General features: G+C 45.9%; 59 protein-coding genes (1 of these 59 cut by a window edge). 17 read left to right on the top strand and 42 right to left on the bottom strand.

What is annotated here, in order from left to right; genetic code table 11:
• Together AC23P2_RS17645 and AC23P2_RS17650 are read left to right on the top strand one after the other, a co-directional pair.
• Positions 1-251: hypothetical protein (locus AC23P2_RS17645; RefSeq protein WP_487774419.1), on the top strand; the 251-nt coding region annotated here is incomplete at its 5' end.
• A 54-nt stretch (positions 252-305) separates the two neighbouring features.
• Positions 306-431, top strand: a complete 126-nt coding sequence (locus tag AC23P2_RS17650; protein WP_487774420.1) for a T9SS type A sorting domain-containing protein — start codon at positions 306-308, stop codon at positions 429-431.
• A gap of 48 nt (positions 432-479) precedes the next feature.
• Here AC23P2_RS17650 and AC23P2_RS17655 read toward each other — a convergent pair whose 3' ends face one another.
• Complete coding sequence (locus AC23P2_RS17655; RefSeq protein WP_487774421.1) at positions 480-3407, bottom strand: hybrid sensor histidine kinase/response regulator transcription factor; 2928 nt, start codon at positions 3405-3407, stop codon at positions 480-482.
• A 199-nt stretch (positions 3408-3606) separates the two neighbouring features.
• On the opposite strand from AC23P2_RS17655, the gene AC23P2_RS17660 reads away from it, so the two are divergent.
• Genes AC23P2_RS17660 through AC23P2_RS17675 form a run of 4 tightly spaced genes read left to right on the top strand, consistent with a single transcriptional unit; the run spans position 3607 to position 8686 of the window.
• Positions 3607-5967, top strand: coding sequence for a TonB-dependent receptor (locus AC23P2_RS17660; RefSeq protein ID WP_487774422.1), 2361 nt, complete (start codon positions 3607-3609; stop codon positions 5965-5967).
• A 15-nt stretch (positions 5968-5982) separates the two neighbouring features.
• The gene (locus AC23P2_RS17665) at positions 5983-6870 is read left to right on the top strand and encodes an SDR family oxidoreductase (protein WP_487774423.1); all 888 of its coding nucleotides are present in this window, start codon (positions 5983-5985) and stop codon (positions 6868-6870) included.
• A gap of 21 nt (positions 6871-6891) precedes the next feature.
• Complete coding sequence (locus AC23P2_RS17670; protein WP_487774424.1) at positions 6892-7914, top strand: sensor histidine kinase; 1023 nt, start codon at positions 6892-6894, stop codon at positions 7912-7914.
• A gap of 4 nt (positions 7915-7918) precedes the next feature.
• Positions 7919-8686, top strand: a complete 768-nt coding sequence (locus tag AC23P2_RS17675) for a LytR/AlgR family response regulator transcription factor (RefSeq protein ID WP_487774425.1) — start codon at positions 7919-7921, stop codon at positions 8684-8686.
• Between the two features lie 3 nt (positions 8687-8689).
• Here AC23P2_RS17675 and AC23P2_RS17680 read toward each other — a convergent pair whose 3' ends face one another.
• The 3 genes from AC23P2_RS17680 to nagA all read right to left on the bottom strand — a co-directional run bounded on the left by AC23P2_RS17680 (position 8690) and on the right by nagA (position 11096).
• Positions 8690-8977 (bottom strand): hypothetical protein, encoded by a 288-nt coding sequence (locus AC23P2_RS17680; protein WP_472492899.1) that lies wholly within the window; start codon positions 8975-8977, stop codon positions 8690-8692.
• Between the two features lie 55 nt (positions 8978-9032).
• Positions 9033-9842: a hypothetical protein gene (locus tag AC23P2_RS17685; protein ID WP_487774426.1), complete on the bottom strand. Its 810-nt coding sequence runs from the start codon at positions 9840-9842 to the stop codon at positions 9033-9035.
• Between the two features lie 81 nt (positions 9843-9923).
• A complete protein-coding gene (gene nagA, locus AC23P2_RS17690) occupies positions 9924-11096 on the bottom strand; it encodes an N-acetylglucosamine-6-phosphate deacetylase (protein ID WP_487774427.1) in 1173 nt (390 codons plus the stop codon).
• Between the two features lie 15 nt (positions 11097-11111).
• Between nagA and AC23P2_RS17695 the strand changes: the two genes are divergently transcribed.
• Positions 11112-12239 carry a DegT/DnrJ/EryC1/StrS family aminotransferase gene (locus AC23P2_RS17695; protein WP_487774428.1) on the top strand — a complete coding sequence of 376 codons (1128 nt, stop codon included), beginning with the start codon at positions 11112-11114 and terminating at the stop codon, positions 12237-12239.
• Here AC23P2_RS17695 and AC23P2_RS17700 read toward each other — a convergent pair.
• The 22 genes from AC23P2_RS17700 to AC23P2_RS17805 form a co-directional block, all read right to left on the bottom strand.
• Positions 12231-12446, bottom strand: a complete 216-nt coding sequence (locus tag AC23P2_RS17700) for a hypothetical protein (protein WP_487774429.1) — start codon at positions 12444-12446, stop codon at positions 12231-12233. The two genes, AC23P2_RS17695 and AC23P2_RS17700, sit on opposite strands and share 9 nt — an antisense overlap.
• Before the next feature lie 38 nt (positions 12447-12484).
• Positions 12485-13300, bottom strand: coding sequence for an aldo/keto reductase (locus AC23P2_RS17705; protein ID WP_487774430.1), 816 nt, complete (start codon positions 13298-13300; stop codon positions 12485-12487).
• A gap of 46 nt (positions 13301-13346) precedes the next feature.
• A complete protein-coding gene (locus AC23P2_RS17710; RefSeq protein WP_487774431.1) occupies positions 13347-13895 on the bottom strand; it encodes a bifunctional nuclease family protein in 549 nt (182 codons plus the stop codon).
• A complete protein-coding gene (locus tag AC23P2_RS17715; RefSeq protein WP_028526824.1) occupies positions 13888-14118 on the bottom strand; it encodes a hypothetical protein in 231 nt (76 codons plus the stop codon). The genes AC23P2_RS17710 and AC23P2_RS17715 overlap by 8 nt, the downstream gene beginning before the upstream one ends.
• Positions 14119-14256: 138 nt before the next feature.
• The gene (locus tag AC23P2_RS17720; protein WP_028664880.1) at positions 14257-14862 is read right to left on the bottom strand and encodes an urease accessory protein; all 606 of its coding nucleotides are present in this window, start codon (positions 14860-14862) and stop codon (positions 14257-14259) included.
• A 12-nt stretch (positions 14863-14874) separates the two neighbouring features.
• Positions 14875-16056, bottom strand: a complete 1182-nt coding sequence (locus AC23P2_RS17725) for an NHL repeat-containing protein (protein ID WP_487774432.1) — start codon at positions 16054-16056, stop codon at positions 14875-14877.
• Between the two features lie 53 nt (positions 16057-16109).
• Positions 16110-17150 (bottom strand): hydrogenase expression/formation protein HypE, encoded by a 1041-nt coding sequence (hypE, locus tag AC23P2_RS17730; RefSeq protein ID WP_229598460.1) that lies wholly within the window; start codon positions 17148-17150, stop codon positions 16110-16112.
• An 11-nt stretch (positions 17151-17161) separates the two neighbouring features.
• A complete protein-coding gene (gene hypD / locus AC23P2_RS17735) occupies positions 17162-18256 on the bottom strand; it encodes a hydrogenase formation protein HypD (protein ID WP_487774433.1) in 1095 nt (364 codons plus the stop codon).
• A 5-nt stretch (positions 18257-18261) separates the two neighbouring features.
• Positions 18262-18540: a HypC/HybG/HupF family hydrogenase formation chaperone gene (locus AC23P2_RS17740; protein WP_028664876.1), complete on the bottom strand. Its 279-nt coding sequence runs from the start codon at positions 18538-18540 to the stop codon at positions 18262-18264.
• 27 nt (positions 18541-18567) lie between these two features.
• Positions 18568-20934: a carbamoyltransferase HypF gene (gene hypF, locus AC23P2_RS17745; RefSeq protein WP_487774434.1), complete on the bottom strand. Its 2367-nt coding sequence runs from the start codon at positions 20932-20934 to the stop codon at positions 18568-18570.
• 7 nt (positions 20935-20941) lie between these two features.
• On the bottom strand, positions 20942-21655 hold the full coding sequence (gene hypB / locus AC23P2_RS17750) for a hydrogenase nickel incorporation protein HypB (RefSeq protein ID WP_487774435.1): 714 nt from the start codon (positions 21653-21655) through the stop codon (positions 20942-20944).
• 5 nt (positions 21656-21660) lie between these two features.
• The gene (locus AC23P2_RS17755; protein ID WP_487774436.1) at positions 21661-22002 is read right to left on the bottom strand and encodes a hydrogenase maturation nickel metallochaperone HypA/HybF; all 342 of its coding nucleotides are present in this window, start codon (positions 22000-22002) and stop codon (positions 21661-21663) included.
• A 268-nt stretch (positions 22003-22270) separates the two neighbouring features.
• Entirely contained in the window at positions 22271-23797 is a 1527-nt protein-coding gene (locus tag AC23P2_RS17760; protein ID WP_487774437.1) for a hypothetical protein, read from the bottom strand.
• Positions 23772-24098, bottom strand: a complete 327-nt coding sequence (locus tag AC23P2_RS17765; RefSeq protein ID WP_028664873.1) for a hypothetical protein — start codon at positions 24096-24098, stop codon at positions 23772-23774. The genes AC23P2_RS17760 and AC23P2_RS17765 overlap by 26 nt, the downstream gene beginning before the upstream one ends.
• Complete coding sequence (locus AC23P2_RS17770) at positions 24095-24403, bottom strand: hypothetical protein (protein WP_028664872.1); 309 nt, start codon at positions 24401-24403, stop codon at positions 24095-24097. Before AC23P2_RS17770 ends, AC23P2_RS17765 begins: the two co-directional genes overlap by 4 nt.
• Positions 24387-24878, bottom strand: coding sequence for a hydrogenase maturation protease (locus AC23P2_RS17775; RefSeq protein ID WP_487774438.1), 492 nt, complete (start codon positions 24876-24878; stop codon positions 24387-24389). Before AC23P2_RS17775 ends, AC23P2_RS17770 begins: the two co-directional genes overlap by 17 nt.
• 221 nt (positions 24879-25099) lie before the next feature.
• Positions 25100-26692: a nickel-dependent hydrogenase large subunit gene (locus AC23P2_RS17780; RefSeq protein WP_273208601.1), complete on the bottom strand. Its 1593-nt coding sequence runs from the start codon at positions 26690-26692 to the stop codon at positions 25100-25102.
• A 50-nt stretch (positions 26693-26742) separates the two neighbouring features.
• Positions 26743-27726 (bottom strand): NADH-quinone oxidoreductase subunit B family protein, encoded by a 984-nt coding sequence (locus tag AC23P2_RS17785; protein ID WP_487774439.1) that lies wholly within the window; start codon positions 27724-27726, stop codon positions 26743-26745.
• A 211-nt stretch (positions 27727-27937) separates the two neighbouring features.
• Positions 27938-28558, bottom strand: a complete 621-nt coding sequence (locus tag AC23P2_RS17790) for a TetR/AcrR family transcriptional regulator (protein WP_487774440.1) — start codon at positions 28556-28558, stop codon at positions 27938-27940.
• Positions 28559-28578: 20 nt separating this feature from the next.
• A complete protein-coding gene (locus tag AC23P2_RS17795) occupies positions 28579-28938 on the bottom strand; it encodes a hypothetical protein (protein ID WP_487774441.1) in 360 nt (119 codons plus the stop codon).
• 35 nt (positions 28939-28973) lie between these two features.
• Positions 28974-30230, bottom strand: coding sequence for a sensor histidine kinase (locus AC23P2_RS17800; RefSeq protein ID WP_487774442.1), 1257 nt, complete (start codon positions 30228-30230; stop codon positions 28974-28976).
• Positions 30227-30904, bottom strand: coding sequence for a response regulator transcription factor (locus AC23P2_RS17805; RefSeq protein WP_487774620.1), 678 nt, complete (start codon positions 30902-30904; stop codon positions 30227-30229). The genes AC23P2_RS17800 and AC23P2_RS17805 overlap by 4 nt, the downstream gene beginning before the upstream one ends.
• A gap of 164 nt (positions 30905-31068) precedes the next feature.
• Between AC23P2_RS17805 and AC23P2_RS17810 the strand changes: the two genes are divergently transcribed.
• Genes AC23P2_RS17810 through AC23P2_RS17825 form a run of 4 tightly spaced genes read left to right on the top strand, consistent with a single transcriptional unit; the run spans position 31069 to position 37413 of the window.
• A complete protein-coding gene (locus tag AC23P2_RS17810; RefSeq protein WP_487774443.1) occupies positions 31069-32481 on the top strand; it encodes a TolC family protein in 1413 nt (470 codons plus the stop codon).
• Between the two features lie 20 nt (positions 32482-32501).
• The gene (locus AC23P2_RS17815; protein WP_487774444.1) at positions 32502-35729 is read left to right on the top strand and encodes an efflux RND transporter permease subunit; all 3228 of its coding nucleotides are present in this window, start codon (positions 32502-32504) and stop codon (positions 35727-35729) included.
• Positions 35726-36868 (top strand): efflux RND transporter periplasmic adaptor subunit, encoded by a 1143-nt coding sequence (locus AC23P2_RS17820; RefSeq protein ID WP_487774445.1) that lies wholly within the window; start codon positions 35726-35728, stop codon positions 36866-36868. Before AC23P2_RS17815 ends, AC23P2_RS17820 begins: the two co-directional genes overlap by 4 nt.
• Positions 36868-37413 carry a hypothetical protein gene (locus tag AC23P2_RS17825; RefSeq protein WP_487774446.1) on the top strand — a complete coding sequence of 182 codons (546 nt, stop codon included), beginning with the start codon at positions 36868-36870 and terminating at the stop codon, positions 37411-37413. Before AC23P2_RS17820 ends, AC23P2_RS17825 begins: the two co-directional genes overlap by 1 nt.
• On the opposite strand, the gene dprA is transcribed toward AC23P2_RS17825, so the two are convergent.
• The 4 genes from dprA to AC23P2_RS17845 form a co-directional block, all read right to left on the bottom strand.
• Entirely contained in the window at positions 37410-38507 is a 1098-nt protein-coding gene (dprA, locus tag AC23P2_RS17830) for a DNA-processing protein DprA (RefSeq protein WP_487774447.1), read from the bottom strand. The genes AC23P2_RS17825 and dprA overlap by 4 nt on opposite strands.
• 350 nt (positions 38508-38857) lie before the next feature.
• Complete coding sequence (locus AC23P2_RS17835) at positions 38858-40411, bottom strand: FMN-binding glutamate synthase family protein (RefSeq protein WP_487774448.1); 1554 nt, start codon at positions 40409-40411, stop codon at positions 38858-38860.
• Positions 40412-40444: 33 nt separating this feature from the next.
• Complete coding sequence (locus tag AC23P2_RS17840) at positions 40445-41278, bottom strand: serine hydrolase (protein WP_487774449.1); 834 nt, start codon at positions 41276-41278, stop codon at positions 40445-40447.
• Between the two features lie 54 nt (positions 41279-41332).
• Positions 41333-41779 carry a hypothetical protein gene (locus AC23P2_RS17845; RefSeq protein ID WP_487774450.1) on the bottom strand — a complete coding sequence of 149 codons (447 nt, stop codon included), beginning with the start codon at positions 41777-41779 and terminating at the stop codon, positions 41333-41335.
• A gap of 196 nt (positions 41780-41975) precedes the next feature.
• On the opposite strand from AC23P2_RS17845, the gene AC23P2_RS17850 reads away from it, so the two are divergent.
• Positions 41976-42725, top strand: coding sequence for a hypothetical protein (locus tag AC23P2_RS17850; protein WP_487774451.1), 750 nt, complete (start codon positions 41976-41978; stop codon positions 42723-42725).
• Here the strand turns inward: AC23P2_RS17850 and AC23P2_RS17855 are convergent.
• Positions 42710-43801, bottom strand: coding sequence for an endonuclease/exonuclease/phosphatase family protein (locus AC23P2_RS17855; protein ID WP_487774452.1), 1092 nt, complete (start codon positions 43799-43801; stop codon positions 42710-42712). The two genes, AC23P2_RS17850 and AC23P2_RS17855, sit on opposite strands and share 16 nt — an antisense overlap.
• Before the next feature lie 52 nt (positions 43802-43853).
• Here AC23P2_RS17855 and AC23P2_RS17860 point away from each other — a divergent pair, with 52 nt between their 5' ends.
• The 3 genes from AC23P2_RS17860 to AC23P2_RS17870 all read left to right on the top strand — a co-directional run bounded on the left by AC23P2_RS17860 (position 43854) and on the right by AC23P2_RS17870 (position 48656).
• Positions 43854-45353 (top strand): FG-GAP repeat domain-containing protein, encoded by a 1500-nt coding sequence (locus tag AC23P2_RS17860; RefSeq protein WP_487774453.1) that lies wholly within the window; start codon positions 43854-43856, stop codon positions 45351-45353.
• A gap of 145 nt (positions 45354-45498) precedes the next feature.
• Complete coding sequence (gene pckA, locus AC23P2_RS17865) at positions 45499-47115, top strand: phosphoenolpyruvate carboxykinase (ATP) (protein WP_487774454.1); 1617 nt, start codon at positions 45499-45501, stop codon at positions 47113-47115.
• A 209-nt stretch (positions 47116-47324) separates the two neighbouring features.
• On the top strand, positions 47325-48656 hold the full coding sequence (locus AC23P2_RS17870) for a Gfo/Idh/MocA family protein (protein ID WP_487774455.1): 1332 nt from the start codon (positions 47325-47327) through the stop codon (positions 48654-48656).
• Here the strand turns inward: AC23P2_RS17870 and AC23P2_RS17875 are convergent, their stop codons facing one another.
• From AC23P2_RS17875 to AC23P2_RS17895, 5 genes are all read right to left on the bottom strand, one after another.
• Positions 48657-48869 (bottom strand): Kazal-type serine protease inhibitor domain-containing protein, encoded by a 213-nt coding sequence (locus AC23P2_RS17875; protein WP_487774456.1) that lies wholly within the window; start codon positions 48867-48869, stop codon positions 48657-48659.
• 144 nt (positions 48870-49013) lie between these two features.
• The gene (locus tag AC23P2_RS17880) at positions 49014-49451 is read right to left on the bottom strand and encodes an NfeD family protein (RefSeq protein ID WP_487774457.1); all 438 of its coding nucleotides are present in this window, start codon (positions 49449-49451) and stop codon (positions 49014-49016) included.
• A gap of 61 nt (positions 49452-49512) precedes the next feature.
• A complete protein-coding gene (locus tag AC23P2_RS17885) occupies positions 49513-50424 on the bottom strand; it encodes an SPFH domain-containing protein (RefSeq protein ID WP_487774458.1) in 912 nt (303 codons plus the stop codon).
• A gap of 177 nt (positions 50425-50601) precedes the next feature.
• A complete protein-coding gene (locus AC23P2_RS17890) occupies positions 50602-52077 on the bottom strand; it encodes an aldehyde dehydrogenase (NADP(+)) (protein WP_487774459.1) in 1476 nt (491 codons plus the stop codon).
• Between the two features lie 37 nt (positions 52078-52114).
• On the bottom strand, positions 52115-52570 hold the full coding sequence (locus tag AC23P2_RS17895; protein WP_487774460.1) for a nuclease A inhibitor family protein: 456 nt from the start codon (positions 52568-52570) through the stop codon (positions 52115-52117).
• Between the two features lie 49 nt (positions 52571-52619).
• Here AC23P2_RS17895 and AC23P2_RS17900 point away from each other — a divergent pair, with 49 nt between their 5' ends.
• A complete protein-coding gene (locus AC23P2_RS17900; RefSeq protein WP_487774461.1) occupies positions 52620-53213 on the top strand; it encodes a hypothetical protein in 594 nt (197 codons plus the stop codon).
• Positions 53214-53228: 15 nt separating this feature from the next.
• Positions 53229-53558 (top strand): L-rhamnose mutarotase, encoded by a 330-nt coding sequence (locus AC23P2_RS17905; RefSeq protein ID WP_122931361.1) that lies wholly within the window; start codon positions 53229-53231, stop codon positions 53556-53558.
• Between the two features lie 50 nt (positions 53559-53608).
• Here the strand turns inward: AC23P2_RS17905 and AC23P2_RS17910 are convergent, their stop codons facing one another.
• From AC23P2_RS17910 to AC23P2_RS17935, 6 genes are all read right to left on the bottom strand, one after another.
• Positions 53609-54049 (bottom strand): hypothetical protein, encoded by a 441-nt coding sequence (locus AC23P2_RS17910; RefSeq protein ID WP_487774462.1) that lies wholly within the window; start codon positions 54047-54049, stop codon positions 53609-53611.
• Positions 54050-54137: 88 nt separating this feature from the next.
• Positions 54138-54527 carry a hypothetical protein gene (locus AC23P2_RS17915; RefSeq protein WP_487774463.1) on the bottom strand — a complete coding sequence of 130 codons (390 nt, stop codon included), beginning with the start codon at positions 54525-54527 and terminating at the stop codon, positions 54138-54140.
• A 34-nt stretch (positions 54528-54561) separates the two neighbouring features.
• Positions 54562-54852, bottom strand: coding sequence for a cupin domain-containing protein (locus AC23P2_RS17920; protein WP_487774464.1), 291 nt, complete (start codon positions 54850-54852; stop codon positions 54562-54564).
• Between the two features lie 8 nt (positions 54853-54860).
• Entirely contained in the window at positions 54861-55412 is a 552-nt protein-coding gene (locus AC23P2_RS17925) for a fasciclin domain-containing protein (RefSeq protein WP_487774465.1), read from the bottom strand.
• A gap of 164 nt (positions 55413-55576) precedes the next feature.
• On the bottom strand, positions 55577-56344 hold the full coding sequence (locus AC23P2_RS17930; RefSeq protein WP_487774466.1) for an ABC transporter permease subunit: 768 nt from the start codon (positions 56342-56344) through the stop codon (positions 55577-55579).
• Positions 56337-56725: the 3' portion of a hypothetical protein gene (locus AC23P2_RS17935; protein ID WP_487774467.1), read on the bottom strand. It continues 679 nt past the right edge of the window; the window shows 389 of its 1068 coding nt (coding positions 680-1068); its start codon lies beyond the right edge, outside the window; its stop codon occupies positions 56337-56339. Before AC23P2_RS17935 ends, AC23P2_RS17930 begins: the two co-directional genes overlap by 8 nt.

Below are 56725 nucleotides of genomic sequence, written 5' to 3' on the forward strand. Positions count from 1 at the left end.
GGGTGAGTATCTTGGGTAATCCAGTGGGTAGTATTTTGTCCTTACGTTTCAACCAGTCGATTAAGGGGGAGGTTTTGGTGGTGCTGGTTGGATTGGGAGGCGAGGAATTGTGTCGGCGATCGTTGTCTAATTTGGCTTTGGGTCATGTGGAGTCTATTTCCATGGAAGGTTATGCAGGGGGTAGTTATGTATTACGAGTTTTATCTTCTGAACATAGGCAAGATTTCAAGATTAGTAAATTGGCTAGATAGTGTGCGGATAATGATTGCTATACTTGTTGGGTATCCAGTCGAAAGATGGGGTAGGTGTGGGAGCTGCGAGGACAGCAGACAGCAAGCGACAATTGTTCCCCATTGGGGGCTAGGGGATTGTACTTATTACGAGTCATTACAAATGACAAACAGGAGACTTTGAAAGTTATTAAAAAATAATAAGTGTGAATTAAAGCCCCCAACAATACTAGATTTGGGGGCTTTAATTTATTTCCATTCAGAAGGGCTTTGTTGGAAACGTTCTTGAAAGACTTTTGAAAAATAAGAAAGACTTTCAAATCCAACTTTATAAGCAATTTCAGAAACACCACCTTCACCATTTTTTAACATTTGAGCAGCTTTGTCAAGGCGATAATTCCTTACGTATTCAATGATGGTTTGATTGGTAAGGGCCTTTAGTTTTCGACGAAGTTGAGTACTTGAAATAGATAAACTCTTAGCCAAGTTTTCCATTTCAAAGTTCGAATTACTGATGTTTTTCTCTAATATATCATTTATTTTCTCTAAAAATTCTTTGTCATGGGTTTGGGACTGAATTGCAGGTTCTGATTCAGTTGTCAAGAGTTTTGATGTGTTGTATTTTTGACGAATAGTTTCACGAATTTTAATCAAATTACGTACCCGAATTTGTAATTCACTGGTATTGAATGGCTTAGAAAGATAATCGTCGGCGCCTAACTCAAGACCTACTAGACGGTCTTCAATGGCGGCTTTGGCAGTGAGCATCACCACTGGAATGTGGCTTGTTCGCATGTCGCTTTTGAGCTGCTTGCAAAATTCAAACCCATCCAAATGTGGCATCATTAGGTCGCAAATGGCCAAATCTGGAATACTCTCCAGGGCTTTGCTTAATCCATCTTTCCCATCTTTTGCCTCAATAATAAAGAACGTTGATTCAAACTGACTCCGAATGTACGCGCGCAAATCTGCGTTGTCTTCTACAATAAGTAACACGGGATACTCTTCTTCGTTTGTCGTTTTATTTTCTAATCCACTGTCAGGGGTTTTAGAAGTATTGTTGAAATATAAAGTGTCTGTTATGTTTTCTAGTTTTTTATCTAAAAACTCAGTAGGTAGGTTGATATTAAAGGTAGTTCCTTGTCCTAGTTCACTTATTACACTGATTGTTCCACCCAGTACCTCTACTAGCTCTTTTACCAAAGCTAAACCCACACCCGTTCCTTCATAATGGCGTTGTGCACTGTCGTCAATTTGATAAAATCGTTCAAATATTTTAGGTAAACGTTCTTTGTCTATCCCAATGCCATAATCTTTGACTTCTATCAATAATGAAGTGTCAGAATAGTCAGCTCGTATCTGGACACGCCCATTTTCTGGGGTAAATTTAAAAGCGTTAGAAAGTAAATTGGTTGTAATTTTTTCAATTTTATCGGCATCAAAATAAGCAAATTGATGCTCCCGACTTTGTTGATATTGAAATAATATATTTTTGTCTTGTCCTAGAGATTCAAACGAAGAAAATATGTACTGTAAAAACTGTGATAAATCACCTTCTTGCAATTGAATTTCCATTTTTCCTGCTTCTAATTTGCTTAAATCCAACAACTGACTAATCAAAGACAGTAATCGTTCGGCATTTCTCTGCATCATTTGGAAAATAGTGCGTCCAGGAAACTCCTTTTGCAAATCTTGTAGGGGAGATAAAAGCAAAGTCAATGGCGTACGAAACTCGTGGGATATGTTGGTAAAAAATCGGGTTTTTAGGGTGTCTAATTCCGCCAAACGTTCCGCTTCTTTTTGTTCAAATAACAATTGACGGGCTAACTCTTCCCGTCGTGTTTGCAAGCGATAATAAATAAAATACCCCACTAACAACGTCACAAGTAGCAACAAAGAAACAAACGCAATCCAAAATCGAGAGTTTTGGGTTTGTTGATTGGCAAGTTCGGCTTGTAGTTTTAGTTTTTCTGAGTCAAACCGAACTGAAGCTTCAACTGCTGATTTGCTTAGGGCATCTTTTTTGATTTTACTTTGGGCATCCTGAAATAAAAATTCATGTTTTAGGGCACTTTTATAATCACCAAGCAGGGTATCTGCAATCATGCGACTTAGGTAAATTTCACTGAGCGAAGAATACCAAGCCGCCTCATCATTGGTACGTGAAAGGTCAGCTACTTTTATCGCTTGGTTATAATAGCGTATTACTTCGTCATAATTTCGTTTATGCCCCGCAACCTGGCATAAATTACTGTATATTTTTGAGAGGTCTTCGTAGCCATCGGGCTTGAAACGAAGCCGATACCACAACTCTTTTTTAAAATAAGGCTCGGCTTCCTTGGGGTTGGGAAAGTGCGCCAAAATGATTTCTCCAATGTTGCCATTCAAAGCACCAATGCGAAGACTGTCTTTGCGCGTATGCACTTGTGCAATGCCTAATTGATTGTATCGAATGGCCTCTTGGTACTGTTTTTTTTCTACTAAACACAACGCAATGTTGCGGTACAACTGAATGCGGTGAAAATCAACGGGGTCATTCTGAATGTACGTTTCTCCTTCTTTTAAGTACTTTAAGGCCGTTTCTGGATCGGAAACTCGCTTTAAATAATACAAGGCCAAATAAGTAAGGCGGTAACCTGCAAAGGCGAAATTTTCGTAACCGATTTTCCGAAAGGCTAAATCTGCCGCTAATAAGTGGTTGATACACTTGCTAGAAAAATCACGGGTTAGGTACAGAGTTACACCCATACTGTGTTCCACTTCGGCCTCAAAAGCGGTTTTAAGTGTGCTAGCAGGTAGTTTTTCTAGCTTTTTTGCTACGCTTTGAAAACGAGAGTAGGCAATCTCGACGTTTTTTTGTTTGCCTCCCAGTAAGTAGTATGCCCTTAAATAATCGGCATAAATTACCAACAGTTGGTCGTTGGATTTAAGACCATGTTTTTTGATAATATCGATTTGGGCAAAGGCGGAAGTACTGTCGAGGTTATACCAAACTAAATGCTGTTGTAACAATAGGCTGTCCAAACGCGCCTGTCCTTTCAGAGATAAATAGGTATCGATTTTACTTTGGGCTTGGGCTATATTTTCTCCTCCAACTATTCCCCAAAGGCAAAATAACAATGATTTGAGAGAAAAGCTATATACTAACTGGAGGAATGCAGGCAGTTTTTGATACATAAGATACTGTTGAGTCGTAAAGAGGGTAAATGGGAATGGATTAGAGAGCAAAAATAGACAAAAAAGCAGTATCAGTGAGCGTTTCGACCCTCGTTGTTTGCATTTCACCTAGGCTATTTTGTCACTTCACCTGCTGTTACGTTTGAGAGGGGCTCGTTTTCGGAGAATTTTGTACCGAAAACAAACCATAACAAAGGCCATGAAAACAAAGCTTTTCTTTTTGCTATTTTTGGGATATTACTCTTTTGCCCAATCTACCCAAACCGTGCGCGGAAAAATCACCGATGCCGCTTCTAAAGCGCCCGTGGTAGGGGCTACTGTGGTGGTAGCGGGAAGTAACCCGCTCAACGGAACCACCACTGACGCCGATGGAAATTTTCGCTTGCTAAAAGTAAATGTCGGCAGAGCATCGCTGCGGGTGACGTACCTAGGCTACGAAGACATTTTTGCGAAAGATGTGATTGTCAATGCGGGTAAAGAGGTGGTACTGGATTTATCAATGACGGAGAGTTTCAAAAACCTCAACGAAGTGACCGTCAGGTACAAACGAAGCGAGGACAACAAAGTGGCAAACAACGAAATGTCAACCGTAAGCACGCGACCGTTTGCTCCTTCCGAAACCCTCAAATACGCAGGAAGTTTGGGTGACCCGTCGCGGATGGCGGCCAATTTTGCGGGGGTGAGTGGTGCCAACGATGCTAGAAATGACATTGTAGTCAGAGGAAATTCGCCCGCCTCGTTGCTGTGGCGTTTGGATGGTGTCAATATCCCTAATCCCAACCACTTTAGCTCGTTGGGAACGTCGGGTGGGCCTGTTTCGATGCTCAATACCAACTTGTTGGCCAAGTCCGATTTTATGTCGGGGGCTTTCCCTGCCGAATATGCCAATGCCCTCGGGTCGGTGTTTGATTTGCGTATGCGAAAAGGAAATGACGAAAAGCACGAGTTTCTGACCCAAGTGGGTTTCAACGGGGTTGAGGTGGGTGCCGAAGGGCCTTACAGCAAAAAATCGAAGGCGTCGTATTTGCTAAATTACCGATATTCGTTGTTTGGTATTATGTCCAATTTGGGTTTTGACATTGCAGGAACGCCTTATTACCAAGACTTTACCTTTAAAACCGACGTTCCTGTAGGTAAGAAAGGGCAATTAACGTTTTGGACGCTGGCGGGAAAAAGCAACATTACGTTTTTGGGAAAAGACGTGGATACGGAGAAAGGAGATGCTTACGGTGACGAAAATACCAACACCCGCGTGCGTTTTGAAACGGGTATTGCGGCACTGTCGTACGAGCACCGTTTTACGGATAAAAGCTTTGGAAAAGTGACGCTCTCGGCGTCGAGAAGCTACCAAAATTTTAAGGGAGATACGGTGATTTATAAACCAGAAACAAAGGTAATATCGGAAGAAATTTTAGCAGAACAGGCTGAGTTTACCAACGAAAAGCTATCCCTCAACGCCAGCGTGAACCATAAAATCAGTGCCAAAGACAAAATTTCGGCAGGGGTGATTGTCGATTTGAGTCGCTTTAAATTGCTGAATTCCAACCTATATCCCAACGCCGTTACACTCCGCAGTACCGACGGCGAAACCATGCTCACGCAGGCGTATGTGCAGTGGAAACACCGTTTTAGTCAAAATTTGACCTTTAATGCGGGGCTGACGGGCTTGCATTATGAACTCAACAATTCGGCGGCGTTGGAACCGCGCGTCGGATTGGCTTATCAAGCAACCGACCGTAGTACGTTCAACTTCGCTTACGGATTGCACAGTAACTTACAACCGCTGTTGCTATATTTTTACCAAACCCAAAATACCAATGGAAGTTACTCTTTGACAAACAAAGACTTAGGGTTTACCAAAAGCCATCATTTTGTTTTGGGATATGAGCGTAGCCTTGGTGAAAACCTACGCTTGAAGTTGGAAGCTTATTATCAATCGTTGTTTAACGTTCCGATTCAGCCGAGTTTGGGCTATTACTCAGTGCTCATCGAGGGAGTGGATTTTGCCCCTACCAACGTAGGTAATTTGGTCAACAAAGGCACAGGTAGGAACTATGGTTTAGAAATGACCCTAGAAAAGTACTTTTCCAATAATTACTATTTTTTGATAACGGGTTCGTTGTTTGATTCAAAATACCAAGGCAGCGACGGTGTCGAACGCAATACTCCTTTCAATAACCGTTACGTCGTCAATGTGCTGGCGGGCAAAGACATTCCGCTGGGCAATAGGAGTGTGCTGAGCATCAACTGGAAACTTACTTCGGCAGGTGGGAAGTACATTCGTCCCATCAATTTGGAGGCATCGGCCGAGGCGAATACCACTATTTATGACGAATCACGGGCGTTTACGCAGCAACAAAGCGGCTACTTTCGCACCGACCTCAAGATTGGTTATAAACTCAATCGCCGCCGTAGTACGCATGAGTTAGCCATTGATTTACAGAATATTACCAACCATCAGAACATTTTTCAACAAGCTTACAACCCGCGCGTAAATAAAATCGGGACTGCCTATCAGCAAGGATTTTTGCCCATTCCGTTCTATCGTCTAACCTTTTAATTTGTTAAACTTCCCATGAATTCAACAACCATTATTTCTGTCATAGGCGCTACGGGGCGTTTGGCCATTCCCGTAGTGAAAGCCCTCTTGGCGTACGGTTATCAAGTACGGGCAGTGGTGCGAAATCCCGAAAAAGCTAAGCAACTGCTTCCCAAAGAAGTAACATTTGCAGTGGCTGATGTGCGTGATGTACCCAGTTTGTCCCGCGCTTTGAAAGGCAGTACATACGTTTATATAAATCTAAGTGCGGAGGAAAATGGTGCGAAAAGCTCGTTTTTTTTGGAGCGAGAAGGCGTCAAAAACATCGTGGAGGCGTGTCAAGCGATAGGTGTTCAGCAAATTTTGAAGATTGGCGCGTTAGGTGCCCACCCGTCGATTCGTCAGCCCAAAGAATTTTATCAAAATCAAACCCGCCGCGAAGGGCATCGTTACATCGAAGAATCGGGGATTCCGTTTACGATTTTTCACCCAACGTGGTTTTTGGACAGCATCGAATGGGCCATCAAAAAAGAAACCTTGCAGTGGGTGGGAAAACCCGTAGAATTTTACTGGACTAATTCGGCCGATTATGCCCAATGGGTCGCCAAAGCGGTAGGAAACCCAACGGCTTATTACCAGCATTACGTAGTACAAGGACGCGAAAAAATGGACTACGAAACCGTTTATCAACGGCTAAAAGCCCAAAAACCTTCCCTTAAATTGCAAGTTTTGCCCTTGTGGATGGCTAAAACAATTGGGTTTTTCTCGCCAACAATGAAGAGTTTGGCCGACTTGTTTGCCTTTTACGAAGGGACTACCGAAGATTTTTACGGTCAAGCACTTTGGAAAGAACTTGGTGAGCCGAGTACGTCATTGGAGGTATTTTTTGAAGAACCAAAAGGTGTAGATATTCCGTATCTTTGATAAAAAATGAGGAAATTTCGCATGGAACCTCCCTATATCAACGACCGCAAAGCACGTTTAATTGGCATTCCACTTTTAAGTATTTTGCTTCCAATCGTGATGCACAAAGAAGTCTTTACGGGCGGAAACACCAAAGATATTTTTTATTGGGTAAGCTCGTGTTTTATGAACACGTTGTTGATTTGGGAGGGCAACCGTGCGATTTTTATTTTGCTGCGGAAACGCTTCCCGCACTATCGCCAAACTGCTCGTCGGCTGATTTGGCAAACCATCGTGGGCTTGACATATACCTTGGTAGTGAGTGCTTTCATTGATTACTTTTTTTGTTCTAATATCTCCAATTTCGATCGCCTCAATGAGGTGCTGAGTGGGTTTAAAATCAGCCTGATTCCTACGATTATCGTGACCTTGATGTACGAAAGTGCTTTCTTTTTTCAATCGTGGAAATCGCACGTACAAAAGACCGAAGCCCTGGCCCGTGAAAATGTGCAGTCGCAATTGGATGCGCTTAAAAATCAACTGGATCCTCATTTTTTATTTAATAGCCTCAATACGCTGGCGTCGCTTATTGATGATGAAAATAGCCCCGCCCAAAACTACCTCGATAAGCTGTCTGATGTGTATCGGTACGTGTTGGTAAGTCGTGAAAAAAACACCGTGACGTTGGAGGAAGAAATGCAGTTTTTGGATGCCTACATTTACCTCAATAAAATTCGTTTTCGGGAAAATTTGCAGGTAGAAACCCAGCTTTTGACCGATATAAACCAGCTGCACGTAGCGCCGTTGAGCATTCAGATGTTGATTGAGAATGCGATTAAACACAACGTGGTTTCTAAAGAAAAACCGTTGAAAATCAGGATTGTACAGGAAGATGGGTTTTTGACGGTGGAGAACAACCTACAAGAAAAAATGACCTTTGAGAAATCGACCAAAGTGGGACTCCAAAACATCATCAATCGCTATCGTCTTCTGACCGAACAGCAAGTTGAAGTCTTGCGAAATGAGTGGTCATTTAAAGTAAAACTGCCCTTGTTAGAAGCCTAAATTCATGAAAGCGATCCTGATAGAAGATGAATATCCCGCCGCCGAACGCCTTGAGAAGCTGATTAAAAAAATTGATGAAGAAATAGAAATTGTAGCGGTTCTTGACAGTATCGAAAGCTCGAAACGTTGGTTTTCATCGCATCCTGCACCCGATTTGATATTTTCCGACATCCAGCTTTCCGATGGACTCAGTTTTGCGATCTTTGAATCAATGGCGATTCCTAGTCCCATTATTTTTACGACCTCTTACGACGAATACGCCATCAAAGCCTTCAAAGTCAAGAGTATAGACTATTTGCTGAAACCCATCAAACTGCAAGAATTGGAAGCAGCGGTTATGAAGTTTAAGGAAAGCCAACGGGTTTTTTCTGCCAATGACTATACCCTGAAAATCCAGTCGCTACTCGATTCGATACCTGCGGTAGGTCGAAAATACAAAACCCGTTTTCTGGTGCCTTACAACGACCAACTGCTGCCCATTCCTCAGGAAGAAATCGCCTATTTTTATACGACCAACGAAATGGTGTGTTTAGTCCGAAGCGATAACCGACAGTTTTTGGTCGATTATACCCTCGAAGAACTTGAGCGGCTGCTTAACCCGACGCTGTTTTTTCGTCTCAATCGACAATACATCGCCTCGCTTGTGGCTGTGCAGAAGATTCATACCTATTTCAACGGCAAGCTTAAACTAGAACTTCAGCCCGAGCCCTCGCACGACATTCTTGTAAGCCGAGAAAAAGCCCCGCATTTTAAGGCGTGGATGGAGGGGTAGGGGTTACTCCAAATTCCGTTTCTTGATTTCGCCGTCAATGGATTTTTTTTCTGATGAAATCACCACATTGCCAATGATAAAAATGAAGAGAAAAGGAAGTAGGGGCTTATAATAAAAAGTACTTTGGCCACCTGTAGCAGCGTCTTTTCCAATGTGGTAACCAAACATCATAAAGGCGAGAAGTATGGCTACAATTCCCACTGCTATGATAATATTATGGCTATTTTTGATTATTTTTTTTTGCTTGAGCAGTTGCTCGTCGGTAAGTGCGGCTAGTTTTTCTGGTTTCATTGTAGTGGTTTTAAGGGGGGAGAGTAGAGCTTATAGTTTATATGCAAAGTAAATGTCATCTATCAAATGCCATGTCAGTATCGTTTATAAAAGCCAGAAACATCTTATGGAAAAGCCAGTAAAAATTGTAGATAGATTGGTCTGGATCATTAGGTAAGTCAAGACCTAAAGAAACATATTTACTAATCTCTCTGTGAAATTTACTAGGTCTATCTTTAGGTTGTGTATCTTCAGCAAAGATACCACCGAAAAGCATAAGTAAATGATTCATGTGCACATACTGCATTGACCTTATTCCAAGTATCATATCAATGAGTTGACTTGTATTAATTATTTTTTTAGAGAAGAAACTCTTACTCAATACGATTTCAATAGGGTGTTTTAACTCAAAAAAGGTGTCACCATGACGTCGTGCTTCCTCAGTTTCTTTACCTGTTACTTTTTGGTCAAGTATGAATTTAATCATTGTTGAATAAACTTCCCCCTTTTTGTAACTTTCAAGAGCGATTTGGGCGAGCCACTGCTCGCATTTGGCAGAAATTGGATAGTTAACTGCACCAATACACCCGAAAGGAATTTTATTAGCAACTGGACAGTCTGTACAAATAGGTGCAAGGGTATCCAGGATTGAAATTTCAGCAATCAAATCAATGATTTTATGCCTAGAATTTATCGGTCCATTGGGCGTCCATTGTTGATGTGTAAATTCAAAGTTGTTTATTTCATCTTCTGTTTTACCACTTTGTGCTAACATATCTCGAATATTATAAACCCGATTTCGGTTTTTTATTCGTTCAAGAAGCTGTTCTGTAGATAGCTGTTCTTTGACTCTACAATGTTTTAGTATTAAGTAATCGACTGCCATGACATTAAAATTTAAATGTTATTAATATTGGGCCTACAAACTGATTTATATTAGTTAACCCTTTCGTCATTATTCTTTTTATTAACGAGGCGGAAAAAAAGAAACGAGGCGTTGCTGGTCGTCGAGCACGGCAAAAGTGGCGGCGTAACCTGCTTTGATTTTTCCAAAACGTTTACCGACCCCTACCACTTGTGCAGGGTAGGTAGAGGCCATTCGAAAAACTTCTTCTTTGGAAAGCCCCACCGTTTGGACACAAAAACGAACGGCATCGAGCAGTGTAATGGCCGAACCCGCCAATTTCCCATCGTCGTTGAGCAGGCGATGACCGTCGTAATTAGCCGTAAAATCTTCAAAAACAAAGCGTTGTGGTTCAATCTTTGCCAAAGTAGCATCCGAAATTAAAAAAAGACGGTCGCCCATGAGCTGTTTAGCAATGCGGATGGTGGCGGGGTCGCAGTGGTGGCCATCGGCAATGATGCTGGCGTGTACCGTTGGCGTGTCCCAAATCGCCGACACTACCCCAGGTTCGCGGCTTTCAAAAGGACGCATGGCATTGTAAAGGTGCGTTGCCATCGGAATTCCCGAGCCCAAAAAAGCCTTGGCTTGTTGGTAGGTCGCGTTGGTATGACCCATCGAGAGTTGAATGTGGCTGTTTTGGAGGCGAGCAAGAAGCTGAGGAGGCCATATTTCGGGCGCAATCGTCATCAGCGTTAGTAGTCCTTGGCTTTGTTCGATGATTTCATCTAGTTCTGTTTCGGTGGGAATACGTACTTGCGCGGCGCTGTGTGCCCCTCTTTTTTCAGGATTGATAAACGGCCCTTCAATGTGAAGACCTAGTACGCCCGTTTTTCCCGATGCGATATACGCTTTGGTTACTTCAATGGCTTTTAAAATACGCTCGCGTGAGGTTGAGTACAAAGTCGGTATAATAGCTGCTGTCCCGTCTTGCTGGTGGGTATTGACCATGTCTTCCAACGATTCTGCCGATAGATCTCGTACAAAAAAGCCCGTTTGTCCGCCGTATAATTGAATATCAATAAAGCCTGCGGTGAGGTCATGGCCGTGGAGGTCGTAAACGGGTAAGTCGGTTGGAATCAATTCGGTAGGTACGATGCGGTCGATGCGGTTGCCGTCAACAACCACGGCATGGTGAGTAAAAATGCTCTCTCCCGTGTAAATGGTGCAATTGGTCAGAACGTACATGGAATCGGGTTTAATTTGCGAACTTGCCGAAAGTTGCACATCTTTCGGCAAGATTTCTATTGAATAATGAATAAAATTTGGCTTTCCTCGCCGCACATGAGCGGTCACGAACAAAAGTATGTACAAGAAGCGTTTGAAACCAATTGGGTGGCGCCCTTGGGGCCTAATGTCGATGGGTTTGAACACGACTTGAGCCGTTATGTAGGCGTAGGGCACGCGGCGGCGTTGTCTTCAGGGACGGCGGCGCTACATTTAGCGTTGGTGATGCTTGGGGTAGGGCAGGGGGATGTTGTTATTTGTCAGTCATTTACATTTGCTGCCTCGGCCAACCCAATTGTGTACCAAGGAGCTACGCCCGTATTTGTGGATTCGGAATGGGAAACGTGGAATATTTGCCCCGAGGCGTTAGAAACAGCCATCAAAGGTGAAAGAGCTAAAGGGAAAAACGTCAAAGCAGTGATAGCAGTGCATTTGTACGGTATGCCTGCCAAAATCGAAGAAATTGTAGAAGTCTGCGCGCGATATGATGTTCCGCTCATTGAAGATGCTGCCGAAGGACTGGGGGCGAGTTGGCAGGGACGTAAATTAGGAAGTTTTGGAAAGTTGAATATTCTATCTTTTAATGGCAACAAAATCATCACGACGTCGGGCGGCGGGGCTTTGCTTTCCGATGACGAAGCGTTGATACAACAATCACGCTTTTTGGCTACCCAAGCCCGCGATAATGCTCCGCATTACCAGCATTCGCAGATTGGCTATAATTACCGAATGAGCAACATTTGCGCGGGAATTGGGCGCGGCCAGATGCAGGTCATCGACGAGCGAGTACGTCAGCGGCGGGCAAATTTTGAGTTTTATCAACAAACATTGGGGGCAACAGAAGGGATTGAATTTCAGCCCGAATTAGAGGGTAGTTATGCCAATCGTTGGTTGAGTTGCATTCGGGTAAACACCTCCCAAACCAACGGCGTGACGCGGGAGAAAATTAGATTGGAATTAGCGGCCAATGACATAGAAGCGCGCCCTTTGTGGAAGCCTATGCACCTCCAGCCTGTGTTTGAAGGAGCGCCCTACTACGGTGGACAAGTAGCAGAAACACTTTTCGACGATGGTTTATGCCTTCCATCGGGGTCAAACTTAACCGAAGACGAGCTTCAAAGAGTAGTAGGAGTAATGAAACGTACCCTAAGCTAGGCGATTATTACGTTGCAAAACTTTCGTGATTTTTTCTGCATTTTCTCCTGTAATAACACGAATGGTTTCTAAGCTAATGCCGTTATCATAGGCATTCAATACCGTTTTTTCGATACCTTTCTCAATGCCCTTTTCGATGCCCTTTTCAATGCCTTTCTCGATACCCTTTTCAATACCTTCTGCCATGATTCTGTCGTAGGTGCTCATAAAAGTCGTTTTTATATCTTCAGGTAAATTTTCATTTTCTACAAAAACTCCATGGGGTTCCAGGCAATGCGGGTATCGTCGTGCCATGTATTCATTTCTGCAAAATCTTCGGCTGATAATTCAAAGTCAAAAACCTCCATATTAGCAGCGATACGGTGCTTTGAAACTGATTTTGGAATCGTGATGGCTCCTTGCTGAAGTGTCCAACGGATAAGTACTTGAAACGTGCTTTTGTTGTATTTTTCAGCGATGTTGATGAGTCGCGGGTCTTCGGATTTTAGTCCTCGCACCAAAGGTGCATACCCTTCAATTTGAATACCTCGTTGGCGACAATAGTGTAATTCTTCGGGCAAATGACAATACGGACTTAACTCAATTTGATTAACCGCAGGAACGATGGAAGTATGCGGCCAAAGCTCCTCAAAATGAGATGTATAATAGTTAGAAACCCCAATGGCACGGGCCTTGCCATCGGCATAAATTTTTTCAAGGGCTTTCCACGTTTGGATTCGGTGTTCGCGTACGGGCCAGTGAATCAGGTACAAATCAACGTAATCGGTGTTGAGCTTACGGAGGCTTTCTTCAAATGCTTTGAGGGTTGATTCATAACCTTGGTCGTCGTTCCAAACTTTGGTTGTCAAAAAAATATCTTCGCGGGCTAAACCGCTGTCGCGCATGGCTTGTCCTACTTGAATTTCGTTGTGATAGGCTGCGGCGGTGTCGATGAGTCGATAGCCCATTTCCAACGCCCACAAAACTGCTTGCCGAATGTCGTGGCCAGGCTGAGGGTCGTACACGCCGAGTCCTAATTGGGGCATTTGAATGCCGTTATTTAAAGTAATAGATGGAATCATAGGTAAGTCAGGTTTAGATGATAATGCCGCAATTTGGGAAAAATTCTCAACTTTGTTTGCGCTTTTCGATGGCACTGCGCAAGCGGGCAGCGCTTTCGTAGTCTTCTTTGGCAATCACTTTTGACAGCAATTCTTCTAATTCTTCCAACGTATATTCGGCATAGGATTTTTTCTCACGGCCTTTTTCATCCAACAAATACCCTGCTTCTTCCAACACTTGGTCGCTAACGTAAAGGGGACAGTGCATCCTTACAGCCAACGCAATGGCATCCGACGGACGACTTTCGATTTCTAGTATCTCCTTTGGGCCTTGTAGTAGTAGTTTGGCATAAAAAATATCTTGTTGAATTTGGTAAATGCAGACCTCCTTGGCTTTGGCACCCAGCTTTTGAATAATAGTTTGGCATAAATCGTGGGTAAGGGGGCGCGAAGGTTGAAGTCCCTCTAAATGTATGGCAATGGCTTGCGCTTCATTGGTTCCCACAATAATTGGAATGCGCCGTTTAGAAATAGGTTCTTCCAAAATTAAAACATAATGACCACTTTGCGACTCACTTTCGGCCATGGCTATCACAAAAACTTCGTATTTATTCATTCGTGCTGGGTGTGAGGTTGGTTTTAATAAATTGGCAGAGCGTTCCGATGTCATCGAAGGGAGAAATGACCCATTGTTCAAACGAAAGGCGATACAAATCTCGGCCTTCTACTTCCAACGAAAATCCACCTGCAAGGTCAAAGTATTTGCCGTTACGGTTAAGTATCGGAATCTCCATTTGCTGGAGGGCGTATTGGACAAAATCAGCTTCGTTGTAATTCATAGTGATTTTAGATCGCTTGCCCCAAACTGTGATTTGGGGCAAAAATGGTACTGCGTCTCCGACGCAAAATTCAAACATTATCGCTTGCCCCGAACTATCATTTGGGGCAAAAATGGTACTGCGTCTCTGACGCAAAATTCAAACATTCTCCAAAACAATTTTTGCCCCTAAACCCATACACAAAGCGGCTGAAACCAGTGCTAACCCACGCAAGAGATGGCGGTTTTGGAACAATTTACTCGAAAAAGGCAGACTAAAAGCCCCCGCCGCAACCATCATACCTGCGACAGAACCTAGCCCAAACAGCAACAAGTACAGAAAAGCATGACTTGGTTCTTTGATTTGGGTCAATACTGAAATCAATAGCCCGCCACTTCCTGCCAAGCCGTGCATAAGTCCTACGCCATAGGCTAAGCCATGGGCAGGTTCATGGACGTGAGGGTGATGGAGTTCAGATTTTAATTTTACAATTCGGTGAATGCCTAATACGATGAGCATCAGTCCTACACCTGCTTCAAAGTACTGAAAAATGGCTTCGGAAAGTACAAATTTGCCAAGCATATACACCAATGCCACCAATAGTATCGTGGATGTATGACCAAGGCCCCAAAATGCCCCGTCTTTGAGCGCGGCTGAGGTGGAGTCTCTGCGGGTGACAATGCTACTGACCGCCACCAGGTGGTCGGCTTCAAAACAATGAGCAAACCCGACAACAACGGCGAAAAATAAAGGGGCGAGTTCCATGTAAGTGACTGGTTAAGGATTGGTAATTTGATACAAAAGCACGCGGTGATTGCCCGTATCGGCGACCACCAAACAATTCTCCACGGCACAAAGCGAAAATGGCCAGTACAATTGCTTGTCGGTGCCAAAGCGGGTATTGCTATTTTCGCTGCCTGTTCTAAAATTATCATGGCCAATGAGGTTGTCGGCCAAGGCGTTGTTTTCGGTAGGAATGCGGTCAAACCAAAGCAGGCGGCTATTTCCTGTATCGGCAACAAATAACCCATTTTGGTAAAAAAAAGCGTCGTAGGTCCAGCTCATTGAGTTTTGTTGGGGAAACAAACTGAATTGATTCATTCCATTCGCGTCAAAATCGGGCTGGCCGATGATGACGTCGGCGGGCTGGGCGAAGGCATCTTGCCAACGGTGCCAAATGAGGTTTCGGTAATATTGCGTATCGGCAATCGACAGTACTCCTTCGGCATTGACTCGGACGGAATAAGGCCAAATCGGTTCATGATTTTCGTAGTCGCGTTCTGTAAAATCAGGTTTTCCAACGACGGCGTCGGCAGCGGTGAAGTTGTGGGTGGGAAACGCCTCATAAAATAAAACACGACGATTACCCGTATCACAAATCCATAGCCGTTGGCCATCTGAAAAAACACCGTAGGGCCAATATAGCGACTGAGCCGAAGGCGTAGTTCCCACTCCTTGAAGGTTAGGTAAGTTGCTTTCAAAATCGGGCTGCCCAATAACCACATCGGCGTCTTGCCCATTTTGAGTTGGGAATTTATTCCAAATCAGTACTCGGTGATTCCACGCGTCGGCGACCACCAACCGCTGCCCATCTGACCAAATCCCCGAAGGGTATTGCAACGAGCCCGCATGGACTTTACTACCCGCGTTTCGTCCCGTGTGCGACGTTTCGAGTTGGCCTAACACAAGGTCAGGGGCTGCAAATTCGGTTTCTGGTAGTGTATTCCAACAAAATAGCCGATTTTGACCCGTATCTGCCACCAACAGACGGTTTCCAACGGCCCATACACCGCGTGGCGCTAATAAAGGATTCCCTTCATCTCCTTGAAAAATGGTTGCTTTTTCGACCATCGGTGCTTTCCCCGCCAAGGATGCAGCATAGGTAGTGCGAGCATTAGAAGTGGAAAGCGGCGGCGGCGGCGCTTCCGTGGTGTCGGTAATGGCGATGTTTAGGTTCATATAAGTAGAACCTTTCTAGGGTTTTAAACCCTTGAAGGGTTGAGGTTTGAAGGTTAACAAATACGAGGAAGCTGTTCCCCCACCAACATATTTACCACTCGTTTTCCCCCAATTCGGCTGTGAAGCACTACTTGTTTGGGGTGTTCGGTGGTTACTTCACCAATGACAGCAGCGTCCTGACCGTATGCCAACGTCCGAAGTTTTTGCACAATTTCTTCGGCTTTTTCAGCAGGAACAAAAGCCATAAAAACCCCTTCGTTAGCCACGTAAAGTGGGTCAAGGCCAAGCAATTCGCAAGCGCCGCGTACTTCTTCGAGGACGGGTATCGGCTGTTGAAAAAGATTGACGCCTAAGCGGGAGTCGCGGGCTACTTCGTTGAGGACAGATGCTACGCCACCACGCGTCGGGTCTTTAAGTAAGTGAATATCGGTCCCAAATTCGTCCAATAATGCTTTCACAGTATGGTTCAACGGGGCAGAATCGCTGGTAAGGGTTGTTTCAAATTCCAATCCTTCCCGCACAGACATGATGGCGATGCCGTGCGTGGCAATCGACCCACTTACAATAATTTTGTCACCTGCCCGTACATTTTTAGTAGAAATGTGGGCTTGCGGGTGGATGTTGCCCAAGCCAGAGGTGTTGATAAAAATTTTATCTCCTTTGCCCCTTTCTACCACTTTGGTGTCGCCCGTCACGATGCTTACGCCCGCCTTTTCGGCAGCTCGACGAATGGAGACCAGTATTTCCCAAAACTCTTTCATTGCAAGCCCTTCTTCCAAGATAAAGCTCAGCGAAAGGTATTTAGGCACTGCGCCGCACATGGCCAAATCGTTGACTGTTCCGTTAACGGCCAGTTCGCCGATGTTTCCTCCTGGGAAGAAAATGGGTGAAATAACGTAACTATCGGTAGAAAATGCCGTTCTCCCCGACCACTCAAACATGGCACCGTCGTGGTGTTCGTCGAGTAATGGGTTTTTAAGTAAATCGAATACTCCCGATTCGAGGAGTTGGTTGGTTAAAATTCCACCACTTCCATGACCAAGCGTGATAACGTCAAAGTCAAGTTTGGGCATTGGGCAATCGAGTGAAATCATAGTTTCTAAAATTATGCTACATCTGCTTCGGCAAAATGGTAATAGGCAGCGCAGGCTCCTTCCGACGAAACCATGGGGGCGCCCAGCGGTGTGATGGGCGTGCAGCCTTTGCCAAATTGCGAGCATTCAAACGGTTTTTTGATGCCTTTTAGGACCTGTCCCGCAATGCAATCGGCGCATTCGGAAGCTTTGGCGATTGAAATAGAAAACTTTCGATTGGCATCAAAGTCCGCCAACGATGCTTTGACTTCCCAACCACTGAGTGGGATGTTTCCGATGCCGCGCCACTCGCGGTCAGAGACCTCAAACACTTGTTCAATGACTTTTCTTGCTTCGGGGTTGCCGTTGGCTTTCACTACGCGACTGTATTGATTTTCGAGTTTAGCCTCGCCGTTTTCAAGTTGTTTGACCGTCATCAAAATTCCTTGCAACAAATCCACAGGTTCAAACCCCGTGACTACCATTGGGATATGGTATTTTTGAACAATGGGTTCGTATTCCTCCAATCCCATAATGGTACAAACGTGCCCTGCCGCCAAAAAGCCCTGAATTTGCGCCTCACCGTCGTTGATAACGGCCTCCATAGCAGGAGGAACAAGTACATGAGAGGCTAAAATGGAATAATTGGTCAGCCCTAACCGACCCGCATGAAGCACCGAAAGCGCATTGGCAGGAGCGGTGGTTTCAAACCCTACGGCAAAGAAAACGACCTGACGCTCGGGGTGCTCTTGGGCAATTTTAACCGCTTCTAATGGCGAATACAAAATGCGGACATCGGCGCCGTTGGCTTTGGCCTCCAACAAACTACGGCTCGACCCTGGCACGCGAATCATGTCACCAAAAGAACATAAAATGACTCCTTTTTCTTCGGCCAAGTAAACGGCCTTGTCGATGAGGTTTAGCGGAGTTACGCACACGGGGCAGCCTGGGCCGTGTACCATGGTGATTTGTTTGGGCAGTAGGTTTAAAAGGCCATTTTTGACCAAACTGTGCGTTTGACCGCCGCAAATTTCCATAATTGTCCACGGGCGGGTGGCTACTTTGTGCAGTTCTTCGAGGTAGTGCTCGACTACTTCGGGGTCGCGAAATTCTGATAAGTATTTCATTGGAACTAGAGGGGGTTAGGGCGGTCTAATTGGGAGGATGCTACCAGCTCATCAATTTCTCCGATTTCCTCCAAATACTCGAAGGTTTTTCGGGCTTCTTCTTCATCGACGATGCTGATGGCCACTCCCACGTGAACCAACACATAATCGCCTTCTTTGGCATCAGGCACCATTTCCAAACTGGCCTCTTTGGTGATGCCGCCAAAGAGCACTTTGGCCATGCGTACTGTTCCGTCGTACTGGAATTCTATGGATTTTATTTTACCAGGAATTGCTAAACACATAGGAGTAAGGTTGAGAGGGGTTGATGATTAAGGGGTTAAGACAGCCTGTCCAAACGAAATACATTCGTCGTTTGGTGAAAATTGTTGATGGAAAAACAGCTCGTGAGTATCTCCCAAGACCGCAATGCAAAGGTCCACCAACAACGCATTTTGGAAAACCCCACCGCTAAAAGCTAATTTTTGAACCCCTGTTTGTTGGGTGAATTTTTCTATGATTTTGACTAATGTTACATGAAATTTCGCCGCGATTTCATCTACTGGAACGCCCGTGAGGACGTCTTCGGCTACCGCTTCTAGCAGTTCTTTGGAAGGAATAGACCGATAATTGAGGTTTTTCAATGGATAGTATTGCGTGACTAAAAGTCCATGCTTTAAAAAATAGCTTTCGGCCAATTCCTCCAATTGGAGGGCGGCTTCTCCTTCATAGCTGGTTTTGTCAATGCCGATTAAAACACTGGCGACGGCGTCAAATAGCCTTCCAACGGAGGAGGTTTTTAGGGTATTTTTGGCTAAAAGCTTGGCGTAAAAGCTACTTTCTTTGCCTGAGAACTTGTTTTTGAGCAGTTCTTCTTTTTCAGGAAAAAGCAATGAAAAAGCTGATAGTCGAGGTTCTAATGCCATTTTATCCCCCGCCAATGAGTCGAAATACTCAAAATGCGCTATTCGCTCAATGTTTTCTCCCAATGGACGAGAAGGATTAAGAAAATACAAAAAAAACTCGCCACCCCAGCTGTACCCGTCGGTTCCGTAGCCTGTGCCGTCCCAAACAATTCCTGCGATGGGTTCAGGAGAAGAAGTGAGTCGGTGCTCTGCCAATACTGCGGCAAAATGCGCAACGTGATGTTGAATTTTTTGAAGGGTTGACTTCGTCGCTTCTGCCCATTCGTGCGCTAGTTGGGTGGAAAAATAGCCTTCGTGGGCATCGGCTAAAAAACAGCTAGGTTGAACATCAAATACGTTTACAAGGTGCTGGAGCGTATGTTTAAAATGCGTTTGGGTTTCCCAATCTTCTAAATCACCAAGGTACTGGCTTGTATGTAGGTTATCGGCCGCAAGCAGTGTAAATGTACTTTTTTGAGAAGCACCAAAGGAAAGTTGGACAGACGTAGTTGAGGTCAGACCGTTGGCGTTTACGCTTTCCGTTAGCCCTCGACTGCGACGGAGTATAATTTGTTTGGCACAAAAAGTCGAACATCGTAAGACGGAGTCGTCTTGGGGAAGTACAATTTCTCGGTTGTGCGTCAGAATAAAATCGGCGACTTGACTAAGTTCGGTCAAGGCGTCAGTGTCTTTAAAAATAATAGGATTTCCACTTCGGTTGCCGCTCGTCGCGACCAATGGTTTTCCAAAATCGTGCGCCAGTAATTCCAGCAAGGGAGCATACGGCAGCATGACCCCCAAATGCGTGAGGCCAGGATTGACAGACGGAGCAATGGAAGCAGTTTTACGTGGACGTACCAACACAATCGGCGCAACTGAACTCAACAAAGCATCGGATTCTTGAACACTGACGGTTGCTTCTCGTTGTAAAATTTCTAACGTTGGATAAAGGACAGCAAAGGGTTTGGTGGGTCGGTGTTTTCGTTCGCGAAGGGTTGCCACGGCGCTTTCGTTGGTGGCATCACAAAGCAAAAGATACCCCCCAATTCCTTTCACCGCCACAATTTTCCCCGCTTTTAAGGCCCGATGGGCGCGGTCTAAAATCCAATGGGTATCGTGTAAAAAAGAGGAAGAATAAGCAGTAGATTGTCGGCAAGTGTACCAGCTCAATTGAATGCCGCAGCTGGAACAAGAATTGGTTTGGGAATAAAAACGACGGTGAGTGGGGTCGTTGTATTCGTCCAAACAGGCGGGGCACATTTCAAAAGCTTGCATCGTCGTTTGGGCGCGGTCGTAAGGAACTGCCCGCTGAATTGAAAAGCGCGGCCCGCATTGGGTACAGGTAATGAATGGATACCGAAAACGACGGTTTTGTGGGTCATGTAGTTCCGTTTGGCACGATGCACACATCGCAAAATCGGGGGTAAGTTTGAGGCCATTGGTGAGTTTACCAACTTGACTTTCAACAATTGTAAACGTTTGAAAGGAGCAAAAAGGGAGTGGCTCTAACTCATACTTTTCTACTGAGGCTTGGGACGGCGTATTGGCTAGAAGGGTTTCTAAAAAACGTTTTGCCGTAGCTTGGTCGGTATTCAAAACCACTTTTACGCCTTCGGGGCCGTTGCTCACTGTCCCTGTCAACCCCCATTTATGGGCTAGTTGATAAACAAATGGCCGAAATCCAACGCCCTGCACGATACCCGTTAGCCGAATACCATAGGTTTGTTCTTCAAAAGGCACTGACTTTTGATGAACAACTTGTTGGATTGTATTTTCGGCAGTTTCCACCCACATAACTGTTTTACATTACTTTTTCGGAGGTTTTTTCTTTTTTCGCATAAACACGTTCAGTCAACCAATCGCACCATGCTTCCATACCGTCGCCTTTCAAACTCGAAATGCTAAGTACTTCGATGTCAGGGTTTACGTCGCGAGCATCTTTGGTGACAGCTTCCACTGAAAACGGAACGTAAGGCAACAAGTCAGACTTGGAAACGATGAGCAGTTCGCTCGTCAAAAACATCCGAGGATATTTTTTGGGCTTGTCGTCGCCTTCGGTGCAGGCCAAGACCGTTACGCGGTAGTCTTCGCCCAAATCAAAAGCCGCAGGACAAACCAAATTGCCGACGTTTTCAATAAATAGCACATCGGTACCTGTGAGGTCGATGTGGTCGAGGGCTTGAAAAATCATCTGCGCCTCAATGTGGCACATGCCGCCCGTTACAATTTGCAGGGCGTTGATGCCCACATCGCGCATACGGATGGCGTCGCGCTCGGTTTCGGGGTCACCCACCAAAACGGCCATGTTTAACTTGCCTTTTAGCCGCTTGCCCGTTTCTTGCATGAGGGTAGTTTTACCGCTTCCAGGCGACGAACAAACGTTGATGACCAAGATGTTCGGCAGTCGGTCGCGGATGGCTTTGGCTACAAAATCGTTTACTTTTAGTAAGTTAAGTGTCGTGTTTTCGCACTGTACCGACCCAACGGAGGCTTGGTTTGATTTAGGTTTTTGCATAGCTTTTATTCAAATTCTACTTTACTGATGAGTAATTCTTCTCCTTGTATCACGTTTCGACTTGGCCGCCCACAATGACTACACACGAAGCGATATTGTTCAACTTCTGAGGTTTGCCCACAGAGGTCGCATTGAATTAAAATGGATAAAACCTCGACGTGTAAACTGGTTTTGTTGTACTTGGGCTGGTCTTCCAAAACGGCCTGAAACGCGTTCTCCATCAAAATAGGCTGGACATTAGACAAAAGCCCCGCTTTTAAATAAATCCCGCGTACGCGCTGCATATCGTTGGGAAACTCTTCTTCCAACGTTCTGAAAATATTCCGTACTAATGATATTTCGTGCATTTATCAAGAGGTTTTGTATGAGGATGTCTCAAAGCCTAGTATCACCAAATTATCTTCGGTCTTTGTTCAACCTCACGGCAGCGGCCGACCGTCCCCTAAATCCCCCTCACGGTACGCCGTCGCGGCCTTTCTGGAGATAGGGACTTTAAAAGCCCTTCTCCTGGAAGGAGAAGGGTTGGGATGAGGTTGAAACCAAAGAATATTTTGTAACATGTTACTTTTGAGACAACCTCTTTTTTAGACTTCAAAAGGCAAGACTAAAGCATTGCTAGTGTGGGGTTAAGAGATTTACCATTGCTTTTAATTTCTCCAATTTTTCTTGGTGTTGCACAGCTTCTGCGCGTAAAGACGGGTCGTTGGTCAATTGGGCTAATTCGGCAATGTAGCTTTCCATTTCTTCCAACAGCACTTTTTCGCTTGCTTCATTTTCGTGGTTGACAAACCAGCCTATTTCTAAAAAATTGAGCAAGGTCAATGCCCGTTCGTGCGGGTAGTCTGCCGCCGTTCGTACGTCCAACGCCTCCCGATAAAACGACAGCGCTTTGGCGTGGTTGTCGCTTTGGGCAGCTTCGGGGTATTTGGTGAGTGCATTGGCGTAACTGTTGCAGATGCGCGCGTATTCGTACGGATTAGTTTCGCGGGTAAAATAGCGGAGTGCTTCTTTGAAAGAACTTACCGACACGGCGGCCCAAATCCCTTTTTTCTTGACTTCGTCAGGAATTTCGGAATAAATCACGCCTAAATGGTGATGAATTTCGGCAAACACCTCGGGCGCATTGTCACGGGTAAATAGTTTGAGTGCTTCTTGGTAGGCTTCCATGGCGGGTTTCAAAAACTGCGGATTGCCATTTTGCGCCCATGTGTATAACAGTGTCCCTTTTCGATAGTGTGCATTGGCCACCAATTCGGGAATGTCCTCTTGGCGCAATAACGCAATCGCCCGATTGATGTAGCCCAAAGATTCGGAAAAACTATCCGTCAGGTTGGCAATTTGGGAAGCATCAATGAGCAAAAGTGCTGCTTGTGGCCCGTTTTGCCGTTGTTCGTAATACGTTATGAGGGTAGCCAACGAATCTTTGATGGTAGCCAGCAATGCCTCGTCGTACGGTATTTGTAGCTGTTTCAACCAAACGGCACATTGCACATTTTGTAATTCCATGCGTGCATCGTCCGAAATCGCCATATCGCGGCATTGGTGGAGCAACTGTGCTGCTTCGACCAATTCGTCGGCATCAAGCAGTAAAGAGGCATAATGTTTGCCCGTAAACGCCCGCCATTCATCATCGGGGGCGGCTTCGAGGGCTTTTTGGTAGTATTTTTTTATGGTAACGTAATGAACAAAATGGGTCAATTCGCCATAGTGAGCCATGACGGCGGTGTTGTGCCAATACCGATACATTTCAAAGGACGGCAGTTTTGTGAAAGGCTCCTCGGTGATTCTCACCTGCACCCCGTGTTGGAGGCAGTTGAGGGTGTCGATGTCCCGTAGAAGAAACGGGTTGATTTCGGCCAATTCGTACGCTTTTTCATAATTTCCGAGTTTGGTATAAACCACTGCCAACAAATTTTGCGCGCTCAACTCCAAAGGATAAGGGAGAATGTAGGGCGGGGCTTCGTTGGCCCAATCAATTGGAATAAAAATTTCATGGTCACGTACCACCAAAAATCGGTTTGTGATTTCTTCTCCAATCGAAGGCATTTCTTTGACACTGACGACTTCATTGAGGCGAAATTCGCTGTCAATAATGGCCTGTAAAGCAGGGAGTTGGTCAGTTGAGGCAAATATCGAAAACATGTAAAGCGTTAGATTTAAGGGTTCCTCGGGCGTCGCGCTGCATTCCGCGTCGAAACAATTGAGCGTATAATTTAGCTTTCTCTTCGGTATCGTAATGGTCGAGTCTTCGGCATAAAAACTGGAATGGGTTCTGAACATAAACATAGACCATGGTCAAATGCCAACGTCCTTTTCGGGTTTCGATTTGGTAACGTACCTCGGTCGAATGAAGCCAAAGGTCGTTGATAAGTACCTCTAAATCTCGGTATAAACCTCGGACGTTGAGGGTAAAGCCAGCGCGAGAATCAGGAAATGGGTTCACAGTCGTACGTTGATAATGCCCACTTGGGTGACGTCATAAGCCAGTTCACGGTCGTGCTCGTCGAGCTCAAAATCAAGCAATAATCCACGGAGGTAAAAAGCTTTGTCCCCAATTGCGTTTTTGTCTTTGAGCGTTTGCCAATTCGTTTTATGGAGTTTTTCAAAAAACTGCTTGGATTTTCCTGCCAACAATAAGGTTTGTCGCTCGGGATAATACACCCAATTAACCTGCGCTTCGTTTTCCAACACCGACTGCACCAACGCTACAGGTAGAATCAAATGACCATTTTTAAGCTGTAGTGTCATACGCGGCTAATTCCAATTCTTTCAAAATCAACTCAACAACGCGGTCGCCTGCTTCACGAACGGGCTGGCTCAAACCAATGTCAAGCCGAAGGTTGTCAACTGCAATCAAATACACCTGAATGTCGTTGGGGTATGCTTCCTGCAAGATTTTTTTGGCGTACGAAAGCGCTTGGTCCCATTTTAAGCTGTGCAAAAATACCATCGGGTCATCTTGAATGTGTGCGTTGATTTCGGAGGCAGGCAGTCGATACAACGTTCCTGGGGTTTCTCCCGAATTGACAACGGCGTCCACCACAATGATTCGTTCGTGACCTTGTAAGTGAAAGAGCACCTCAAAAGCTGAAGTGCCCATGTCAAATAAGCTTACCTGTTCATTCCCAGCGAATTGGTTTTTGAGTTGTTCAATCACAAAGCAGCCGACTCCGTCGTCGCTTCGACACGGGTTCCCAAACCCCATTATCGCTGTTTTTTTCATGTCGTGTATGATCTATATAAAATTGGCCAGCTGAAAAAGTAATTTTCTTTTAACTCCAGCCTTTAGGCTGGGGACACAAATAATTAACACATTATTGGGGCTTTAGCCATGACCTTTAGCATTGTAACGTTAAAAATCAGGGCTAAAGCCTCATCTACTTAATAGTCAGCTCCCCAAATCCCCAGCCTTTAGGCTGGAGTTACTGGACTGTTTTTAGAAATTTACAATTTAAACTTCGCTAATTCTTGACCGCTCTTACCGTCGTGGGCGTGAACCGTACAGACCAAGCAAGAGTCAAACGAACGAGCCACTAAACCTACTTCCACGGGGTCATGTGGGTCTTCGATTTCGGTGCCTTCCAAGGCGGCCTCTATGGGGCCTGGGTTGCCAGTTTCGTCGTTAGGGCCTACGTTCCAAGTGGTTGGGGCCATCACTTGATAATTTTTGATAACGCCGTTTTCGATTTCAATCCAGTGTGCCAATGCCCCACGCGCTGCTTCGGTGGCTCCCCAGCCTTTGCCGTCGCGTTCGGTAGGTTTGATGTAAAAATCACCATTCAGGTCCACTTGGCGAAGCCACTCATCAATCATCAAATACAAGCGCGGCGCTTCGTGCAAACGTGCCAACGTGCGGGTAAACACACTTGGCCCCATTTTTTCCATAATATCCATAAAGAGTGGATCTTGGAATTGGTGTGCTTTATTGGCAGGGTTCGCATTCATAATCACCCTCGACAGCGGCCCAGCTTCTGCCGCAAAGTTCATGTAACGCGGCGCTTTTGACCAGCTGTATTTATCGTTAAAATTGGTTTCGGCCAAGTTTTGTGACGGTAGCGGCGTTGGCAGTGGCTCGTCCCAAGGGTGGGCGGCGGGTACATCGGCGTACCATGCGTGCTTGACGTGCTCTTGTACCTGCAAATGGTCAAGTTCGTAGTACTTTTTACCATCCCAAAAACCGCCAGGACTAATCACGGCGTTGTTGCGGGTTTCGATTTTGGGTTGGTTCCACAAATCTTTGTGAATATAGGTGCCAAACGCCACAAATTTACCTACCCCTTGTCCAAATTTATGCAGTCCAAACTCAATCCCTGCCCGAATGTACAAGCCCAAGTCGGAGTTGCGTTGCGATTCGTTTTCTTCGACCCATTCCATCAAATCATCCCATGTTTTGATTTGCATGTAACGTTCAATCGAACAGCCCAAAAAGATACTTTCTAGCCAATCTTTGCGGAACTGATTCATGATGGCATGGGCACGCGTGATGTCTTTGAGGGTAGGAGCACTCATAACGCCCCCAGGTACCATGTAGCTAGAGTGCGGCCACTGACCCCCAAAAAGCGCATATACTTGTACGGGCAACGCACTTGAGGTTACGCCTTTTTGGAAAGACGTCCCTACGTATGCTGCCCAGCGCTTTACCACTTCGGCATAAAGGGGTTTATTGGCAAATTTTTTATTGGCTAAATCGGTGGCAAAAATGGCGTAAAACCAACGCGGAATACTTTGAATGGTTTCGGTGGCTTGGCCCAAGGCGCGAAGCAAGAGGGCATTCGGCGGCAAGGTGGTTCCCCAAGCAGTATCTAAGGCGGATGAAGCGCAGTACAAGTGCGAGCCACCGCAAATACCGCAAATACGTGGCGTTACGATAAGTCCTGATTGGGGGTCTTTGCCCGCCATGATTTGTTCAAAACCACGGAACATGGCCGCCTGGGTGTGGGCGCGCGTCACTACGCCGTCTTCCATATATACTTTTACATCAAGGTCTCCTTCTACCCGACCTACGGGGGATATATTTAGTTCTTTGGTGATTGCCATTGGAGTGTGTTCAAATTGAGTGAATGGAAATGTTGAATGGTCGGTGAAGACTATTTAGAACCTTGGCTGTGGGCTTTTTCAATACCAACGCCTACTTCTAAGGCGTGCATGGTTTTTTCAAAACCAGCGCGCATGTAGTAGCCAAGTTTGGAGTTGCCCGCAGGTACGTCTTGGGGTAAAAAGCCCAAATACTTGAGGGTTTTGAATACACTTCCTTTGGCCAAATCGTGGTGAGGGAAGCCTGGCTCAGTACAACCCAAACAGGGGTGATTGGCGCGGGTTTTGCTGGACTGGCGGTTCCACAAGATTCGGTTACAACTAGCGCGCGTCATTGGCCCACGGCATCCTACTTCGTAGAACAAGCAGCCGTTGCCTCGTTTTCCAAAACCTCCATCGACTTTGTTGGCAAAATTGACTACGTTGGTACAACCCGTCTGCACAAAATCGGTGAAGAATGTTTTTGGACGATGGTATTCATCAAGTAACACATCTCCAATTCGTCCCGTAGCGATGGCGACCAAAATTTGCGTAATCCAGTCGGGGTGAGCAGGACAGCCTGGAATGTTGATGACGGGCAAACCACCTTTTGATTTGTAATTAGCTCCCAAAAAACCGCCTTTTTCTTTGCGCAAAAACTGTACGCCCGTCGATTCGCTGGGGTTGGGTTCCACGGCGGGAATGCCGCCCCAAGTGGCGCAGTCGCCAATGGCTACCACAAAACCCGCTACTTCCGATAACTCCCGTACCCAGTCCTTCATGGGACGGTCGCAGAAGTAGTTCATCGTGCCTGTATTTTTAGGGCCTTTGATGATACTTCCTTCATATACCAGAATGTCGCATTGCACTTTCCCCTTGATGATGTCATCGAGTAGCTCGCTTACTTGGTGACCAATTTCAAGCCCAATGGAAGGGTGCCAGAGAATATTGACGCCGAAATCGGTGACGAGGTCAACCACCGTAGGTTCTTCGGCATTTAGGAATGACATGGTATTGCCACTGCACGCGCCTCCTTGCAGCCATAGTACATTTGCCATAAGAAAAAATAGCTTAAGGGTTTTGGTTTGCTAAAATTGTACTAAAAAGTGAACAAATATAACCACTTCTGAATTTTTAGAAAATATTTTCTAATCAAATTTAGAAATTTTTTTCTAATTTAGAATAAACCTAAATATCAGTAGGTACATGTGCTTCACAAAGTAGCGGATGTACTACTGCAAAGACATGACATTGGTCAGGTTTTGAAGATTAATTTTGAGAAAGGACGGGGGAGATGAGTTCGAAGGTATCTAAGCCTTTTTGAGTAAAGTAGGGTTTTAAATGGTTCCACACGGCCGTCCGATAGCGCCCTTCCGTGACGGGTTTGCGGCGCATGGTTTGTTGAGGAATCCAAAAAACCAGTGTCATCCAAATCGACTCCGAAATGAGGTAGTACGTTCCTTGCGACGATTCGGGAAGGAGCTCACCTCGACTGACGTGGAAGTCGATACGGTTTTTGATTTGCAAAATCATTTTGTTCATAAACATCTCCCATTCGGATTGAATGTCGGGCAGGGGATGCTCGGCAGAAAACAAATCTGTAATGTAAAAACGGTAGGTTTTGAAAAATTCAAAATAACCAGCCATTTGCCCGTCGAAATCGGCAAAAGAGGGCGTCAAAAGGTACGTACTGAGAAGTTGCCGAAATTCATCAAACAGTTTTTCATAGACCGACGAGACAATGGCCTCTTTGTTGCGAAAATGGTAGGCCAAATTACCGACGCTAATACCCGTTTCGTCGGCTATTTGTTGAAGCCTGACACTTGCCACCCCATGCTCATTAAAGAGCTTGATAGAAGCCAGTACGATTTTTTCTTTGGTATTGTGCATGATAACCCTTGCGATGATGCTCAGTTCTGTGCTACAAATATATCATTTATACTGATTGCCTGCGTACCGCGCTGGTCTTTTGCTGCCAATCGGCGCATCAAAGACGCAAACAACGATGCTTTACGCGGACAAGAATACGAAGTGATTTGTCGGCGGATGAACCGCATCGGGTTGTTGGTATGGGCAAAAACCAAATTAACTTGCCACTCGCCTTTGTGTCGCGTGAGTTGCTCGATAACGGCCGTGTCGGCGAGCCATTCGTCTTTATGAAAAAAAGTAAAATCAGGGAGCGTACCGCGCTTATCGGTCACGTGCAGGTCGTTGAGCCTGCCCAATAAATGGGAGTACGTAACTTCGTCGATGCGAAAATGGGATTTCATCTTTGGCGCGTTGGTGTGTCAAAGATAGAAAAATCTTAGGAAGAGATACAAAACTGATGCCATCCGTCGCCGACGGTGTAGTTGACTTGTAAGCCGTAATTGGTGCAAATTTCCTTGATAATAGCCAAGCCAAGCCCCACCGAGTCGGGGCCTGTGCCTTCTTTTTTAAAGCGTTCAAACAAGCGTTCGGGAGGGTTTACAAGTGCGTGTCCCGTATTGCTGAGGCAGATTTGTTCGGGCGTCGAATGTAACCGAATCTGTCCTTGGGCGCGGTTGTGTTTGATGGCATTATTGACCAAATTATTAACCAAAGTTTCGGCCAAAGCGGGCGGTAACTCCACCACAAAAGGGGTGTTGTTTAGGAGATGGACTTCCAATTGTTTGTAGTGGATCATCTCTTCCATGTCGTCCAACTTGTTGACCAGCAATTCGGTCAAATTGATGGCGTGGTTCGTCGTAAACTGGTGATTTTCAATTTTTGCCAAAAGCAACAGACCTTGATTGAGACGAGCCATGCGCCGCGAAGCTTGGTAAATATCTTCAATCAAGTGGGTTTGGGTTTCGGAAAGCTTGGCATGTTGAATCAACTGTTCGACTTTGGCATTGATGAGCGCCAACGGCGTTTGGATTTCGTGCGAGGCATTTTCGGTAAACTCCTTGAGGCTTCGGTAGTCGTGTTGCATTTTTTCGCCCATTTTTCGGAATACCTCGTTCAATTCCTCAAATTCGTCAATTTCGGGCTTGTCCAACTGCAAAGGTTTTTCGTGGGTGAGGTCAAAATTTTTCATCCGCGAAAGGGTTTCGTAAAACGGATGCCAGATTCGCCCCGAAGATTTTCCCTGAAACCAAAAAGTCCCTATCAACAACAACACAAGGCAAACCACCATGGTTGCGGTGATGATTTCAATCAGTCGAAAGGTTTGAATGAGGGATTTACGAATGGTAACTTCATGCACCACACCGCCGATGGTGGCATAAAACGTCAGTTGTCGAAAAGGCGTAAGTTCGTCTTCGTAACGGCTACGCATCAGGGTATCCGTAAAAAATTCCGCAGCTTTGATGGGGCCAGTGACGGGCGAGACTTCGATTTTGTTTTCGACAAAGTAGCCACTCGACCAGTTGTTATGGAGTTTGAGGTATTCTTCAAAATCGCGTTTTTCGACCTTCAAACGATTTTCTACTTCATCATAGATAAGAATTTTAATGACTTGGTAGAAGGCCAGTCCCGCAAACAAATAAATGGCGGTTGAGAATGTCAGATAAATGCGGTTGGTTTTGGTTAATAGTTTCACGAAAGCCCAAATTTATAGCCAATTCCATAGACCGAACGCACGTAGTCGGTACAGCCTTTTTCGAGCAATTTTCGCCGAAGGTTTTTGATGTGTGAGTAAACGATGTCCAATGAGTCAACGGAGTCGATGTTGTCCCCCCACAAATGTTCGGCAATAGATGCTTTGGTGAGCACTACGTCCACGTTCGACAAGAAATATAGCAATAAATCGTATTCTTTGCGCGAAAGTATGGTCAATTGCCCTTTTACATAGACTTTTCGGGAAGCAGGTTGGACCAAAATTTCGCGAAACTCAATTTCGGTATGTCCACTAAAGTTGCGGCGCCGAATCAGCGATTTGACGCGGGCGTTGAGTTCAGACAAATGAAAAGGCTTGGTCAGGTAGTCGTCCGACCCAATTTCTAGCCCCTTGATTTTATCTTCTAGGGCATTGCGGGCCGAAATAATAATAACGCCCGTGGTTGTTAGCATTTTTTTGAGCGATTGAATCAATTGAAAACCATTGCCGTCGGGCAAGTTTAAGTCCACGATGACACAATCGTAGTCGTATAGGTAAATCCGCTGGTCGGCCTCCAAAAAGGTGCCTGCGGTTTCACACACAAATCCTTCTTTGATCATGTATTCGCTGATACTTTCAGCCAATCCTTTTTCGTCTTCAACAACCAGTACTTTCATCGACGTGTTTGATTCAAAAAAAACAAAGGTAGAAGGCAATTCTGGAAACATTTAGACAAAGTACTTTTTTGCCCTAGATTCCCATTTTTCCTAAATGTTTCCAGAATTGGGCTATTGTTTTGTGAGCTATTACTGATAACCGCACTTCCACTACGTTGGTTTCTATGAAAAAAGGTATTAGCTACATTCGGCCGTTGAGCCAGTTTTTTGGGTTGGTATTGATGGTGAGCCAAGGGTTTTCTGGGCAAGCACAAACACTTTCGCTGTCGCAAGCCATTGAGCAAGGTGTTCAAAATTATCCTTTTTTGAAAGCAAAGCAGGCCGAAGCCAAAAGCATCGAACGACGAGTGCAATTGGCAAAAACGGAGTACTTGCCCTCCATCGTGGTGCAAGACCAATATACCTTTTCGACCAACAACAGTATTCACGGTTCGTTTTTTCCAAACGAGGGTACGACCGTCTCTACTTCTGGGGGGATTCGTCCCGAGCCTGTCTATCAACCTACTACGGGGAGTTTTGTGAGCGCCGTCATTGACTGGCGAGTTGTTAATTTTGGCAGGGTCAAAGCCAACGTGGAAGCTGCTCAGGCAGATTGGAAGCGGGCGCAAGCGGATTACGAAAATGAGCTTTTTCAACACCAAATTCGGGTGATTGATGCGTATTTGTTACTTCTCATTCAGCAAAAACTGGTGGAAGTACAGCGCACTAACCTCGACCGCGCTTTGACCTTCAAACGGGTGATAGACGCAGGTGTGCAGTCGGGGATGCGTGCGGCGGTCGATAGTTCCTTGGCCACGGCTGAGGCAGTTCGGGCGCGGTTATCGTTGCTTGAAAGCCAACAACGCGCACAAGTTCAGCGATTGCGCCTTTCGGAACTGGTGGGTGAAGTTCAAAAAAACCTTCAGGTGGATAGCCTTGGTTTTTACCGTACGCTTCCCCAAACTACCTTTCTTTCGGATTCACTTTCGCCCAAAAATCCTGTTTTAAAACTTTTCCAAACCCAACTTAGCCTTTCGGTGGCGCGCAGCAATGCCATCAAGCATTCGGGATTACCGTTCATATCGCTGGTAGGGGCGGGTTGGGCGCGGGGGTCGGGGGTGTCAAACGCCGCCGATGTGAGCGATGTCGCCGATTTTAGTTTTAGCCGTGGGTTGGGCTATCAAGTCTCCAACTATTTGGTGGGCATTGCCGCACGGTGGAGCATCACAAACATGCTGAGGGTGAGGCAAGAATATAAAAGTGAACAGTTGCAGATAGACCGTTTTAGGTATTTGTACAACGAGCAATCGCTGCGCATCAATCGCCAAAACCAGGAGGCCGATACGCAACTGACGATGGGCTTGGAATTGGCCAAACAAGCACCTATTCAGCTCAAAGCCGCTCAGCAAGCCTATAACCAGGCCAAAGCCCGTTACCAAAGTGGACTAACGGATTTGCCGACGTTGTTTCAAAGCTTTGTGACGCTCAACCGCGCCGAAATCGACGGCTACGTGGCCACAAGCAATGCGTGGCGCTTTTTGCTGCTGAAAGCCGCCGCCGAAGGCGATTTGTCCCTGTTTATGAACCAAGTTAAGTAATTCAAACGCACCATAGAAGTATGTATCAACTCATTCGTTCTGCCTTGCGGAAACCCATTTCAGTGGTAGTGGGCGTGTTTGGCATCCTGTTTTTTTCGGTGATGTCATTGTTCACTATTCCTGTTGATATTTTTCCCAATTTGGATTTGCCGACCATTTATGTGGTGCAACAATACGGCGGTATGGCTCCAGACCAAATGGATGGTTTTATGGCGACGCGGTACCAAGACCACTTTTTGTACGTATCGGGGATTCGGGATGTGGAAGTAAAAACCATTCAAGGGCTATCGTTGATTCGTCTTCAATTTTATCCTGGTACGGACATGGCCCAAGCCGCCGCCGAGGTGGCCAATAACGTGTCGCGGGCCAAAGCGTATATGCCAGAGGGGACAGTACCGCCGCAAGTGGTTCGTTTTGATGCCAGTTCGGTGCCCGTGGGTCAGTTGGTTTTTGAAAGTAAAAGCCGTTCACTCAACGAAATCCAAGATTTTGCCTCGTCGCGGGTACGACCCATGTTTTCGCGGATTCCTGGGGTGTCGAGCCCGCCGCCTTTGGGAGGAAACCAGCGCACAATTATCATCAAAGTAAACCCACAATTGGTGCGAAGTTATCAATTGACGCCCGACGAAATCATCAAGGCGATTGTGACCAACAACCAGATTTCGCCCGCAGGGAATATCCGAATGGGGGAAAAAACGCTGATGACGCCCGTTAATTCTTTGGTGAAAAAGCCCGAAGATTTTTTGGACATCCCGATTCGCGTAGGAGCGGGGCCAACGGTTTTTGTGCGTGACGTTGGTACGGTGGAAGACGGCGCGGACGTGACCGTTAGTTATGCCCTTGTCAATGGCCGCCGCGCGGTGTATATTCCTGTGGTAAAAAAATCGGATGCTTCAACGCTTGACGTGGTGAACAACATCAAAAAAGCGCTTCCTGAACTTCAAAATTCTATCCCCGAAGACGTGAAGATTTCGTACGAGTTTGACCAGTCGGTGTATGTAACAAACGCCCTAAAAAGCCTCGTAACGGAAGGGATTTTGGGTGCAGTGCTGACGGGATTGATGGTGTTGCTGTTTCTGCGAGATTGGCGAAGTGTAATTATCGTCGTAGTGACCATTCCAATTTCGGTGTTATCGGCCGTAATTTTATTGAATTTGGCAGGACAAACCATCAACATCATGACGTTGTCGGGCTTGGCGTTGGCCGTTGGGATTTTGGTGGACCAAGCCACGGTGTCGATTGAAAATATTCACCAGCACCTCGAAATGGGCAAACCCAAAGCAGTAGCTATTTGGGAAGCCTGTAAAGAAATTATTTTTCCCGAATTTCTCATTTTGATGGCGATATTGGCCGTGTTTGCACCCGCTTTTGTCATGAGCGGCGTACCTCGGTCGATGTTCCTGCCGTTGTCGTTGTCGGTGGGGTTTGCCATGATAGCGTCCTTTATTTTGTCGCAGACATTTGTGCCTGTATTGGCCAATTGGCTGCTCAAAAGCCATCCGCCGCACGAGCCTGCTACCTTGGCCTTGGATGCACAAGAAACCCAAACCGTGATTTATGAAGGAACGCACCCCGACCCGAAAGCCACAGGATTTGAGAAGTTTAAACAGCGTTATTCTGCCTTGCTCAATCGCGCCTTAGGAGGCCGTAAGTGGGTCGTAGGGGGCTATTTGGTGGGAAGTGTGGGCGTAATTGTGTTGTGCTTTTTGGGCATTGGAACCGATATTTTACCCCATGCCAACAGCCATCAGTTTCAGTTGCGTTTGAGCGTGCAAGATGGAACGCGGGTCGAGCGCACGGAGTTGGCTACGCTCAAAGTGTTGGACATTATAAAATCAACGGTTGGGGAAGAAAACGTTGCTATTTCGTCGGCCTACGTCGGTACGGTTCCATCTAGCTACGGAACGTCCAATATTTTTGTGTTCAACAGCGGGCCGCACGAAGCCGTCATGCAAGTATCGCTCAATGAGGCACACCACGTCAATATGGACGAACTGAAAGAAGAATTGCGCGACAAAATTCGTAAAGAATTACCTGCCGCTAAGGTGTCGTTTGAGCCCATTGAGTTGGTTGATAAAATCATGAGTCAAGGTTCGGCTACGCCTATTGAAGTGACGGTAGCGGCCAAAGACTTAAAAGAAGCGGGGCGTTTTGCGGGAAAAATTCAGGACGAAATGAAGCGGATTACTTTTTTGCGCGACGTGAAAATTGCGCAACCGCTAGCCTATCCTATTTTGAAAGTTACCCTCGATCGTGAGCGTGCGGGGCAGCTGGGCGTAACTTCTACCCAAATTGCCCGTTCGATGGTGGCAGCTACTTCGTCCAGCCGTTTTACCGATAAAAACCTCTGGCTTGATGACTCGAAAGGGTTGGCATATCAGGTGCAGGTGCAAATTCCCGAATATAAAATGACCACTCCCGAAGACATCGGTAACATTCCGTTGCGTAGCGGAGCCATGCACCCTTTATTATCGGACGTGGCTTCTTTTTCGGAGGAGACGGCACCAGGTCAATACGACCGCGCGGGCCCTAACCGCTTGGTGACAATTACGGCCAATTTGCACAACAAAGACCTCGGCTCGGCCCAAAAAGCCGTTCTGAAAGCCATCAAAGATGCGGGCGACCCGCCGCGCGGCGTGCAGGTGGACATGCGTGGCCAAACCAAATTGCTGGGAGATACCCTCACCAGTCTCCAAACGGGCTTATTGGTGGCGATTATCATTATTTTCTTGCTCTTGGCGGCCAATTATCAGTCGTTCAAATTATCTCTCGTGATTTTGTCGGCTATTCCTGCCGTAATAGCAGGTTCGCTGCTGATGTTGTTGGCTTGCGGCGCAACGCTCAATCTCCAGTCGTACATGGGCTTAATTATGTCGGTAGGGGTATCAGTAGCCAATGCCATCTTGATGGTGACCAATGCCGAAAACCTTCGCTTAACCCTTGGTGATAGCCGTAAAGCGGTGATGTTGGCCGCCAACAGCCGTATTCGTCCCATTTTGATGACGAGTATTGCGATGATTGCAGGGATGCTTCCGATGGCGTCGGGCTTTGGAGAAGGGGGCGACCAAATTGCTCCTTTGGGACAAGCCGTTATTGGCGGATTGATTGCCTCCACGCTCGCGGCTTTGCTCATTTTGCCTTGCGTATTTACGCAATTCCAGCACACCGCCACTACCCAGTCGGTATCGCTTGACCCCGAAGATCCTGAAAGCAACTATTACAAATCCTCGTTGACCCCAACTATATGAAATCGTATCGAACCCTCTTAGCGCCATTGGTGGCGGGGGCAGCTATTACTGCCTGTTCTACCGAAGCCAGTGAAGAAAAAAAGAAAAGTGCCGCGCCTGAAACCCCTCAAGTAGAAGTGGTGGAGGTACAGGAAATGCGCCCTGAGAAAAACATTGTGCTACCAGGTGAACTGAAACCTTGGAATCGAGTGAGCTTGTATGCCAAAGTGAAAGGTTTTGTGCGGGCAGTACAAGTAGATCGCGGGTCGTGGGTACGCAAAGGACAAGTTTTGGCGCAGTTGGATGCGCCCGAAGTTCTGTCGGAAGTGAGCCAAGCGCAAGCACACGTACAGGCCCAAGAGGCAGTTTTGATTGAACAAGCGGCACGTTTTCGGGCGAGCAAACAAACCTACCAGCGGCTTTTGCAAACCAACAAAGTAGAAGGCGCCGTCTCGCCGCATGAACTCGAACAAGCCCAAGCAAAAATGCTGGCCGACAGCGCGATGGTAAGCGTGGCCAAGGGAAATGTCCAAGCGAGTCGTTCGATGTACCAAACCAAGACCGAATTGCGTCACTACCTGACCATTACGGCACCATTTGACGGGGTCATTACGGAGCGGAACATCAGCGCGGGGGCGTTGGTAGGCGCAGGCGACAGCAACGGAAAACCGCTGTTTGTGCTAGAAGATAGCCGAACGTTGCGTCTGACGGTAGCCATTCCCGAAAGCTACGCCAATCAGCTTCCTGACAAGAGTTCGGTTTCGTTTACGGTCAATGCCATTCCTGAACAAACTTTCAACGCGCGTTTGGCGCGAAGTGCGCAAAGTTTGGTGGAGGCCAATCGCTCAATGATGGCCGAGTTTGATTTTAACAACCAACGCAATTTGTTGAAATCAGGCATGTATGCCGAAGTAAAATTGCCCGTAGAGCGAACGATGTCCACACTATTTGTTCCTAAAACATCGGTGGTAAGTTCGACCGAAAAAACCTTTGTGATTCGGGTAAATGACAACAAAGCCGAGTGGGTGCCCGTGGAAAAAGGCAATGTGCTCGATAGTTTGGTTGAGGTCTTTGGAGGAATCCATTCCAAAGAAACCATTGTGCGCAAAGCATCCGAAGAAATCCGTGATGGACAATCTATTAAAATAAGCAAAAAATAATGCGTTATCCCGCCCTTCTGTTCACACTTTTGTTAGTAGTTTTCCAAAGTTGCGCGCCAACGCACTACCGCCTGATTTATCGAGAAGAGAACGATAACCAAGTTCATCCCGAGCTTCGGGCGGTGCAGCTGCGTTGGCAATCGCAACAAGTAGTTGTGAAAACTTTGTCGGGCAAAAAGCAGCAAATAAATGCCAATAAAGTATGGGGGTACGAGGAAAAAAATGGGAAACGATACCGATTATACCTTGATCAGTTTTATGAAGTAGTTCAGTCTCAGGGTATGACGATTTATTGTCGGCATAATTTTGGCGAAGGAAGTACGGATGAGTATTTCTTCAGCATTACCCCCAACGAAGAACTGCTGTATCTGAGCGCACGTAACTTAAAAAAGGCGTTTGCGACCGACGAATGTATGCTGGATTTACTCCAACAACTGCCCGCCAAAAGGTGGTTAAAAACCAATAGCAAAGGGTCATTACAGCTTTTAGATGCCTATAATTATTGCCAAACGCCCCATTCGACGGTTACTTATAAGGTACGTTAGGCCAAGGTAAACTTTTTGCCTGGCAGGCTTCGGAGGTATCCTTGCAGTTCTAAATTTAGCAAAAGTGGGGATAGCTTTCCCAAATGAATTTGGCTTTCCCAAGCGAGTTCGTCAATCTGCATTTCTCCCTTTTGGCGCAGAAGCGACACAATGGCGCTTTCGGCTTGGGTAAAATGCTCAGGAAGAGGGGGAGGGGTGGTAGATGCTGCACCATCGGGAAGCCAACTGAGTGCATCTAATAAATCGTCCACGCCTGTAAATATCTGCGCCTTGTGCGTGCGAATGAGCTGATTGCAACCCGTAGAATACGAATTGGTGAGGTTTCCTGGAACGGCAAACACGTCGCGGTTATAATTGTTGGCGTAGTCGGCCGTGATGAGCGCGCCTCCTTTTTCGGCCGCTTCTACGACAATAATGGCGTCGGATAAGCCTGCAATAATGCGATTTCGGGCAGGAAAACGCATAAAATCGGGTTTGGTACCTAGCGGATATTCCGTCAAAATTCCTCCGTTGGCTTGCATCTCTTGGGCGGTTTTGGCGTGAGTCGAAGGGTAAATAAGGTCAATCCCCGTAGCCATGGCTCCAAGGGTGGGTACGCGGAGTCTGACACAAGCGCGGTGCGTAGCGATGTCGATGCCATAGGCCAATCCACTCACAATCGTCACTCCTTTGCTGGCCAATCCTTCCACAATTTGCTCACACGTATTTTTGCCGTAATCCGTTGCTTTTCTGGTTCCGACCACCCCCACAAACCGACCTTCATTGAGATTGAAATTGCCTTTTCCGTACAGTAACACAGGGGCGTCATAGAGCGATTTGAAACGGGTTGGAAATTCGGGGTCAGTATAAAAAAGTAATTTCCCATCGACATAGGCTAGTTTTTTGAGCTCATTTTCTGCCTCTCGAATGCCTTCTTTTTGGAGTATTATTCGCGCCGTCGCTTCCCCAATTCCATTGACCCTCGTTAGGCTTTTAAGGTTGGCTTGGAATATTTTTTGTGCACTTCCGAAGTGGGCAATCAACTGCCTAATGAGGACACTGCCAAGGCCGTTGGTCAAATGAAGCGCAAGTTGGTAGATTTTTTCGTCTGACATGAAAGAAGGTAGGTTTACCTGTTTTTCATTGGACGAGGGGGGCTTTGTTGGGATAGTTTTTGTGCGGGGATATTTAATGAAATGGCTGAAATGTTTTATGAAATGGCTTATTTTCTTTTTGAAGTGGCTTATTTGTTGAATAAAAAAAGCGGATTAAATACACTGTAAGCTAAGTTTCTTTAACTATTACCCGCAGACTGACGCAGATTGAAAGTCGCAGATGACGCAGATTAATGACAATATAAAGCCCTTTTTCAGCGACAATCAGCGTTTAGAATTCTGCGGCTTTCTGCGGGTAAAAAATAAAGCTATTTACTTAACACTGTATTAAAAGCAACCCGCTTCACTATTTAATTCCCCCCACCCAAATGCGCACAATTGACCAACTTATTGATGCCATCATAAGCTACGGGCACTTTTTCGTATTCGTACGCGATTCGGAGCGGGCGAGTGTGGTTGTTGTCGCCCATTGCTACGTCCACATCGTCCATGGTAAACTGAGAAGGGTGTTCATAACCGCAAGCAATCGAAATCTCTAGCACTTCTTTGGTAAGTGTTTTTGCATAATTGTAAAAACGCTCGCTTTTCAACGTAGGGTCAACCCCTGCCTGCAACCATTTGTTTTGGGTAGCAATACCCGTCGGGCAGCGGTTGTTGTGGCAGACTTGGGCTTGGATACAACCGATTGAAATCATGGCTTCGCGGGCAATATTGATAACATCGACGCCCATCGAAAAGGCCATAATGGCTTGCGCAGGTAAGCCAAGCTTGCCTGAGCCAATGAACGTAACGCGGTGGGTAAGGTTGTACTTTTTGAAAATTTTATACACACTCGAAAACGCATACACCCACGGCAACGATACGTGGTCGGCAAACGACGGTGGCGCGGCACCTGTTCCCCCTTCGCCACCATCAATGGTGATGAAGTCGGGGCCTTTGCCCGTTTTTACCATTAATTCGGCCAGTTCTTCCCACATTTCTAGTTTCCCCACGGCGGCTTTGATGCCCACAGGAAGCCCCGTCGCATCGGCCATGCTTTCAATGAAGTCAATCATTTCGGGGATGTTGGAAAATGCACTGTGAGCCGCGGGCGAAATCACGTCCTTACCCAGCGGAATATGGCGGATGTCGGCGATTTCTTGGGTGATTTTTGACGCAGGCAATACGCCCCCTTTCCCAGGTTTTGCCCCTTGCGAAAGTTTTAGCTCCAGCATCCGAATGGACGGATTGTTTTTGGTCAAATCAACCAGTTTTTGCATCACAAAATTTCCGTCATCGTCACGGATGCCAAAGTAAGCTGTTCCTATATTTAGCACCACATCGCCGCCTTTGTTGTGGTAGGGCGAAAAACCGCCTTCGCCTGTGTTGTGGTAACAGCCAAACTTGGCTGCTCCCTTGTTCAACGACTCAATCGCACGCGCCGACAACGATCCAAAACTCATGCCCGAAATATTAATCACTTGCTTAGGGCGATAGGGCTTTCGTCGATTGTGTGGTAAGCCAATCACTTTTGCAGAAGGCAAAACGTACGGGTTTTCGCGGTAAGGGTGGTCTTTGGGCAGGCGTTTGGTAAGCAAAGCGGGCTTGATAAAAATGTAGCCTGCTCCATTCACGTCTTGGTCAGTTCCAAAACCTTGAAAATTGTTTTCGCGTTTGGACGAAGCATAAATCCACGACCGCTGCCGACGGTTGAAGGGAAGTTCTTCGCGGTTATTGGCCACGATGTACTGCCGAAATTCAGGCCCAATGGTTTCAATCCAATACCGTAGGTGGCCAACCACGGGGAAGTTGTGTTTGATGGTATGTTTTTTCTGGGTAATGTCCCGAATGGCAATAACTAAAAGAAAGGCAATGGGCCAACACCACAAAGGAATTTGTCCCAAAAAATCAACAATTGTATTCATGAATATGGAGTTATTAGGGTTGATGATTTGATTCTACTTTAATGCTTCGTAGCTTATTTTACCGATTTCTGCGATAATTGTTTCAGCTCTGTTGAGGTCAGTACCACGTACAAATACGGATATTACAAAGGGTTTTTTGGTGAAAATAATCCCAGCATCGCCCCGAATATAGGTGAGCGTTCCTGTTTTATGGGCAATGCCTACTTGCCGAGGAATGAGCGAGGGCAAGGTACTAGTGTCGTGATTGTCAATCAAAAACGCCACCATCAAATCACAAAGCGCAGGCGTAGCAACCTTACGCTGGTAAATAAGGCTAAGCAAGCGGTTGATTTCGACCGCATTCACGTAATTTTCGATGCCCTTGGCCACGGCGGCGGTGTCCATCATCACGCGATTGAGTTGGAGATTGGCAAAGCCAAGCGTTTTCATTCGTTCGTTGACGGCTTCGCGCCCTACTTTCCGAATCAAGATGTTGGTTGCCGTATTGTCGCTTGCTACCATCATTTGGTGGGCAAGTTGCTCGTAAGTAAAAGCTTTGCCTTCACGTTCCTGAAAAATAGTGCCTGCTCCGCCTACTTTGTCGGCGTTTTGAAGGGTATAATAGTCGGTAAGTTCAAAGCGTTGGGCTTTGACTTGCTCCATGACTTCGACCAAAATGGGGATTTTGATGATACTAGCAGATGGCACCTGTTCGTTGTCTCCAAGGCTTGCATAACGTTTTCCTTCAAGTGATTCGATGCGGTAATTGACCTTTACCGAAGAGGGTAACTTCGCAAGGTAGTCGGCGAGGCGTTGCTCAAGGGCGGGGTGTTGAGCATGAACTGAAGTGAGGTTGGCCAAAAGCACCAAAAAAATAAGTTGTCGCATTAGAATATCTGATTCTGGCGACAACTTACACAGTCCTCCTATAAAAATCAAGCCTTAGGCTGTTTCTTGTAACGAAGACACTTCCTTGGGCGAAAAGTGATTTTCTAGGTCTTTGCTAATAAACAACCGGAATTCGGTTTTGAATTTGCGGTAATTGTCATGATAAAAGTCCATCTTTTCTCTCAGATACACCTGCGTCGCCCAAATGTCGTCGTTGTATTGAACCGTTTCGTTTTTCAGGGCGATGGCCATGACATTTTCTTGGGCGTGAATTTCGCTTTTGAGGGTATTGTTGATGCGTTTAAAATGTTCAATTTCCCGCGAAATACGCTGGAGCGTTTCGGCAAAACTTGTAGCTAAGTCAGTGGGTAAAATGACCTTCATTTCGTCGAGCAAATGCGCAAAAATGGTCACTTCTTCGTTGACAAAATCAATTTCTTTTCCCCAAAGCCGATGTTCAAAATGAAATCGTTGGAGGTCGAATTTAGGATTCTTGGCCATGGTAGTTTTTGTCTTTTAATTTTCTCAAAATCAGCTATTTTTATTGATATTTTCCATGAGAAAAGTCATACATCTGATTGAGAAAAGTCACCGAGAGGCTTTTATGGAAAATAAACCGACGCTTTGGCCACCTAGCAGACAAAAAATCGTTGTAGTTTTACGTTAACTCACAATCGATAACCTCTTCTTTATAACCATGTTTCGACCCTTTCTTTTCTTTTTCTGCGCAAGTTGGCTGTCATTTAATGCGGTAGCCCAAAACACAACCAATGGCATGAGCAACGTGGCTCGGGATATGATGAATACCGAAGGACTGAAGGTGCCACTCAACGCCAACGTAGGGCTTTTTGGCATCAAAGGGCCGCGCGGGGAAGTGGTCGGCAATCCGTACCTTGATTCTACTTGGAAAGAAGGAAGTATTAAGTTATTTCAAAAAATTGGGCCTCCTGGCCGCGAAGGCGATAGCATTGCCAACGTGCCGATTCGTCTCGATTTGTACGCCAACGAAGTGGAAATCAAAACGCCTGCCAACGAAATTCGGGCGGTGAGTGGGAGCATGGTGCGCTTTTTTACGATTGAAGGTGCCGAACGCCGCGTGTTTATGAATGCCAGACAATTTCGGGCGGAAGAACCCGTGCAAGGATTTATGGAGCTGATTGCCGCAGGGCGAATTTCGTTGGTGGAATATACCAAACTAAACATCATTAAGCCCTCCTTCAACGAAGCACTTGGCACGGGAAGTCGGGATACCAAAATTTCAAAAAGCCCGCAATATTTCGCCGTTCGAGGCAACACGTTGTTTCAGATTGGGACATCTAAAAAGAAACTATTGGAAGCCTTGGGCGACCGCGCCGACGACGTTGAAAAGTTCATCAAAACCAACGACCTAAGCATGAAATCGCGGGCAGATATGGCCAAAATTTTTGCCTATTACAACAACCTGTAACGCCCAATGACGGGGTAGTGGTCGGAATAAGGAATGTCTCTTCGGGTCTGGAAGTCGATGACTTCCAGCTTTTTTTTGTCAAAAAATTGGTTGTCGATTCGGATAAAGCGCGGTGTATTGCGGTATGAAAACCCAAATCCGTGCCCAGCTTCTTCAAAGGCATTGGAAAGGAGGTGGCGTACTTCTCCATATACATAGCCGTAAGGAATTTCATTGAAATCGCCACACACCAGCACAGGATAGGGACTTTTTTGGATCCATTCTAGTAACACATCAGCCTCTTCGGAGTGGTGGATAAACCCCATTTTGAGGCGTTGGGTTACTTTTTTAGCCTCTTTTTTGCCCTGTTTGTAGTCTTTTTCGAGGTACGCTTCTTTCAATCCACCAAAGCGAACAATCATCGAACGCAAGTGCAGGTTAATGACCCGAATGGTGTCTTTACGAATCACAATGTCGGCAAAAAGCAAGCCATTTTGGTCGTGAAATTCAACTTCCCCACGCTCGATAATGGGGTATTTTGAAACAATCGCCAGGCCCATGCAGTGTTGCTCGCGGGGAGCTATGTCGGGGTGCAATACGGTATAATAAGGGTAGCCTGCTTTTTTGAGTTGTTTTAGCGTATTCAGGTGGGGGCGGGTGTCGGAGTTGTAAAACTCCTGATAACATTGAATGTCGGTATCCAGTCCTTTGACCCACTCAAGCATGGCTTGGTTGTTTTCGGGGTGGATGTTTTGAATAAAATTGTAGGCGTCAAACGACATAACGTTGTACGACAAAACACTCAATTCCTGTTTTTCAGGTGCAGGAGGTGCGCCCCAAGAAAATTGAAAAGTACGACTCCAAAAGGGAAAACTCAGCAACAAAGCGATTCCAGAAAGGGCTATTTTTGAAGATTTACGTAGTAAAAAGTAGCAAAAGATGAGGAAGTGAAGCAGAACCACCACGGGCAAACTCATCATTAAAAAGCCCGCGACCCAATGCCCCGTGAACGTAAAAAAAGCAAGCCCATATACCAATAGCGTATAAATAAAGAATACCTGGTGAAGTCGCCAAAAGAAAGAAGTTGTGGATTTCATTGCGTAGTTTTAGGGCTGTTTTTCGCTTTTGAGTACAAAGTAAACACTTCCTATGAGAAAAATTATTGCATTTGGGGCACTAATGCTGTTAATAAACGCCTGTAATTTCAATTCAAAGTCAGAAGAGGAACGACTTGCGCAGAGTTATTGTGGTGGTTGTCACGTGATGCCTTCTCCTAGTTTGTTGGACAAAAAAACGTGGGAAAAGGGTGTTTTACCCCAAATGGCGCTTCGGTTGGGGGTAGAACCTGCCCCAACAATGAGCGTATATGGAGAGTTGTCAACCGACGAAATTATTGCATTTACGCAAGCGAATATTTATCCAGAAACCCCCATTCTTTCCAAAGAAGAGTGGGAGAAAATCGTGAAATATTACCTTACCAATGCGCCCGATAAACTTCCCGATTCGTCGAAAAATTACCCCATTTCAAGTGATTTAACCTTGTTTGCTCCCAAAGCAGATGTTCCTGACGTCGAAAAACTACCGATGGTGTCGATGCTAAAGTTTGATGATAAAACCCAAAAGTTATACGTCGGTACGCGTACGGGAAAGATTCATATTTTGGATGCGCAATTTAAGCAAACCGACTCCATAAGTGTGGGTTCGGCGCCATCGGATGTGCATTTTAACGGCGATGGAAGCCTCAATGCGTTGGCGATGGGTATCATGGATCCTAACGACAAGATGACGGGAACAATGGTTCAGTATAAAAAGGCGGCTGATGGGAAAAAATGGGACTCAAAAACCTTAATTTCTAAACTTCGTCGCCCAGTGAGCCAGTACGTTACGGACGTGGATGGGGATGGCCTCAAAGATATGATGGTGTGTGAGTTTGGGTTTCATTTGGGGCAATTTTCGTGGTACAAACAGCAGCCTAATCAAACCTATCAAGCCTTTCAATTGGATGCACTGGCAGGAGCGAGGGTGGTTCAACCTTACGATTTTAACCGCGACGGTAAGCTCGATTATTTTGTGTTGTTGGCGCAAGGTGATGAACAAATGGCGGTCTATTACAACCGTGGCGGTGGACGTTTTGAAAAACAAATACTGCATCGTTTCCCGCCCGTGTATGGCTCTAGTTACGCCGAATTGGCCGATTTTAACGGAGACGGAAACATTGATATTCTTTATGCCAACGGCGACAATGCCGATTATTCCATGATTTTGAAACCCTACCACGGGATTCGTATTTTCTTAAACGACGGGCATTTACACTTCAAAGAAGCCTACTTTTTTGGCTTAAACGGTGCCGCAAAGGCCCTTGCTGATGATTTCGACAAAGACGGGGACGTGGACATCGCCGCGATTTCGTATTTCCCCGCCAAACCCCAAGAAGGATTTGTGTTTTTGGAAAATCAAGGTAACCTGAAATTTAAAGCCAAAACTTTTGCCCAACCCCGCCAAGACAAGTGGATGCTGATGGAGAAAGCCGATTACGACCGCGACGGCGACACCGACCTCTTGCTCGGCTACCTCGAACGCCCCCCTTATCATAACCCTATCAATCAGTCGTTAAGGGGGCTTTGGGTGTTAGAGAATAAAAAACAATAATGACATTTATCAGTACTTATTTAGCATAAAAGTGGTGAAAATGTGACGGTTATCCTGTGCTTTGTTAGGGATTGGTTTGTACATTTGGGAGGCTTAATTATTCCTCTTTTTTGACCAAAATGTCATCAACCATTCACTTTCTTTTATGAGCACTTCATTCAACCTTCTCCAGTACGGTATCAAAAACAAAGAGACGATTCGAAATGCGTCGCCCGCTCAGTTGTACCAAATGGCCATTTTGTACGAAAAAGTGGCAGCTATTTCGGATAAAGGCGCTTTGATGCTCGATTCGGGCGAAAAAACAGGTCGAAGCCCTAAAGACAAACGCATCATCGAACGTCCCGAAAGTGTCAATGATATTTGGTGGGGAAATGTGAACATCAAAATGGATGAGCATACTTTCAACATCAATATTCAGCGGGCCATCGACTATTTTAATACCCGCACGCGGATGTACGTCGTGGACGGGTTTGCGGGTTGGGATCCTACCTACCGCATCAAAGTACGGGTGATTTGTACGCGCCCTTATCATGCCTTGTTTATGAATAACATGCTGATTCGGCCAACGCAAGAGGAACTAGCGACGTTTGGCGAACCTGACTACGTGATTTACAACGCGGGAGAGTTTCCAGCCAATCCCTATACTACCCACATGAATTCGCGGACGAGCATCGATTTGTGTTTTGAACGCAAGCAGTTTGTGATTTTGGGAACAGAGTACGCGGGCGAGATGAAGAAAGGTGTGTTCACGATTATGAACTATATCATGCCCAAAATCGGCGTGCTATCAATGCACTGCTCGGCCAACGAAGGCGCTGACGGTGATGTTTCTTTGTTTTTTGGCCTGAGTGGAACGGGAAAAACAACCCTTTCTGCTGACCCACACCGTCAATTGATTGGCGACGATGAGCACTGCTGGTCGGCCGATGGGGTGTTCAACATCGAGGGGGGATGCTACGCCAAAGCTGTCAATTTAAGTGCTGAAAAAGAACCCGAAATTTTCCAAGCGATCAAGTTTGGTACCGTGTTAGAAAACGTCGTTTATGACCCTATAACGCACGAAGTTGACTACGACGACACTTCTATTACGGAAAACACCCGCGCTTCGTACCCCATTGAGTTTATTCCAAACGCCAAAATACCGTGCGTGGGTGGCCATCCCAAAAACATCATTTTCTTGACCTGCGATGCTTACGGAGTGCTTCCGCCTGTTTCTAAACTGACCCCTGCGCAGGCCATGTACCATTTTATTAGTGGCTATACGGCCAAAGTAGCGGGCACTGAAATGGGCGTAACCGAACCGACGGCGACGTTTTCGGCTTGTTTTGGGGCAGCGTTTATGGTGTGGCACCCAAGCAAATACGCGGAATTATTGGCCCAAAAAATCCAAGAAAATAATACCCACGTTTGGTTAGTAAACACAGGCTGGACGGGTGGTGCCTACGGTGTGGGTTCACGGATAAAATTGCGCTATACCCGTGCCATTTTGGATGCGATTCACAACGGTGAATTGGCCAATGCAGCTACTGTCGTCGATGCTATTTTTGGCCTTGAAATTCCAACGTCGTGCGCTGCTGTTCCGAGTGAATTATTGATTCCCCAAAATACGTGGACAAGCCAAGAGGACTATGTTGCAACGGCGAAAAAATTGGCATCACTTTTTAACAAAAACTTTGAAACCTATAAAGACGGTTGTTCAGAAGAAATCATCCACGCAGGGCCATTGGGGAATGTCGAGGGGAGAATGCAGAGTGTCGAATAGAATTAAGTGCGTGCTGTGGGGAGGGATGCTCACATCCCGACGAGTTTACTATGGGTAGCCCGCGTCACAAACCCCTGAATTAGAGACTTACAGTCGGGAACGTTTGCGTAAATTTTATGGGATTTTAGGTAGGATTTTTGTGTATTTAGAAAGTAAATAGGAAAAAAGGTTGTCTTCTTTAATGACATACTAAAACAAAGTTTCCGCTCATGCAACGCAGAGAATTTATACAAAAGTCAATTCTAGCCAGTGCCGCAACGGCCATGTCGGCAAGTAGTTATGCCAAAATCATTGGTGCCAATGACCGCGTACGAGTTGGGGTAGTTGGTTTTTCAGACCGTCACCGTTCGTCACACGTCGGGCCATTCAAAGAGCTTTCAAAGCAAATGAACTTTGAAATGACGGCTATTTCCGACATCTGGAATCGCCGCCGCGACGAAGGAAAAGCCTATTTGGACAAACAATTGGGGGGCAACGTCAAGGCGTTTCGTAACAACGAAGAAATGTATGACGCCAAAATGGTGGATGCCGTTTTTATGAGTACGGCCGATTTCCAACACGCCATTCATACCATTGAGGCCGTGCAAGCAGGCTGCGACGTGTATGCCGAAAAACCGCTTTCGGAAACCATGGAAGACAACCGTGCCGTGTTGAAAGCCGTAAAAGCATCGGGCAAAATTGTACAGATTGGTTCGCAGCGTCGTAGTGGAGAAAACTACTGGGCAGCGGCTGATTTTATCAAGTCAGGTAAGTTTGGCCCCATTGTGATGGTAGAGTTGATGTGGAACGTCAATCAGCCTGGTCGCTGGCGCCGTCCTGAATTGACCAAAGATTTGAAAGAGTCGGATGTGGACTGGATGCGTTATCAGCTCAATCGTCCTAAAACCGCTTTTGACCCACGTAAATACTTGGAATACCGTTTGTTCTGGCCGTATTCATCGGGGATTCCAGGCCAGTGGATGAGCCACCAAATTGATACTGTACACTGGTTCAGCGGCTTGCCACACCCACGTTCGGCCGTAGCCAACGGCGGGATTTATCAGTGGAAAGACGGCCGTACCAACCCAGATACGTTGACGGTGGTGTTTGATTACGGCCCATTGGATGATCCTAAAACGGGCTTCCAAGTCCAGTTCACCAGCCGTTTCTCTAATGCTGCGGGCGAAACGAAGGAATTGTACTACTCAAACGGTGGTATGATTAACCTTGACACCAACGAAATCAGTCCAACGGGTGGTTTGCGTGAGCGCGAAGCGAAAGCGATGGGTTTACAAGCCAACTTGTTGCCAACCATGAAGTTGGAAGGAGCAAAAGTAGAAACCAGTGCCAATACAGGCAATGACCCGCTTACGTTTAACCACATCAAAAACTGGATGGAATGTGTGCGTAGCCGTAAACAGCCAAATGCACCAATTGAGGCAGGATATCAGCACTCAATCGCGACCATTATGGCCAATGCAGCCTACCGCACAGGTCAGCGAGTGACGTTTGATGCGAAGTCGCAAGAAGTATTGGCTGGTGGAAAGCCGTTCAAATACTAATTATTTTTTACACTCTCCTTGGGTATAATTGAGAATGCCATACGCTTGGGCAAAGCAAGCATTGCTGTAAGTCTTACCATTGCAACCACAAACGGGCGCATAGCTAAGATAGCAATTAAAGGAGTCAACGGGTTTTTCCACGCATTCGGGTGGTAGTTCTTTTTCGCAACCAGTCATTACCAGTAAAAAAGTGAATGTAAATAGTAAACGCATAGTCGTATGGTTTTCTGTCAAGACTCCTTTTGGGGAAAAATGGTTGGAATAAGTATTTCTATCACGAATGAAATTGAATAGTAATTTAATCAAAAAAGTCGCTGATTATCAGCGACTTTTTTGATTGTAATGGGTTTCTGATTTTTATTCTGCAACAATAAGACGAATGCCGTCGAGTTCTTGAATGACGACCGATTTGCCTTTGTGAATGCGCTCGTGCGATTTCGAGAGGGCAATCCATTCGGTACCTCGGTAAAAAACCTTCCCTTCGCCGTCGGCAGGGATGTCGATGACTACGGTTGCTTTATCGCCTACGTACTCAGAGTACTCAAGTGACTTGTCCGACGATTTTTTGGTGAGCGCTTGAAGCGGTTTTCTAAACGCAAACAGTGACAAAACGGACACGACCGAAAAACAGAACAATTGCGCATTAATCATGGGCAACACGCCTATCCACGTTAACAAAGCAGTTACGAATGCCCCCATACCAATGAACGCAAATACGAACGATACAGAAAGTAGTTCTGCTATGAGCATCACTACTCCGACGATAATCCAGATTTGGGTGGATGAGATTTCCATTTCGGGTAAAAATTAATGGTTAATTAAACTGTTCATCTGATATTGGAATAACAAGCAAAGGTTATTTTTTTTCCTGTTGCTTAACGACACTCATCGCCGTGGCAATCATTGAAGACATATCTCCAAAGTTGGCGGGGAGAATCATCGTATTGGTACTTTTGGCTAAGTTTCCAAACTGTTGTACCATTTGTTCGGCGACTTTCAATTGCACGGCGTCCATTCCGCCTTTTTCTTGAATGGCTGCGGCAATCACCTTGATACTATCGGCTGTTGCATCAGCTACCGACTTAATGGCAGCGGCTTGCCCTTCTGACTCGTTGATTTGGCGCAGTTTCAAGGCTTCTGATTCTAATACCACTTTTTGTTTTTGACCTTCGGCTTGGTTGATAGCAGCCATTTTTTCTCCATCCGATTGTAAAATCAACGCACGGCGCTCGCGCTCGGCTTGCATTTGTTTTTCCATTGCGTGAAGAACGCTCTGGGGAGGGGTAATATTTTTGATTTCGTAACGGAGCATTTTTACACCCCAACCAATCGCGGCCTCGTCAATGGCTTGTACCACGGCGTGATTAACAGTCGTACGTTCTTCAAAGGTTTTGTCCAAATCAATTTTACCAATCTCCGAACGCATGGTCGTTTGGGCCAATTGGGTAACGGCAAATATATAATCGCTAATTCCGTAGGAAGCACGTTGGGCATCTACTACCTGTAAAAACAAAACGCCATCCACGCGAACCTGTACGTTGTCGCGGGTGATACAAATTTGTTCTGGTATATCAATCGCTTTTTCTTTTAGGCTATGTTTATAAGCAATACGGTCAAAAAAGGGTACGACCCAGTTAATACCAGGCTGAAGCACCCCGTAAAACTTGCCCAAGCGCTCAACCACAAAAGCGGTTTGCTGTGGAACCACCTTAACGGTCATCCAAACGAGTAACAAAGCGAGTACAGCAATTATTCCAAACGTAATCATAGTAGTAGTTAAGGTTAAATTGTTGAAACGAAAATAAGCGACATTGGGGGAGGATTCAAGTCTTTCGGGATGAAGGACGAAAAATCAGACAGGAACGGCAAAATAAAAGGTGCTTAGAAATTTCTAAGCACCTTTTATTTTGCCTCTTGCAATTTGCTCCTTGCCTTTTATTTTCAATTACTTTTCCAAATTTCCGTTCACCGTTCGCCAAATTCCTAATGGGTTACCATCTTTGAGCTCAGCGGGGAGAAGGTGTTGTGGAAAATTCTGGTACGCCAATGGACGGACAAAGCGTTTGATAGCGTGCGCACCTACGGAGCCAAAACGGCCGTCGGTGCTGGCGGGGAATGGCCCACCGTGCTGCATTGCCGCACACACTTCAACACCCGTCGGAACGCCATTGAGAAGAACACGGCCGCACAAAAGGCTCACGGCCGCAATCAAGTCGGCGGCGTTGGCAAGGTCGGCATCAGTTCCAATGACGGTGCAAGTAAGCTGCCCTTCCAAATGCTCGATAATGTCGTTCATTTCGGCCGTGTCTTTGCACTTGATAATCAATGAAAATGGCCCAAATACCTCTTGGTGTAGGCTAGTATTTTGTAAAAAGTCGGCTCCATTCACCGAAGCCACTGATGGAATACCGTCTAACTCTTGGTATGTTCCTTCGGTTTCGGCGTCTATTGTCACGGCTTCGTGGCCAATGACTTCACTGCGTTTGCTGCGGAATGCCTTGGCGATTCCCGCGTGTAACATAGGTACAGGAGCGATTTGGCGAATTTCGTTGGCCAGAGTAGTGCTAAACGTATCGAGCCCTTCGCCTTCTACCCCAATAATCAAACCTGGTTTGGTACAAAACTGTCCCATGCCTCCCGTGATAGAACCTGCGTACATTTTAGCGTACTTGGTCGCTTCTTTCTCAAGCGCATCGGGCAAAAGGAACACAGGGTTAGTACTGCCCATTTCGGCAAAAACAGGAATGGGCACAGGACGTTGGTTCGCCAAGTCGAACAGCGCTTTTCCTCCCACGTATGAGCCCGTGAAACCTACTGCTGCCGTTTTTGGGTGTAAAACAAGGGCTTTCCCAACTTCAAAACCTGCTCCTTGCAGGTGTTCAAAAAGCCCTTGGGGCATACCAGTTTTTTCAATCGCCTTACGAACCGCACCCGCAACCATCTCCGAAGTTTCGGGGTGAGCAGGGTGGGCTTTTAGAACGACGGGGCAACCTGCTCCCCAGGCCGCTGCGGGGTCAACACCCGCTGTTGAGTACGCAAAAGGGAAGTTACTCGCTCCAAACACAACTACTGGCCCGATGGGCACGAGCATATTGCGGATGTCGGGTTTGGGCAGTGGCTGGCGGTCAGGAATGGCCGTGTCGATGGTGGCGTCCACCCACGAACCCTCCGCAACCACATCGGCAATGTTCCGAAGTTGGTTACAGGTACGTCCGCGCTCGCCCGTAAGACGAACCGATGGTAGGTGCGTTTCGCGCATGGCTACTTCAATGACAGCCTCTCCGAGGGCTTCTATTTCGTCGGCAACGGCCCGAATAAACGTAGCTTTTTCTTGGCCGCTTTTGTGGCGGTACTCCAAAAAAGCCGCGTAGGCGCGCTGCATCGCTTCGTTAATCTCTGAAATTGTGGCGTCTTGGTACATGGTATTCAAAAAATAATAAATGTTATGGTGGTTTGATTTATGTTTCGATTACTTTGGTTTTTAAACCTGCCCATTGGCCGTTGGCAGTCTGTCCTAGTAAATACAGGTCAATTTCAGTTTGTCCTACTCTAAAAGCTTGGAAATTTTTTAAATGGGTTTCCAAAAGGCTTTTAAGTTGTAAAAATTGTGCTACCGTTTGGCGCTCTTCTTCTTCATACCATTCTTCTATTGTGGTGACGGGAGTCCAAAAACTTTCGGCTGTTATTTTCTCCACAAAGGTATCTAATGGGATGGAAAGATATACCAATAAGTTGTTGATTGTCAATGGAGATGCTTGCTCCTGTGCAATATCAATCCATTCTAAAGGTTCATCCGATTCGCTAGGATACAACAAATTAGGCAATAAATTAGTGACTTCTGTCTGCCATTGCGTCTCAACATCGGAAACAACAGGAGGGATATTCTCAAGATTCTCTTTTTGGATGTTTTCCATTTTAAAATTATCTCTAAATTTGAGCCAAACTTAAAACTTTTTCAAGACAATGTTAGAGCAATTAATGAGTCTTATTCAAGACAATTCTCAGGACGCCATCGTTAATAACCCTGCTATCCCTAATCAGAACAACAATGCTGCCATGCAAACAGTGTTCCAATCGGTCGTGGGAGGCTTGCAAAACGAAGCTCAAGGCGGAAATTTGAGCGGCTTGATGGGCCTTTTGTCAGGTCAAGGCGGACAAGGTGGAAGCCTAATGAACAATCCAATTGTGGCTGGAATTGCTCAAAACGCGATTGGTAGCTTGATGGAGAAATTTGGCTTATCGAACAGCGCAGCAGGAAATATCATCGCACAAGTTCTTCCAGGAGTGCTTAGCTCAATGATTTCAAAAACAAGCAACCCTAACGATAGCAGCATGGACTTTGGTGGTATCATGGGTGCTCTATTGGGTGGACAAGCTCCTCAGCAACAGCAGCAAGGTGGTTTTGATTTTAACCAAATTGGCTATGCCCTTGCCGATGGCAAACTTGATATGAACGACGTGATGCGTATTGGTGGTAGCCTTTTGGGCGGAAACTCAGGCAACGCTGGTGGTGCAGGTGGCCTTGGCGGCTTGTTAGGTGGTCTTTTTGGAAAATAAACCACGAAAGATTCAATGCCACGTTATTGCCTTGCCCTTGATTTAAAGGATGACCCCGCACTAATCGCTGAATACGAAAAGTACCACGAAAAAATTCGCCCAGCCATTCACGAGAGCATTGTTTCCTCGGGGATTACGGACATGGAGATTTATCGGGTCGGGAATCGTCTTTTTATGATAATGGAAACCACCGATGACTTTTCATTTGAAGCAAAAGGTGCTGCCGACGCGGCAAATCCAGCAGTGCAAGAGTGGGAAACATTGATGTGGAACTATCAGCAAGCGTTGCCCATGGCCAAAGAAGGCGAAAAATGGGTGCTGATGAAACATATATTTAAGTTGTAATCAAGACTACTTAAAAAGCCCTCGTTCATCACGAGGGCTTTTTTGTTGGTTTAAAATTGTTTCAAATATTTCTGGGCGTCTTCCATACTTTTGAGCATGTCGTCGCTCACTTGTTCAATTTTGATTTTTTCTTGCGTCAATGCCTTGATGGCTTCTTCGGGAGCGAGTTTTTTGAGCGAATCGCCCTTGTAGCGGTGCATCCAATCCATCATCCCGTCGTCTGCTTTTTTAAGCTGATTGCTAAGTAGAAGCGCATTTTTGAGTAAGGAATGAGAAAGCGAATCTGTAGGAGTGCTTTGGGTAATGCTATCCAACTGCGCAATGCGCTTGCTAATGGCTGATTCGAGCGAAATGAGTTCTCCCATTTTGGGCATCACTGCATCGTGAATCATCATGACTTCTTTCTCAAGTTTTTCGGCTTGGTCTTTTTGTGGATTGCTGCAAGCAGACGTAATGCACCATCCGCACAAAAGTATGTGCTTGATTTTCATTTGGTTTGACTAATGCTACTAGTGTAAAGCTAATTTCCGTTGCTCCTTGGAGGGAGCAAAAAGTACACTTAATACGTACCCGAAACCACTAGGCAATAGGAGGAAGAATCAGCTTGTTTAGAAAGCCTTGTTGAGGAGAGCACTGGTACAAAAACAGCTGCTCTTTGTGAATGAAAGCAAAGGAAAGGGTTGGAATCGTCAAAGGAGTGTCATCAAAAACTTCTTGAAGGAGTTTTTTGACGGTATCGCTCTGTTTTTGCGTTTCTTGGCGGGCGTTATCTTCGGCTACTTTCTGGAGTTGTTTGGCCAAATAGCATTTTCCGTCGCAGTGCAATTGGGGTTTAAAGCGGTTTTCGCAAAGATGATGAATGATGTATTCTTTGCGTAACTCAAAATCAAGATATACAAACGGCACCACCAGCGTTTTGAAGCTGACGAGCAGGAGCAAAAAGAATGCTATGTGCCGTTTGGGATTCATTTGATTGTCAAAAATTTTTGCAAAGGTACGGGATTTATCTAAACAGAAGCATCTTAAAATCAGTAAGAGCATTGACTGAATGCTCGGCATGGGCTTTGAACGAAAGTCCATCGCCAGGTGAAAGAAAGTGGGCGACTCCCTCCAAATTAAAATTAGCATTTCCTTCCAACACATAAATGAAAGTATCGGTGGGTGAGGTATGCTCGTCGAGGCGTTGGCCTTGTTGGAGGCTAATGAGCACCACCCGAAAGTGCTCATTAGCCTCAATTTTCTTGGTTTTAATGCCGTTATAAGGCAATAATTCAGGGATATTGTGGGTAGTCATGGCAAATTCTATTTAGGAACGACAACACCGTCAATTACATGAACATAGCCGTTAGAGGCGCGTATCGAAGCCAAGATTTTTGCTTCACCGATATAGACATCATTGCCTTTGACGTGGAAAGTGGCATTGGTGCCGTCCACCATACCCATGCTTTGTCCTTCTTGGAAAAAGTCGGTGGCCAGTGCTGAAGTCATGACGTGATGCTCCAAAATGGCTTTGAGTTTGTCTTTGTTTTCAGGTTTTAATAAATCTTCTACCGTTCCTGTTGGGAGCTGGTCAAAGGCTGCATTTGTTGGCGCAAATACCGTAAATGGCCCCGCGTTTGAAAGCGCATCTACAAGCCCTGCCGCTTGTACGGCCTTCACGAGTGTCGTGTGGTCGGGGGAGCCTACGGCTACTTTTACAACGTCTTTTTGTGAGTCGTTGTCTTCTACGCCCGACTGCCCAGCGGCGAGCGCGCTTTCGGTGGTAGTGGCAGTTGATTGCTCCTGTGAGTCCTGAGACGATTGGCAAGCTGCAAAAATGGCTAGAAATGTAAGAGATACCAATTGACGTTTCATTGTTGTAAGAGGTTTGTTAAAAAAGATTGATTTGTATGGTCTGACGACAGTCAGACCAGCGTTAAAATCTTCGGTCTGACGACAGACAGATTAGCGTTAAAATCTTCGGTCTGACGACAGACAGATTAGCGTCAGAATTTTCGGTCTGACTATCGTCTGACCTGTTAGAGGTCTTTTTTTTGAAAAATGCGGGTAGCGATGGCAACAGGGAGCAAAACCCAAGCCATTAGTACTAACATGGCTACCAGTAACCCGTAATTGGTGCTAAAAAAATCTTGAAAAACAGCACCCGTAAAGCCCATCAAGGCCGAAATGTCCATTTTCATCAGGACCATAATCCGAGCTAAATCGGTGGGGTTGAGGGCAGTCAATACAAGCATGGCTTTTTCGAGTGGGTAATCGCTGAAGGAGAATAAAATGCCTAAAACCAAGCCATCATATACCAATGAAAAATAAAACCATATCACGAGTGCAAGGCCAATGCCTTTGGCTTTGTCGCGGGTAATGACGGAGGCCAAAAACGCCAAAGAAACAAACGAAAGCGTAAGAAGAAGTCCGCTGATGATTAGAACGATACTGCTTTCACCACCGCCAACAGCAAGGGTAGGAAGACCCACACCGACCAAGAAAGCCAAACTCAGAGAAGTAGCAACGCCAACGTATTCACTTAAAAAAATGGCTTTACGACTCAATGGTTGTGCCGACATTAGCTCAATAAATTCGTATGAATTATAAAAATGAATGGTCGAAAAAATGATACTAACCAACGGCACGACCATCAAAATGATGTTTAGTAAACTCAAAAGCCCTTTGTTGGGGTCGGACTCGAAGCTAAAAAAGCTCATGCTTATGGCCAATAGCAGTAAGGTATAACCCAGCACGAAACGGTTTCTGATGATGTCGTATAGGACGTATTTGGTGATTTTATTCATGAGGTTTGTGGTTGGGTTTATGTCTGATTATTAATGTGGTAACCGTTATTAGATAACCTAAAAAGGCAATGCCGTTGAGCAATCCTCCCCATTGGCGTAGCGATAAACTTTGGGATAAATCGCCCATGATGCGAGCCAGAAGACTAAGCTGGAGCAATACTACCCAGACGTATAACAAAGGATGATAAGGTTTGACGTTGAGTCCAAGTAAACTTGGAAAAATTATGGGGGCATGTGCCATAATCATCGAAAGGACAAAACCCACAAAAAATGCGTGCAAAACGGCATCGTATATCCAAGGAGAGCCGTTGTTGATAAGAGCAACGACGCCTGTAAGCATTAACCAAGCATAGCCCGACAAGAGGGTAATTCCTAAAAATT

Source organism: Runella sp. R0.1_18 (assembly GCF_057652155.1).

Bases quoted from the DNA above. Each gene is read 5' to 3' on its own strand.
- AC23P2_RS17885 (WP_487774458.1), bottom strand. From the start codon at position 50,424: ATGATTACGTTTGGAATAATTGCTGTACTCGCTTTGTTACTCGTTTGG.
- AC23P2_RS17860 (WP_487774453.1), top strand. From the start codon at position 43,854: ATGAGAAAAATTATTGCATTTGGGGCACTAATGCTGTTAATAAACGCC.
- AC23P2_RS17890 (WP_487774459.1), bottom strand. From the start codon at position 52,077: ATGTACCAAGACGCCACAATTTCAGAGATTAACGAAGCGATGCAGCGC.
- AC23P2_RS17670 (WP_487774424.1), top strand. From the start codon at position 6,892: ATGGAACCTCCCTATATCAACGACCGCAAAGCACGTTTAATTGGCATT.
- AC23P2_RS17790 (WP_487774440.1), bottom strand. From the start codon at position 28,558: ATGCACAATACCAAAGAAAAAATCGTACTGGCTTCTATCAAGCTCTTT.
- AC23P2_RS17755 (WP_487774436.1), bottom strand. From the start codon at position 22,002: ATGCACGAAATATCATTAGTACGGAATATTTTCAGAACGTTGGAAGAA.
- AC23P2_RS17685 (WP_487774426.1), bottom strand. From the start codon at position 9,842: ATGGCAGTCGATTACTTAATACTAAAACATTGTAGAGTCAAAGAACAG.
- hypB (WP_487774435.1), bottom strand. From the start codon at position 21,655: ATGCAAAAACCTAAATCAAACCAAGCCTCCGTTGGGTCGGTACAGTGC.
- AC23P2_RS17870 (WP_487774455.1), top strand. From the start codon at position 47,325: ATGCAACGCAGAGAATTTATACAAAAGTCAATTCTAGCCAGTGCCGCA.
- dprA (WP_487774447.1), bottom strand. From the start codon at position 38,507: ATGTCAGACGAAAAAATCTACCAACTTGCGCTTCATTTGACCAACGGC.
- AC23P2_RS17695 (WP_487774428.1), top strand. From the start codon at position 11,112: ATGAATAAAATTTGGCTTTCCTCGCCGCACATGAGCGGTCACGAACAA.
- AC23P2_RS17850 (WP_487774451.1), top strand. From the start codon at position 41,976: ATGTTTCGACCCTTTCTTTTCTTTTTCTGCGCAAGTTGGCTGTCATTT.
- AC23P2_RS17905 (WP_122931361.1), top strand. From the start codon at position 53,229: ATGCCACGTTATTGCCTTGCCCTTGATTTAAAGGATGACCCCGCACTA.
- AC23P2_RS17705 (WP_487774430.1), bottom strand. From the start codon at position 13,300: ATGATTCCATCTATTACTTTAAATAACGGCATTCAAATGCCCCAATTA.
- AC23P2_RS17880 (WP_487774457.1), bottom strand. From the start codon at position 49,451: ATGGAAATCTCATCCACCCAAATCTGGATTATCGTCGGAGTAGTGATG.
- AC23P2_RS17855 (WP_487774452.1), bottom strand. From the start codon at position 43,801: ATGAAATCCACAACTTCTTTCTTTTGGCGACTTCACCAGGTATTCTTT.
- AC23P2_RS17815 (WP_487774444.1), top strand. From the start codon at position 32,502: ATGTATCAACTCATTCGTTCTGCCTTGCGGAAACCCATTTCAGTGGTA.
- AC23P2_RS17920 (WP_487774464.1), bottom strand. From the start codon at position 54,852: ATGACTACCCACAATATCCCTGAATTATTGCCTTATAACGGCATTAAA.
- AC23P2_RS17715 (WP_028526824.1), bottom strand. From the start codon at position 14,118: ATGAATTACAACGAAGCTGATTTTGTCCAATACGCCCTCCAGCAAATG.
- AC23P2_RS17835 (WP_487774448.1), bottom strand. From the start codon at position 40,411: ATGAATACAATTGTTGATTTTTTGGGACAAATTCCTTTGTGGTGTTGG.
- AC23P2_RS17700 (WP_487774429.1), bottom strand. From the start codon at position 12,446: ATGAGCACCTACGACAGAATCATGGCAGAAGGTATTGAAAAGGGTATC.
- AC23P2_RS17775 (WP_487774438.1), bottom strand. From the start codon at position 24,878: ATGAAAAAAACAGCGATAATGGGGTTTGGGAACCCGTGTCGAAGCGAC.
- AC23P2_RS17785 (WP_487774439.1), bottom strand. From the start codon at position 27,726: ATGGCAAATGTACTATGGCTGCAAGGAGGCGCGTGCAGTGGCAATACC.
- AC23P2_RS17655 (WP_487774421.1), bottom strand. From the start codon at position 3,407: ATGTATCAAAAACTGCCTGCATTCCTCCAGTTAGTATATAGCTTTTCT.
- hypF (WP_487774434.1), bottom strand. From the start codon at position 20,934: ATGTGGGTGGAAACTGCCGAAAATACAATCCAACAAGTTGTTCATCAA.
- AC23P2_RS17915 (WP_487774463.1), bottom strand. From the start codon at position 54,527: ATGAATCCCAAACGGCACATAGCATTCTTTTTGCTCCTGCTCGTCAGC.
- AC23P2_RS17875 (WP_487774456.1), bottom strand. From the start codon at position 48,869: ATGCGTTTACTATTTACATTCACTTTTTTACTGGTAATGACTGGTTGC.
- AC23P2_RS17925 (WP_487774465.1), bottom strand. From the start codon at position 55,412: ATGAAACGTCAATTGGTATCTCTTACATTTCTAGCCATTTTTGCAGCT.
- AC23P2_RS17900 (WP_487774461.1), top strand. From the start codon at position 52,620: ATGTTAGAGCAATTAATGAGTCTTATTCAAGACAATTCTCAGGACGCC.
- AC23P2_RS17770 (WP_028664872.1), bottom strand. From the start codon at position 24,403: ATGACACTACAGCTTAAAAATGGTCATTTGATTCTACCTGTAGCGTTG.
- AC23P2_RS17840 (WP_487774449.1), bottom strand. From the start codon at position 41,278: ATGCGACAACTTATTTTTTTGGTGCTTTTGGCCAACCTCACTTCAGTT.
- AC23P2_RS17810 (WP_487774443.1), top strand. From the start codon at position 31,069: ATGAAAAAAGGTATTAGCTACATTCGGCCGTTGAGCCAGTTTTTTGGG.
- AC23P2_RS17795 (WP_487774441.1), bottom strand. From the start codon at position 28,938: ATGAAATCCCATTTTCGCATCGACGAAGTTACGTACTCCCATTTATTG.
- AC23P2_RS17930 (WP_487774466.1), bottom strand. From the start codon at position 56,344: ATGAATAAAATCACCAAATACGTCCTATACGACATCATCAGAAACCGT.
- AC23P2_RS17665 (WP_487774423.1), top strand. From the start codon at position 5,983: ATGAATTCAACAACCATTATTTCTGTCATAGGCGCTACGGGGCGTTTG.
- hypD (WP_487774433.1), bottom strand. From the start codon at position 18,256: ATGAAATACTTATCAGAATTTCGCGACCCCGAAGTAGTCGAGCACTAC.
- AC23P2_RS17895 (WP_487774460.1), bottom strand. From the start codon at position 52,570: ATGGAAAACATCCAAAAAGAGAATCTTGAGAATATCCCTCCTGTTGTT.
- AC23P2_RS17825 (WP_487774446.1), top strand. From the start codon at position 36,868: ATGCGTTATCCCGCCCTTCTGTTCACACTTTTGTTAGTAGTTTTCCAA.
- AC23P2_RS17740 (WP_028664876.1), bottom strand. From the start codon at position 18,540: ATGTGTTTAGCAATTCCTGGTAAAATAAAATCCATAGAATTCCAGTAC.
- AC23P2_RS17675 (WP_487774425.1), top strand. From the start codon at position 7,919: ATGAAAGCGATCCTGATAGAAGATGAATATCCCGCCGCCGAACGCCTT.
- AC23P2_RS17780 (WP_273208601.1), bottom strand. From the start codon at position 26,692: ATGGCAATCACCAAAGAACTAAATATATCCCCCGTAGGTCGGGTAGAA.
- hypE (WP_229598460.1), bottom strand. From the start codon at position 17,150: ATGATTTCACTCGATTGCCCAATGCCCAAACTTGACTTTGACGTTATC.
- AC23P2_RS17660 (WP_487774422.1), top strand. From the start codon at position 3,607: ATGAAAACAAAGCTTTTCTTTTTGCTATTTTTGGGATATTACTCTTTT.
- AC23P2_RS17680 (WP_472492899.1), bottom strand. From the start codon at position 8,977: ATGAAACCAGAAAAACTAGCCGCACTTACCGACGAGCAACTGCTCAAG.
- AC23P2_RS17910 (WP_487774462.1), bottom strand. From the start codon at position 54,049: ATGAAAATCAAGCACATACTTTTGTGCGGATGGTGCATTACGTCTGCT.
- AC23P2_RS17720 (WP_028664880.1), bottom strand. From the start codon at position 14,862: ATGGAACTCGCCCCTTTATTTTTCGCCGTTGTTGTCGGGTTTGCTCAT.
- AC23P2_RS17805 (WP_487774620.1), bottom strand. From the start codon at position 30,904: ATGAAAGTACTGGTTGTTGAAGACGAAAAAGGATTGGCTGAAAGTATC.
- AC23P2_RS17725 (WP_487774432.1), bottom strand. From the start codon at position 16,056: ATGAACCTAAACATCGCCATTACCGACACCACGGAAGCGCCGCCGCCG.
- pckA (WP_487774454.1), top strand. From the start codon at position 45,499: ATGAGCACTTCATTCAACCTTCTCCAGTACGGTATCAAAAACAAAGAG.
- AC23P2_RS17820 (WP_487774445.1), top strand. From the start codon at position 35,726: ATGAAATCGTATCGAACCCTCTTAGCGCCATTGGTGGCGGGGGCAGCT.
- AC23P2_RS17710 (WP_487774431.1), bottom strand. From the start codon at position 13,895: ATGAATAAATACGAAGTTTTTGTGATAGCCATGGCCGAAAGTGAGTCG.
- AC23P2_RS17845 (WP_487774450.1), bottom strand. From the start codon at position 41,779: ATGGCCAAGAATCCTAAATTCGACCTCCAACGATTTCATTTTGAACAT.
- AC23P2_RS17760 (WP_487774437.1), bottom strand. From the start codon at position 23,797: ATGTTTTCGATATTTGCCTCAACTGACCAACTCCCTGCTTTACAGGCC.